Genomic DNA, 54,897 nt, shown 5'->3' on the forward strand with positions numbered 1-54,897 from the left:
TTGCTCCACCAACGAAGATATCCTTTTCGCAACGCCCGCGATCGTCATCGCATGAGCGATAAGCTGCTGACGCCGATCGAGATCGGCCTGACCGCGGCGATCGTCGCGATCGAGGGGCATGAGCCGCTGATCCTCACCGCGCGCGGCAGTGACGGGCTTGCCGGCCTGCCGTTCGGCCCGTTCGACGCGCTCGCGCACCGCACCTTCGACATCGGCCTGCGCGCCTGGGTCGAGCAACAGGCGGGCTTGCGGCTCGGCTATGTCGAGCAGCTCTACACCTTCGGCGATCGCGGCCGCCATGCCGAGGCCGGCGACACCGGCGCGCACATGGTGTCGATCGGCTATCTCGCATTGACGCGCGCGGTCGACGGCGAGCTTGCGGCCAACGCGGCGAGCTTCGCGCCGTGGTATCGCTTCTTCCCCTGGGAAGACCGGCGCGAGGAGCCGCCTGCGATCATCGCCCGCGACATCATCCCGGCGCTGACCGAATGGGCCGCCGAAGAGACGCCTGAGGCGATTCGCGCGCTGCCGCGCAAGGATCGCGTGCGGTTCTATTTCGGCCTCGACGGAGCGGCCTGGGACGAGGAGCGCGTGCTCGACCGCTACGAGCTCCTGTACGAGGCCGGGCTGGTCGAGGAAGCGCGGCGCGACGGCCGCCCTGCGGCATTAGCGCGCAAGACGCTTCCCCCGCTCGGGACCTCGATGCAGTTCGATCACCGCCGGATTCTCGCCACGGCAATCGCGCGGCTGCGGGCAAAACTGAAGTATCGTCCTGTCGTCTTTGAACTTTTGCCGCCCGAATTCACACTTACCGAACTGCAGCATACGGTCGAGGCGATCTCCGGCCGGCACCTGCACAAGCAGAATTTCCGCCGCCTGGTCGAAATGGAAGCCCTGGTCGAACCGACCGGGGTGATGTCGACACAGACGGGCGGACGGCCGGCGGCGCTCTATCGCTTCCGGCGCGATGTGCTCCAGGAGCGGCCCGCGCCGGGCTTGCGCGTGCGCTCCCGGCGCTAACCCGACATACTACGTGACCGGCCCCTGCCCGCCGGTCGCCTGGAGGCTCTATGTTCGACGGCCCGTTTGACGTCTTTGCGTGGATCATTGCGATCGCCGCCTTCCTGATCGCGATCAAGGCCTCCAGCCAGGCGGCCGAGCTGCGCCGGCGACTGAATTCGCTCGAAGCGATGTTCTACGCGCAACGGCAGGTGCAGCCGCCGCCGCTCATGCCCGCGCAGGAGCCGGCGCCCGCGCCCGCGACGACGGCCGCCGAGCCGCCGCCGCTTGCGCCTGAAGCCGAAGTGGCGCCGCCTCCACTCGTCACCGAAGAGCTTTCACCGCCGCCGCTCGAAGCGAGCCCCGCGGCTGCCGCACCACCTCCGGTGCCGGCCGCCGCGCCCGGCTTCGAGGAGCAGCTCGGCACCCGCTGGGTGGTGTGGATCGGCGGCCTTGCGCTCGCGCTCGGCGGCTTCTTCATGGTGCGCTATTCGATCGAGGCCGGTCTTCTCGGCCCCGGCGTGCGCGTGTTCCTGGGCGGCCTGTTCGCAGCTGCGCTGCTCGGGGCCGGCGAGTGGTCGCGGCGCAAGGAGAGCATTTCCAACATCCAGGCACTGCCGATCGCCAACATCCCGGCGATCCTCACCGCCGCGGGTACGGCAGTGGCGTTCGCGACCATCTATGCCGCCTACGCGCTCTACGGCTTCCTCGTGCCCGCCACCGCCTTCGTGCTGCTCGGCATCGTGGCGATGGGCACGCTCGCCGCCGCGCTGCTGCACGGACCGGCGCTCGCCGGCCTCGGCGTGGTCGGCGCCTTCGTGACGCCGCTCCTCGTCTCCAGTGGCAAGCCGGACTATTGGGCACTCTACATCTATCTTGCGGTCGTCACTGCCGCGAGCTTCGGCCTCGCGCGCATCCGGCTGTGGCGCTGGCTCGCGGTCACGACGATCGCCTTTGCCGTGCTCTGGATCTTCCCGGGTCTGGATACCGAAGAGTTGCAGGTCGCGCCGCACGCTTTCCATGCCATCGCAGGCTTCGTGCTCGCCGCGCTGCTCGTCGTCTGCGGCTTCATGTTCGGCCCCAGCATCGAGGACGGCGAGATCGAGCCGGTCTCATCGAGCTCGCTCGGCGCCTACCTGTTCGGCGCAATGCTGATCGTGCTGTCGAGCGCACATGCGGATCTGGCGCTGATCGCGTTCACGCTTCTCGTCGGCGCGACGCTTCTCGTCGCCTGGCGCGCGCCGGCGGCCACCGGCGCGCTCGGAGCGGCGGCAGCGGCCGTCTTCATCGTGTTCGCCGAATGGGCGGTGCGCGCCAATCCCGACATGCTGGTGCTGCCGGGCGGCGCAATGTCCGGTATCGGGCCGACCGCGACCGACAGCTCGGTGACGCTGCATCTGGTGATGGCCGCGATCTTCGCCATCGGCTTCGGCGTTGCCGGCTTCCTCGCGCAGGGCCGCTCGAACTCGGCCATCATTCCGGTCGTGTGGTCGGCGACGGCTGTTGCAACGCCCATCGCGATCCTCATCGCGCTCTATGCGCGCATCGCCCATCTCGACCGCTCGATCCCGTTCGCGATCCTCGCGGTGCTGCTCGCCGCCGCCTTTGGCGCCGCGACCGAAGCGCTCACGCGCCGCGAAGCCCGGCCGGGCGTCGCCGTCTCCACAGCCCTGTTCGCGACCGGCACGCTCGGCGCGCTGGCGCTGGCGCTGACCTTCGCGCTGGAGAAGGGCTGGCTGACGATCGCGCTGGCTCTGATGTCGCTCGGCACCGCCTGGATCTCGATGCAGCGGCCGATCCCGTTCCTGCGCTGGCTCGCCGCCATCTTCGCCGGCATCGTCACCGCGCGCATCGGCTATGATCCGCGTATCGTCGGCGACGCCGTCGGAACCACGCCGATCTTCAACTGGCTGCTCTGGGGCTATGGCCTGCCGGCCGCCTCGTTCTGGGCCGCGAGCGTCTTCCTGCGCCGCCGCGCCGACGATCCGCCGCTGCGCATGGTCGAGACCGCCGCGATCCTGTTCACCGCACTGCTTGCCTTCATGGAGATCCGGCACTTTGCAACCGGCGGCGACATGATCTCGCCGCCATCGCTGCTCGAATTCGCGCTGCAGGTCTGCATCACGCTGGCGATGGCGATCGGGCTGGAGCGCTTGCGGCTGCGCAGCCGCAGCATCGTGCACAATGTCGGCGCGGTCGTGCTGACGGCGATCGGCGGTCTCATCAGCGTGTTCGGCCTCCTGATCCTGGAGAACCCGCTGATCTGGCGCATCGACGTCGGCGGCGCCGTGTTCAACCTGCTGCTGCTCGGCTATGCGTTGCCGGCGGTGCTGATGCTGTTACTCTCTTATGCGGTGGTCGGCGAGCGTGGCAAGGTCTACGCCAACACCATTGCGGGCGGCGCGCTGGTGTTCGCGCTTGCCTATGTCACGCTGGAGATCCGCCGCTTCTATCACGGCCCGATCCTCTCCACCGGCGAGACGACGGGCGCCGAGCAATACACCTATTCGATCGGCTGGCTCGCCTTCGGCGTGGTGCTGCTCGGCGTCGGCATTCTCGTCAACTCGGAGCGCGCACGGCTGGCCTCGGCTGCCGTCATCGCGCTGACGATTTTGAAGGCGTTCGTCATCGACATGTCGACGCTGACAGGCGTCTACCGCGCGCTGTCGTTCATGTGCCTCGGCGTCGTGCTGGTCGCGATCGGCTGGCTGTACCAGCGCATCCTGTTCCGGCGGCAGGTCGCACCGCCGCCGGCTCCGCAGACGAGCGGCTGAATTATCTGAGCATGATCTTTTCGGAAAACCGCTTCACGCTTTTCCGGATCATGCTCCTGAAGATCAGGCCGCGCGGACCGATTCCAGGAACTGGGCGACTTCGACCTTCAGGCGGGTGCTGTCCGTTGCCAGCGATTTCGCGGCCGATAGCACCTCGACCGAGGCCTCGCCCGTCTCGATCGCACCGCGCTGCACGTCGGTGATGTTCGCCGAAACCTCCTGCGTGCCGACCGAGGCCTGCTGGACGTTGCGCGAGATCTCCTGCGTGGCTGCACCCTGCTCCTCGACGGCGGCGGCAATCGCCGCGGACACTTCGGACAACCGCTCGATGGTGCCGCCGATCTCCTGGATCGCACTCACGGATTCCTGCGTCGCGGACTGGATGCCCGACACCTGCGCACCAATCTCGCCGGTGGCCTTCGCGGTCTGCTCGGCCAGCGCCTTGACTTCGGAGGCGACGACGGCAAAGCCGCGGCCGGCTTCGCCGGCGCGCGCCGCTTCGATGGTCGCATTCAGCGCCAGGAGGTTGGTCTGGCCCGCGATGGTGTTGATGAGCTCGACGACGTCGCCGATGCGGGAGGCCGCCTGCGACAGCGCGTTGACGCGTTCGTTGGTGCGCGCCGCCTGCTCGACGGCTTCCGCCGCCATCCGCGCCGAATCCTGCACGCGACGGCTGATCTCGGTGATGGAGGACGACAGCTCTTCCGACGCGGAGGCAACCGCCTGGACGTTGGTGGAGGCCTCCTCGGAGGCCGCCGCAACCACGGTCGCGAGCTCCTTGCCGCGCTGAGCGGTGCTGGTCAGCGTCGATGCCGACGCTTCGAGCTCGGTCGAGGCCGAGGAGACGGTGCCGACCACCTCGCCGATCATGGCTTCGAACTTGCTGGTGATGGCATCGACGCGGCGGCCGCGCTCGATCTTGGCTTCGGCATCGGCCGCTGCGGCCTCGTCGGCCGCCTTCTTGGCGATCAGCGCCTCCTTGAAGATCTGGAGCGCATCCGCCATTGATCCGATCTCGGTCCGCTCGCCGCGATGCGGCACCTCGGCCGAAAGGTCGCCCTCGCCGAGCGACTGCATCGGACGGATGATCGAAGCAATGCCGCGCGACACGTCGCGCACGAGGTAATAGGCAGCGCCGATTGCGATCACGACGGCAACGACGATGATGCCGACCAGCACGCGGAAGATGGTGGCGTAGCTGTCGGCCGCCTGCCTGGTCTCCGTCTCGGCGCCTTGATTGTTGAGCTCGATACCCTTCTGGAGCAGCGGATCGGCAGCCTGGGCCATCTTGGCGACCTTGGTCTGCAGCATTTCGTTGGCATCGGCCGGGAAGCGGCCGACGCTCTTGCGCGACAGCGCCATCACCTCCTGCACGCCATTCAGGTATTCGGTCCATGCCCTGGCCCATTGCTCGTAGAGCGAGCGCTCTTCGGCGGCCGTGATCAGGGGCTCGTAGACCTTGCGCGTCTTCTCGATGCGCTCCCGCAGTGAGGCCAGGCGCTTCTCGGCCGCCTCCTTGCCCTCCGCGGTGTCCTGCATCAGGTGCAGGCGCAGCGCGACGCGCAGCTCGTTGATGTCGGCGCGCATCGAGCCGAGCGCACGCACGCTCGGCAGCCAGCTTTCCGCGATCTCGACCGTGTGAGCGTTGATGTTCTGCATGGTGCCGATCGCCGTTACGCCGACACCGGCGAGCGAGAGAACGAGAATCGACAACACGGTCAGAAGCTTGAAGACGATCGATAACTTCGACATCACGACAAATCCCGATGATACCCTGGCAGCGCGCACGTCACCCGCGCCGCAGGCGTCACGAAGGACGACCGGGCGGAGGTCAGTTCAACAATGCTGGCTGGTTCTTGTCCCGTAAGATTGCGCCTCATAATTGCAAGCAGGCGTTAACAGGAGCCTACGTAAAACTACGGGCCGGCCTCGTCGGGCGTTATTTTCTCCGCAGCCGCGCGAAAGACGACGCGTCGCCACATTCACCGGGCGGCGGCCGACTCAGGCCGCCCGCACCGACTCCAGGAAGCGCGCGACCTCGCTCTTGAGCCGGTTGCTCTCCTGCGACAGCGACTGCGCGGCCGAATGCACCTGCGCCGAGGCAGCCCCGGTCTCGCCGGAGCCGCGCTGGACGTCGGCGATGTTCGACGAGACCGCGGAAGTACCTTGCGCGGCGTGCTGGATATTGCGGGAGATCTCCTGCGTGGCGGCCCCCTGTTCCTCCACCGCAGCAGCGATGGTCGACGAGATCTCCGACATCCGCGCGATGGTGTCGCCGATCTCCTTGATCGCGCCGACGGATTCGTCTGTCGCGGACTGGATCGCGCCGATGTGCTGACCGATCTCGCCGGTGGCTTTCGCGGTCTGCTCGGCAAGCGCCTTCACTTCGGTCGCGACCACCGCAAAGCCCTTGCCGGCTTCGCCTGCCCGCGCCGCCTCGATCGTCGCGTTGAGCGCCAGGAGGTTGGTCTGCGCGGCGATGGTGTTGATCAGCTCGACGACGTCGCCGATGCGGGAAGCGGCCTTGGTCAGCTCGGCGACGCGCGCATTGGTGCGCTGGGCCTGCCCGACGGCGACGTCGGCGACACGCGCCGATTCCTGCACCTGGCGGCTGATCTCGGTGACCGATGAGGTCAATTCCTCGCTCGCTGACGACACCGACTGTACGTTCGCGGACGCCTCCTCCGAGGCCGCCGCCACGGCGGTGGCAAGCCCGTTGCCGCGCTCGGCGGCGTGGGTCAATGTGTTCGACGACGCCTCGAGCTCGGTGGCCGCCGACGACACTGTCTCGATGATCTCGCCGACCGCGCCCTCGAACGTATCGGCGAGCCGGTGCATGTCGAGCTTGCGCTGCTCGCGCCCACGCGCGTCCGCTTCGGCCTGCTCGGCGCGCAGCCGGTCGGCCTCCACCATGTTGCTCCTGAACACTTCGACCGCGCCAGCCATCTCGCCAATCTCATCGTTGCGGCCAACGCCGGGGATTGCCACGGACATGTCGCCCCTCGCCAAACCGGTCATCGCGTGAACCATGGCGATCAGCGCTGTCGAGATCGAGCGGCCGGTGAAGAAGGACACGCTCCCCACCAGCAGGATGGAGCATCCGAGCGCGACCCACATCCAGAGCTTGATCGAGGCACGCATCGACTCTTCCGCGGCCCGCGCCGCGTCGTATCGCTGACTGACGGTCTTTTCGATCTCGTCGAGGACGGGCTCGATGGTGCGGAATTCCTTGGACATTGCCGAGCCGTGCGCGGCCAGATCCTGCGCGCCGGCTGCCCACGCCACGAAGTCATCCTGGTATTTGGAGAGCTTCTTGCCGATGTCCGCCTTGACGGCCGGCGGGATCGCCGAAGCCTCGACTCGCCCGGAGAATTCCGCCGCCGTCTTCTTCAGGGCGTCGAGATATTTCGGGTCGCGGCGCAGCATGAAGTCCTTCTCGTGACGACGCATCGTCAGCATGCCGCTGGTGAGCCTGGGATCGTCGATCTCCTTGAGCTTGGTCTCGATGTCGTGCACCGCCGTGCGCAACGAGCCCGATAGTCCGAGGGTTTCGTTCAATCCAAGCTTGACCTCGGCCTGCTCGACGGCCGCAAATTCGTTCACGTATCTCTCGAACCCGGCGCGGACCAGTGACGCCTTTTCCCCGACCGCCGCGTATCCTGCCGCCCGCGTTGCGCTGCCGAGGCGGTCGAGATTGCGGGTGACGTCGGAAGCAAGTTCGGCATGGCGCTTCGCATAGGACTGATCGCGACGGAGCTGGAAATCCTTCTCGGCCCGGCGCGCTTCGAGCAATTGCTGCGAGATCCGCTGGTTCAGATCGGACAGCCTGCGCGCGTCTTCAGCAGCGTCGCGGGACGTGTCCTGAGAGAGGCTGCCAATCTGGTAGATCGTGCCGAAGGCGACGAGCCCAATGAGGCCGAACAGTCCGATCGCCATGACCTTGTGAGTGAGGCGAATGGAAATGCCACTCATGAAAGTGCTCCAACGATTGAGACGCAATACGCGAAAGGCGACTCAGCGCCCCAAATGTTGCGGGCATCATGACTGCGCCACTTTTCCGGAAGGTTAACCCTGCGCGCATCGGTCGCGGCGTCGAGATACGCGCGCGAGCAACCGCCGCGCATTCACGCGTGATGGTTGCGAGCAGTAACCGCCGAAAGACGCCACCGTCAGGCTGCGCGCACGGTGCCGAGGAATTTGCCGACCTCGATCTTGAGGCGGTTGCTGTCGCCGGACAGCGATTGCGCCGCCGCCAGCACCTGCGAGGACGCCGAGCCGGTCTCGCTCGCGCCGTGCTGCACGTCGGTGATGTTGGACGACACCTGATGAGTGCCCTCCGCCGCCTGCTGCACGTTGCGGGAAATCTCCTGCGTCGCCGCGCCTTGCTCTTCGACGGCAGCCGCGATGGTCGAGGAAATCTCCGACAGCTTCTCGATGGTGTCGCTGATATCCTTGATGGCGCCCACCGAATGCTCGGTCGCGGTCTGGATGCTGGCGATCTGCTGACCGATCTCGCCGGTCGCCTTCGCCGTCTGTTCCGCGAGCGCCTTGACCTCGGATGCGACCACGGCAAAACCGCGGCCCGCCTCGCCGGCGCGCGCGGCCTCGATGGTGGCGTTGAGCGCCAGCAGATTGGTCTGGCCGGCGATGGTGTTGATGAGCTCGACGACGTCGCCGATCCGCGCCGCCGCCTTGGACAATTCGCCGACGCGGTCGGTCGTGGTACGGGCCTGGCCGACCGCCTCGCTCGCAACGCGTGCGGACTCCTGCACCTGCCGGCTGATCTCGTTGATCGAGGACGACAACTCCTCGGTCGCCGACGCCACCGACTGCACGTTGGTGGAGGCTTCTTCGGATGCGGCCGCGACCAGCGCGGTGAGCTCCTGCGTGTGCTCGGCGGTCGAGGTCAGCGTGGTGGCGGAGGCTTCGAGCTCGGTCGAGGCCGAGGACACCGTGCCGACGATCTCGCCGACCGCGGACTCGAACGTGTCCGCGAGCTTGTGCATTTCGACCTTGCGCTGCTCGGCCGCGATCGCGTCCTGCCGCACCTTGGCTTCCGCTTCCTCGCGCGCCTTCTGCTCGGACACGACCTTGAATGTCTCCACGGCGCCTGCGACGTCACCGACTTCGTCCTTGCGGCCGAGGCCCGGGAGCACCACCGAGAAGTCGCCGCCGGCGAGCTTCTCCATCGCAGAGGTCAGCGCGCGCATGGGCCGCGCGATGCTGAAGACGGAGAAGATGCAGGTCCCGATCAGCACGAGCGCGACCAGCACGCCTGTGATCAGCGAGGTCCGGGCAACCGAGGCCGCCTCGGCTTCCGCTTCCGCACGCGCTTCGACGCTCTTCTGCTTGGCGAAATCGGTGATCTGGTTGGCGAGATCGGAAATCTCCGTGTTGATCGGCGCCAGCGTTCCCTTGCGGATGTGATCGATATCACTCGTAAGCTTGGCAAACAGCTCCGCGGTTTCCGCGTCCCGCTTTCCTTCCAGCGCGAGTTCCTGCTTGCGGATGGCCTCGATCTGCTGCTGGCCCTTGCCGAATTCGCCGATCAGCACGGCCAGGCGATCGATCCGCTTGCGGTTTTCCGGCGAGCGCGAGAGCTTCGCCATTTCGTTCGAAAACTTGGTGGCAGCGGTCTGCCGGTCGTTGAAGTAAGTGACCGCCTTCTGCATCTCGGCCGCCGAGGCGGACGTCAGGATGTCGCGAATGCCGATCTGCATGCCCCGGACCGACGCCTTCGCTTCCGCAGCGTTCTGCGCGATCGCCTGCTGACCCGACGCGGCATTGCCGAGCTTCTGGACATCGGCGTTTCCGCTCATCTGCAGATAGATCATGAGCGCGACAAGCCCGATGGTCAGCGCGGACGTGACGGCGAGCTTGGTGCCAATTCGCAGGTTCTGAATGAACGTCATCGAAGTATCCTCGCAGTTACGCATTTGCCGCGACGAACCGCGTGCACAACCCGGGAAAGCTAACCGCGAGGTGCCTCATTAACGTTAAGCCGGGGCTCGGGTGAGCTAGGTACAAATACTGAAAAGCCGCCTAACCTTCTGCATTTCCGCAGCTTTTGCGTGCAATGAACTTTAGTTCGCGAATTTGCACGCATCGGCGCTCGTTAACGCCGGTCGCACCGTGCGCGATCGTCAGAACACGCTCTCGCCGAGCAGGCTGATGCGAAAAACCGGCTTCTTGTTCTCGTCGAGCAGCTCCATGCACCACTCGGCGTTCGGCTTCAGGCTGCGTGCGATGCCGCCAAGCAAATTGGCGCAGACCTCGGTCATTTCGGTCCAGGCGGCTGCGCGATCCTCGAACTCGTACGGCTGGTCGGCGGCGCCGGAATAGCGACCGGTACTGATGCGGAAGAAGTACAGCGACATCGTTGAACCCTTTATCGGGCCGCGCCCCCCGGCCGTCCGCAAACTGGAGCGCGAACAGCTACCAACGCATGAAAGCCGCCGTCCGTATGACTACGGCGCGGCGGCTTCGTGTTCGATGGAGGTCTTCAACGTCAAAGTGCGCGGACGGTCCCGCGACCGTCTCACTGGGTCGAGCGGCGCAACTCGAGCGGGGCGTCGTTCCTGGCGGGCTCCGACTTGATCTCCGACTTCACCGGCTCGAGCCGGCTGCTCTCGACGCGCGGCGTCTCGACACGCGCGGCGACTTCGGTGTTGGCCGGGCCGACCGAACCGGTGTGCTCTGCCCTGTGCAGCGAGCGTGGCCGCGCCGCAGCGCGCGCCATCAGCATCTGATTGCCGCCCTGATGATGGAAGTCGCAATAGGCGAAGCCCATGCCGGACACCGAGCCGCGGAAGCTGCGATCGTCGGTCTTTTCCAGGTTGAAACAAGGCTCGAACGGAATGCCCTTGATCGAGGCGCAGACGTTCTGGCCACGAATCTGGAGCGTATTGCCGGGCAGACGGAGATGCTTGACCGGGCCCGCGCCGGAGAACTGCACCGCGCCGGCGGCACCGAGATCGTCCAGGATGCGGCCCGCTCCGCGGGTGCCGTCGAAACAGGTGAAGGCAAACACCTTGCCCGCCACGAAGCGACGCGCCTCGTCGGCGTTCATGCTTCCGGCAATGGCCGGCGCAAACGTTGCTGCCGCCGTGACAGCCCCCAACACAATACGCGCAAGCATGCTCAACTCCGAACCAACCCCCGCAGCGGGCGATGCCTTATCTCTTTACCCGCTGCTTACCATACCAACCATGGCGACATTGAAGCAGCTTGGTTGGTAAAGTCTGAACGCCGTTAGACAATTTTTACCACGATGCGGCCGCGGACCTGGCCGGCCAGGATTTTCGCGCCCCACTCCGGCACCTGATCGAGAGAAATTTCATGAGTGATTTCAGATAGTTTCGTCCGATCCAGATCCGACGTCAGGCGCTGCCAGGCGGCTTTCCGCGGCTCGATCGGGCACATCACGGAATCGATGCCGAGAAGGCACACCCCGCGCAAAATGAAAGGTGCGACAGACGACGGCAGGTCCAAGCCTGCGGCCAGGCCGCAGGCCGCGATTGCCCCGCCGTATTTCGTCATCGACAGCAGATTCGCCAGTGTGGTCGAGCCGACGCTATCGACGCCGCCTGCCCAGCGCTCCTTTGCAATCGGCTTGCCCGGCGCCGACAATTCGTTGCGGTCGATGATTTCGGCTGCCCCCAGCTGCTTCAGATAGTCGGCCTCCGAGGCGCGGCCGGTCGAAGCGATGACGTGGTAGCCGAGCTTGGAGAGCACGGCGATGGCGACCGAGCCGACGCCGCCGGCGGCACCCGTCACCACCACAGGGCCGCTCTTCGGCGACAGACCGTGCTTCTCCAATGCCAGCACCGAGAGCATCGCAGTGAAGCCGGCGGTACCGATCGCCATGGCATCGCGCGCCGACAGGCCTTGCGGCAGGGCCACCAGCCAGTCGCCCTTGACCCGTGCCATCTCGGCATAGGCGCCGAGATGAGTCTCGCCCAGGCCCCAGCCGGTGCAGACGACCTTGTCGCCAGCCTTCCATTGCGGATGCGAGGACGCCTCGACCGTGCCGGCGAAGTCGATGCCGGCGATCATCGGGAAGCGGCGCACCACCGGCGCCTTGCCTGTCAGCGCGAGGCCGTCCTTGTAGTTCAGCGTCGACCATTCCACGCGGACGGTGACGTCGCCCTCCATCAGCTCGGCTTCATCGAACTGCGTCAGCGCGGCGGTGGTGCCCTTGTCCGCCTTGTCGATCCGGATCGCCTTGAATGTGGCCACGACTGAACTCCCTGACTTGTTTGTCGGGAATGTTTAGCCGATCACACAGGCTGCGCAACCGCCCGAACGACAGGTTTCTCCACGATCGGAAGATTGATCAGCGCCGAGAGCACCCCGAACAGGATCGAGAGCCACCAGATCGGCGTGTAGGAACCGAAGCGCTCGAACACGATGCCCCCGAGCCACACGCCGAGGAAGCCGCCGACCTGATGGCTGACGAAGGCAAAGCCGTACAGCGTCGCAAGCCAGCGCGTGCCGAACATCAGCGCCACCAGCGCCGAGGTCGGCGGCACCGTCGACAGCCAGGTCAGGCCGGAGACCGCACCGAACGCGATCGCCGAGAACGGCGTGATCGGGAACGAGATGAAGGCGAGTGTCGCGAGCGCGCGCGTGAAGTAGATGGTCGAGAGGATGTAGCGCTTGGGCAGCGAGTTCTGGAGATAGCCGACGCTGAGCGAGCCGATGATGTTGAACAGGCCGATCGCCGCAATCACCCAGCCACCGGTTTGCGTGGAGATGCCGCGATCGACCAGGAAGGCCGGCAGATGCACGGTGATGAAGGCGAGCTGGAATCCGCAGGTGAAGAAGCCGAGCACCAGCAGCACATAGGAGCGGTGACCGAAGGCTTCGGCGAGCGCCCTGGTGAAGGTCTGCTCATCCGCCGGCGTCGCATTGGCCGTCGTTGCAGCCGGCGGCGTCGAGAGCGCCAGTGACAGCGGGATGATCAGCAACATCAGGAAGCCGAACACGGAGAGCGCCTGCTGCCAGCCGAAATTGTCGATCAACGCGACGCCGATCGGCGCGAACAGGAACTGGCCGAACGAGCCCGCCGCCGTGCCGGCGCCGAGCGCGAGGCCGCGCTTCTCGGCGGGCAGCAACTTGGTGAACGCCGACAGCACCAGGTTGAACGAGCAGCCGGCAAGACCAAAACCGACCATGACGCCCGCACCGATGTTGAGCGACAGCGGCGTCGAGGAATAGCGCATCAGCAAGAGGCCGCCGGCATAGAGCAGAGCACCGACGCACATCACCCGGAACAGCCCGAAGCGATCGGCGACCGCGCCGGCGATGGGCTGGCCCAGTCCCCACAGCAAATTCTGAAAGGCGATGGCGAGGCCGAACACGTCGCGGCCCCAGGAGAATTCGTGGCTCATCGGCTGCACGAAGAAACCGAGCGCCGAGCGCGGACCGAAGCCGAGCATGCCGATCGCACAGCCGCAGAGAATGATGACGGCGGGGGTACGCCAGCTGGAGGAACGTGAGGCCGGAGCGAGTTCGCCCGCTGATGTCGACATGTGTTCCTCGTCTGTCATTGGCGGATTCGCAAAGAAGCTGCCGCGAACGGGTCATTTAATGCATCTGCATGAAAACCCCAAATCAAAAACGATTGCATTCCACGGGGAGCTGCCGCGGGAGCATTGCGTTTCAATGTGGCCTCGCCTGACGCGTCATCCCGGGGCTTTGACGGAAATGTGTGCAGCAGGATCTGGCGATCCCCGGCCGAGCATGTTATCTTTGATTTGCTCAATATGAGTATATTAGGATCTCGATGAAGTCCGCGCTGGCCTCTCGGCCGGATTATTTGGGCCTCTAATATACTCAGATTGAGTATAATTGACATGCAAGGGAGGCTTCGATGCCGATCACCGGAATTTACGGCCCCGACGACTTCGCCAACCGGCCGCAGGGCCAAATCACCGGCCAAGTCACCGGCCACGTCACCGCCTCCCCCCGCGCGGCACCCGCGCGAACGGGCCCGCCCCTGCCCGCGCCTGCCTTGGAATGGACGCCGGAGGTCGAGCGTGCGACCGCGCCGCTCTATGAGCGGGTGAAGCATGTGATCCCGCCGATCGAGTGGCCGCTGATGGCGCCGACGATCCAGGCGATCAACGAGCTGAAGCGCGCGCGGGGCGCGGTGATCCTCGCGCACAACTACCAGGCCCCGGAAATTTTCCACTGCGTTGCCGACATCGGCGGCGACTCGCTCCAGCTCGCGGTCGAAGCCACCAAGGTGAAGGCCGGCATCATCGTCCAGTGTGGCGTGCACTTCATGGCGGAGACCTCGAAACTGCTCAACCCGGACAAGACGGTGCTGATCCCGGACTCGCGCGCCGGCTGCTCGCTGGCCGCCAGCATCACCGGCGCCGACGTTCGCCTGCTCCGTGAAAAATTTCCGGGCGTGCCTGTCGTCGCCTACGTCAACACCTCGGCGGAGGTGAAGGCCGAGGTCGACATCTGCTGCACCTCGTCGAACGCGGTGCAGGTGGTCGAGAGCCTGAATGCGCCAAGCGTGATCTTCCTGCCCGATCGCTATCTCGCGACTTACGTGGCCTCGAAGACCGACGTGAAGATCATCGCCTGGAAAGGCGCCTGCGAGGTGCACGAGCGTTTCAAGGGCGAAGAGCTGCGCGCCTTTCGCGAGGCCGATCCGTCCGTCCAGATCATCGCACATCCCGAATGTCCGCCGGACGTGCTGGCGGAGGCCGACTTCACCGGCTCGACCGCGCACATGATCAATTGGGTGCGCGAAAAGCGGCCGCGACGGCTGGTGATGATCACGGAATGCTCGATGGCCGACAATGTGCGGGCCGAGCTGCCTGACGTGGAGATGCTGCGCCCCTGCAATCTCTGCCCGCACATGAAGCGCATCACGCTCGCGAACATTTTGCAGAGCCTGCTGACGCTTGGCGAGGAAGTCACCATCGATCCCGCGCTTGCGGAACGAGCAAGGCGATCGGTCGAGCGGATGATCAATCTGAAGAATTGAGGGCAGCACACACCGCGTCACACACGACTGTCGTCCCGGACAAGCGCAGCGGAGCGGAGCGCAGATCCGGGACCCATAACCACAGGGAGATGTGGTTGCAAAGAAAGGCAACGCGCAGCTTCGCGTAACAACATCCGCCGCGGCGTATGGGTCCCTGCTTTCGCAGGGACTACAGCGGAGTGAATGGAGAGAACAATGACTAACATCCACAATCTCACCCGCACCGACGACATCGTCATCGTCGGCGGCGGCCTTGCCGGACTGTTTTGCGCCCTGAAGCTCGCGCCGCGGCCGGTGACCTTGATCTCGGCCGCGCCGCTCGGACAGGGCGCATCCTCCGCATGGGCGCAAGGCGGCATCGCCGCGGCGGTGGCCGAGGGCGACACGCCGGAGGCGCATGCTGCTGACACGATCGCGGTCGGCGGCGGCCTCGTCGACGAGGCGGTCGCACTTGGGATCGCGCGCGAGGCCGCGCCGCGCATTCACGATCTCCTGAGCTATGGCGTCCCGTTCGATCGCGATCTCGAAGGCAGGCTCGCCGTGGGACGCGAAGCGGCACATTCGGCGCGGCGCATCGTGCATGTGCGAGGCGACGGGGCGGGTGCCGCGATCATTGCGGCCTTGAGCGAAGCGGTGCGCCGCACGCCGTCGATCCGCCTCATCGAAGGGCTCGTCGCCGAAGCGCTTCTGACCGAGCACGGTGCCGTCGCCGGTCTTCAATTGCGCGAGGCCGGCAACTCCCAGGCAAAGCCGTTCCTGCTCGCTGCGCGCGCCGTGGTGCTTGCCACCGGCGGCATCGGTCATCTCTATGCCGTCACCACCAATCCGCTCGAGGCCAGTGGCTCCGGCCTCGCCATCGCCGCGCGTGCCGGTGCCGTGATCGCCGATCCGGAATTCGTGCAGTTCCACCCGACCGCCATCATGGTCGGCCGCGATCCGGCACCGCTCGCGACCGAAGCCTTGCGCGGCGAAGGCGCGATACTGATCAACGGCAACGGCGAGCGCTTCATGATCGCGCGCCACCCGCTCGCCGAGCTCGCGCCTCGCGACATCGTGGCCCGCGGCGTATTCGCCGAGATCGCGGCCGGGCGCGGTGCCTTCCTCGACGCGCGGCAGGCGCTGGGCGCGCGCTTCGCCGACAGATTTCCGACCGTGCATGCGAGCTGTATCGCCGCCGGCATCGATCCGGCCACGCAGATCATCCCGATTGCGCCCGCCGCGCATTACCACATGGGCGGTATCGCCGTGGACGGACGCGGCCGCAGCTCGATCGACGGGCTCTGGGCCGGTGGCGAAGTGTCGTCCACCGGCGCGCACGGCGCCAACCGGCTCGCCTCGAATTCGCTGCTGGAGGCGGTGGTCTACGCGGCGCGCATCGCCGATGACATCGCCGGCTACTCGATCCCCGCGCCTGCCCGCCTCCCCGACGCACCGGTCGCGTCGCGCGGCGGCACGCCGGATGCTGCGGCCGTGAAGCGGCTGCGCGCAATGATGAGCGCACATGTCGGCGTGGTCCGGAAGGGCGACGGCCTCACCGATGCCGTGCATCATTTCGCTGCGCTCGAACGCGAGGCGACGAGCATCGCGCTGCGCAACATGGCGATCTCGGCCCTGCTCGCTGCAGCCTCTGCGTGGAGCCGGCGCGAGAGCCGCGGCGCGCATTTCCGCTCCGACCACCCGGCTGAAATCCCTGCGCTGGCGCAGCGAACGATGACGACGCTCACGGCGGCGCGCGAGGTCGCGGAAAGCCTGAGCTCCCTGCCGCGCGTTGCGCAACCCATGATCGCCTGATGGAGTCCCCATGATCGCCCCGACCTCACTGCTCAACCCCGACGCCTTTCTCTCACCGCTTGCGATCGACGAAGCGGTGCAACGCGCGCTCGACGAGGACCTCGGCCGCGCTGGCGACATCACCTCGCTGGCGACGATCCCGGAGGCGACCAGGGCGCAAGCCATTCTGGTCGCGCGCCAGTCCGGCGTGATCGCCGGCTTGCCGCTGGCGCTCTCGACGTTGCAGAAGCTTTCGTCCGACATCGACGTGCGCGCGCATGTCCGCGACGCCTCGCGCGTTGCCCGTGGACAGCAGGTGCTGACGATCTCGGGCCCCGCGCGCGCCATTCTCACGGCGGAGCGGACCGCACTGAATTTCGTCGGCCGCCTGTCGGGCGTCGCGACGCTCACGGCCGACTATGTCGCCCGCACCGAAGGCACCAACATGCGGATTTGTTGCACGCGAAAAACTACGCCGGGGCTGCGCGCGCTGGAGAAATACGCGGTGCGCTGCGGCGGCGGCTTCAACCACCGCTTCGGGCTCGACGACGCGATCCTGATCAAGGACAACCACATCGCGGTCGCCGGCGGCATCGGTGCCGTGCTGGAGCGCGCCCGCAGCCACGCCGGCCACCTCGTCAAGATCGAGATCGAGGTCGATACGCTGGCGCAACTGCGCGAGGTGCTCGATACCGGACTTGCCGACGCCGTGCTGCTCGACAACATGGACCTTGCCACGCTGCGCGAGGCCGTCAGGATCAACGAGGGTCGCCTCAAGCTGGAGGCATCCGGCGGGGTCACGCTGGAGTCAATCGCGGCCATCGCGGCGACCGGCGTCGACTACGCCTCCTCAGGCACGCTGACGCATTCGGCCCCGAATTTTGACTGTGCGCTGGATATCGAGGCGTGAGAAAACGGCCTTAACCCCGGGCAGGCTGCACCTCTCCCGCTTGCGGGGGAGGTCGGCGCGAAGCGCCGGGTGGGGGCTTTCTCCACACGGGGGTTCTCGCCTGCGGAGACACCCCCTCCCCAACCCTCCCCCGCAAGCGGGAGAGGGAGCGCACTTTCATTGCGGCTGCAATCGGATGTCTTTACCGCCGCTCGCTCACGCCCATCTCCGCAGAGCTCTTGGCTTCCTGCGCGAGCTCGGCCGACAGCGCAGCGGTCTGGGCTGGCGTGCCCCAACTCGGCTCCTCGCTGCCGTCGCCCCAGGCGCGTGGCCGATAGAAGGTGTGCACGCCGGTCTTGTACATCTTCTTCATCTCGGCGACCCAGGACGGACGCACCCAATAGGCGTGATAGTGCGTGGACTTGCCGACCTCGGGCAGCCAGATCTGGCCGTCGAGCATGGCCTTCGCGATCTTCTTGGCGCGCTCCCACATCTCGGGCTCGCGGATCACGTCGGCATTGTTGTCGCAGGCGAAGGTGAACTGGCAGGCGAGATGGCGGTGCTTGTTCTGATAGACCGCTCCACACACGGTATCCGGATATTTGCCGGAGAACACGCGGTTCATCACCACTTGCGCCACCGCCATCTGCCCGCGCACGGCCTCGCCGCGCGACTCGAAATAGACGGCTTCCGCAAGGCACTTCTCGGACTTCGCGCGCGACTTGTCGTCGAGCGCGAGCCGCTCCGCCGGCGATCTCGTACGCTGGTTGTCGGCGTTGACCTCGCCCTTCGGCGCAACGCTCTCGCCGCTCTCGATATCCCTGGCGATCTCCGCCGTCGGCGGCGACAGCGAGGCCGTCACCTTCATGTCGGGATCGGGCATCACGATCAGCGGCTCGGCGCCGGGTTGCCAGCTCTCGATGCTCTCCAGATTGCCGCCGAGCGAGGAACTGCCGAAGAACAGGTTGGAGGTCTTGACGCTGAAGGGATCGCGCGAGGGCGCGGCTGCGGCCGGGGCCCGCTTGAACGCCTCGAGCGGCGCGGTCGCGAGCGCGCGCGCAGCGTCGCTAGCCCGCGGTGGATTGGAATATTGCGGCAGCGGCGGCGCGCGGAGCGCTTCCTGAAGCTCGGGATCGAGCGCGGCCGCGGATTCCGGCGACATCGCCTGCGGCAGCGCGGCGGTCTTGGCGCCGAACACCGAGCTGTTCGACGTCGCGGGATCTTGCTGCGCCGGTGCCGCAGCCGGCGCGGCCGTCTCGGGAGTCTCGGTCGGTGCAATTGTTGCGAGGCGATCACCCTTCATGGAGCGATCGACCTTGGGAAAGTCGGAAGCCTGGTAGCGCGGCGCGGCCTGCAGCGCCGGATTGCGGCTGATCGCGCCGGTGACGTCGCGGCCATCGAGGCTTGCCAGGCGCACCATCGCGCTCTGCGGAACCGAGGTGCCGATGGGGCGGGAAAAACTGTAAGTGGCGAGCTGGATCGAGGACGCCGCGGAGAACACCTGCTTCTGCCAACGCTCGGCGACGCCGGGTTGGCGCGCCAGCAGAGAGGCAATATCCTGATAGCCGGTCTCTCTCGGCATCAATGCGAAGATGCAGAGACCGATGCCGAAGGACGCGAACCGCGCGCCCTTCGGATGGTTACGCAACACAGACATCGATACGCTCACGCTACGCTTACGCCAGAAAAATCGAAACGCAGTACATCCGTGCAATTCGATCTTTATCGTAAGTATCCAATTTAGGTTGCCGGGGCGTTAATCGGCGTTGCGCGTGCAGCACACTCAAGCGATTGCAGGTGTTTTCACGGGGCGATCGCGCACGGTGGTAAATGCGTCGTCACGTGAAGCGGTAAACAACCGGTCAACGCGAATGGTGAAGGAACTCTTGCGCACGTATCAATACGGGACGCGCGATGAGTTCCCGATGTTGCGCGAAGTACCTGCGCATCATCGGTGTCATGCTGCGCGAAAGCGGGGCATCCAGTACGCCGCGGCTTCGCGATTCAATCAGTGCCGAGAACCACAAGCACATCGTTTCACCGGCACCCCGAGGTGGCCGCTTCTTCAGCGGCCCTCGAAGGGCGACGGCCCGGCTGCATCTTGGCCGTACATCCTTCGAGGCTCCCTGCGCGGCGCGCCGCTCGCACCTCAGGATGACGGGACTAACAGAGGATGACGGGACTTACAGCTTCGCGAACCCGATAGGCGAGCGTGTCACCTCAAACGAAAAGAGGCGGAGCTTTGCCCCGCCTCTTTCGTTCCAGCATTTTAGTTCTGCTTACGCCTGTCAGCTTGACTTACGCCTGGCTGGCGATCGCCTTGCCGAGTGCGGCTTGCGCCGCCGCGAGACGGGCGATCGGCACGCGGTAGGGCGAGCAGGAGACGTAGTCGAGGCCGATGTTGTGGCAGAAGGCGACGGAAGCGGGATCGCCGCCATGCTCGCCGCAGATGCCGACCTTGAGCTTCGGGCGCGTCTTGCGGCCGCGCGCGACGCCGATCTTGACGAGCTCGCCGACGCCTTCCTGGTCGAGCGCGACGAAGGGGTCGATCGGGAGGATGCCCTTGGACACGTAGGTGCCAAGGAAGCTCGCGGCATCGTCGCGGCTGATGCCGTAGGTGGTCTGCGTCAGATCGTTGGTGCCGAACGAGAAGAACTCGGCGCTCTCCGCGATCTCGGCCGCGAGCAGACAGGCGCGCGGCAGCTCGATCATGGTGCCGACCTGATAGGCGAGCTTGGTGTTGGTGTCGCGCATCACCGCCTGTGCGGTGGCGTCGATCCGCGCCTTGACGAGATCGAGCTCCATCTTGGTCGCGATCAGCGGCACCATCACCTCGAGGCCGACGGCCTTGCCGGTGCGCTTCTCGGCTTCGACCGCCGCTTCGAAGATCGCACGGGCCTGCATCTCAGCAATCTCCGGATAGGCGATCGCGATACGGCAGCCGCGGAATCCGAGCATCGGATTGAACTCCGAGAGCTCGCGTGCGCGGTCGGCGAGGCGCCGCGGGTCGGTGTTCATGGCGCGTGCCACTTCCTCGACTTCGGCGTGGGTGTGCGGCAGGAACTCGTGCAGCGGCGGGTCGAGCAGACGGATCGTGACGGGCAGGCCCTTCATGATCTCGAACAGCTCGACGAAGTCGGCGCGCTGCATCGGCAGCAGTTTTGCCAGCGCCGCGCGGCGGGACTGCTCGTCCTCGGAGAGGATCATCTCGCGCACCGTGCGGATGCGCGTCTCCTCGAAGAACATGTGCTCGGTGCGGCAGAGGCCGATGCCTTCCGCGCCGAACTTGATCGCGGTCCGCGCGTCGTCGGGCGTGTCGCCGTTGACGCGGACGCCGATCTTGCGAACCTGGTCGGCCCAGGCCATCAGCGTGCCGAACTCGCCGGACAGCTCCGGCTCGATCATCGGCATGCGGCCGGCGAGCACCTGGCCGAGCGAGCCGTCGATGGTGATGACGTCGCCGGTCTTGAAGGTGCGCGAGCCGATGCTCATGGTGCCGCGGCCGTAATCGACTCGGATGGTGCCGCAGCCGGAGACGCAGGGCTTGCCCATGCCGCGGGCGACGACCGCCGCGTGCGAGGTCATGCCACCGCGCGTAGTCAGGATGCCTTCGGCAGCGTGCATGCCGTGGATGTCTTCCGGGCTGGTCTCGATGCGGACCAGAATCACCTTGCGCCCGTCGGCCTGAAGCTTGGCGGCTTCGTCGGAGGAGAACACGATCTCGCCGGAGGCCGCACCCGGGGACGCCGGCAGGCCGGTCGCGATCACGTCGCGCTTGGCGTTGGGATCGATGGTCGGATGCAGCAGCTGATCGAGCGAAGCCGGATCGATGCGGGTGACCGCTTCCTTCTTCGAGATCAGGCCTTCATTGGCGAGCTCGACCGCGATGCGCAGTGCCGCTTTCGCGGTACGCTTGCCGCCGCGGGTCTGGAGCATCCACAGCTTGCCCTGCTCGACCGTGAACTCCATGTCCTGCATGTCGCGGTAGTGCTTCTCGAGCTGCGTGTAGATCCGCGTCAGCTCCTTGAAGGCCTCCGGCATCGCCGCTTCCATCGACGCCTTGTCGGAGCCCGATTCCTGGCGCGCCTCCTCGGTGATGTCCTGCGGCGTGCGGATGCCCGCCACCACGTCCTCACCTTGCGCGTTGATCAGGAACTCGCCGTAGAGCTTGCTCTCGCCGGTCGAGGGATTGCGGGTGAAGGCAACGCCGGTCGCCGAGGTCTCGCCCATGTTGCCGAACACCATGGCCTGCACGTTGACCGCGGTGCCCCAGGATTCCGGAATGTCGTGCAGCTTGCGGTAGGTCACCGCGCGCGCGTTCATCCAGGATGAAAACACCGCACCGATGGCGCCCCAGAGCTGATCGTGCGGGTCCTGCGGGAAGTCCTTGCCGGTCTCGCACGCGACGGCGTCCTTGTACTTGCCGACCAGCTCGACCCAGTCGTCGGCGGTGAGGTCGGTGTCGAGCGTGTAGCCCTGGCCGTCCTTGAAGGTATCGAGGATTTCCTCGAAGTGATGATGCTCGAAGCCGAGCACCACGTCCGAATACATGGTGATGAAGCGGCGATAGCTGTCATAGGCGAAGCGGCGATCGCCCGACAATTCCGACAGCGCTTCCACGGTCTGGTCGTTGAGGCCGAGATTGAGCACGGTATCCATCATGCCCGGCATCGAGGCGCGCGCGCCGGAGCGCACGGAGACGAGCAACGGGTTCCTGGCATCACCGAAGGTCTTGCCGGTCAGCTTGCCGACATAGTCGAGCGCCTTCTCAACCTGCGACTGCAATTCCTTCGGGTAGGATTTGTCGTGGGCGTAGAAGTAGGTGCAGACCGAGGTCGGCAGGGTGAAGCCCGGAGGCACCGGCAGGCCGAGATTGGCCATCTCGGCAAGGTTCGCGCCCTTGCCGCCGAGCAGGTCGCGCATCTCCGTCCGGCCCTCGGCCTTGCCGTCACCGAATGTGTACACCCATTTGCCGGCCTTGCCCGCGGCTGGCGTGGCCTTGGCAGGAGCAACCTTCTTCGGTGCAGGCTTCGCAGCGACCTTCGGCAGAGCCGCCTTGGTCACCGCCTTCGCAGCCGGCTTGGCAGCAGCCTTTGCGGCCGGCTTTGCAGCGGCTTTGGCGACCGGCTTGGGCGCGCTCTTGGCAAGCGCCTTGCGGGCTGCCGGTGCGGCTTTCGCCTTAGCGGAAGACTTTGATTTCGCTGGAGTTTTATTGGGCTTCGAGGCGGCTTTGGCCATAGCTTGCACACAACCTGCGAGAGGAATGGGATTTCGCGGGCCTTACACCATTTTGAACGGGCCCGCGCAAGTCAGACAGTTCCGGAAAATGAACACCCCTAGAGGTGAAGCCATTTCAGGAGCCCGAGCCCGATCGCACCGTTCACAATAAGGAAGATCGCGACGATCAGGTTGAGGAGTCGCGGCATGATCAGGATGAGCACGCCCGCAATCAACGACAGGATCGGCGAAATGTGGGCGACGGTGATGTGCATGAACTATCTTTCTGTGGAGGTGAGGCGAATCGCGGGCGGATCATAGCCCTCCCGGTTCCGCGAGTAGAGACGCGCAAGGCGCGATGCGAGTTCCGGCACCCACGAAAACTGCCTGAAATTGCCTCTGATGCGGCGGCCCTTTTCCGGAACATTGCCAAGGGGGCATGCATTGGCCAACCGGTTGCGCCATTGGCGCGTCCGAAAATAAAATCACGTCGAAGGAGTTGTCCATGCGGAACAGGATTCTCGCTCTTGTAGCGCTCGCGGCCGCGATCGGCTCGCCCCTTACGGCGCAGGCGCAAAGCGGTGTCACCGTCGGACGCGCGCCCGCCGTGATCGACAGCGGCCCAACCATCGCAGTCGAACAGCGGCCGGCCTTCCGCGAGTACGTCGTCGAGCAGCGTGTGCCCGCCTTCAGCATTCCCGATCGCATCATCGTCGGCACGACATTACCCGAGGCAGGCGTCACCTATTATGACGTGCCGCAACGCTTCGGCGCCACCACCTACCGCTACACCGTCGTGAACGGCGAAACCGTGCTGGTCGAGCCGCGCTCGCGCCGCATTGTCGAGGTGCTGGACTAGCACTGATCGGCTGTTGGCACTGATCGACTAGATGTCCGGCGCGTCACTTCAATCAGGTTGGCGCGAGCAGTGTAAATCGGACATCCGGCCCCGCCCGGTCTTCCCCCCGCCGGGCGGGGCTTTTTGCGGGCGCTGGCGTGTCCCGGCCAAGGCGCAGCGCGCAAGCGTTGCGACGCAGAGCCGGGACCCAGAAGCTGCGAGCCACGCGGCCGGCATGGGCCCCGGCTTAGCTGCGCATCACGCCGCGAAGGGCGGCGCGCTGCGCAACGTCCGGGGCACGAGAGCCGCAATAGCCGCGACCTCAATCCTGGATCTTCGAGAAATCCGCCACCGCGCGCGTGGCGCTGCGGATCTCGTTCAGCAGCTTCAGACGATTCTCGCGCACCTTCGCATCGTCGTCGTTGACGCGGACCTTCTCGAAGAACGCATCGACCGGCGGACGCAGTTTTGCCATGGCGCTCATCGCGGCGGCAAAGTCTTCCTTGGCGACCGCAGCGCTTGCTTCCGCCTGCACCTCGCCGATCGCCTTGGCCAGCGCCTTTTCCTCATCGAGGCCATAAAGCGCGGCATCGGGCGCACCATCAAACGTTCGCTTGTCCTTTTTCTCCTCGATCGAGAGGATGTTGCTGGCGCGCTTGGTGCCGGCGAGCAGGTTCTTGCCGTCGTCGGTGTCGAGGAACTTTCCGAGCGCCTCGACGCGGCGGACGATCATGAGAAGATCGTCCTGGCCGCCGAGCGCGAACACGGCGTCGACGAGATCGTGACGCGCGCCCTGTTCGCGGAGCTGGACCTTGAGGCGGTCGGCGAAGAAAGCGAGCAGATCCTTGGGTACCTGCGCAACGTCAACAGTGATCGTCTTGCTGGGAAACCCCGACAATGCGGTCCACGCTGTCCCCGAAATCGGCAACCGCAGTGAGTTCTCAACGATTAGGCGAATCACGCCCAATGCCGCGCGGCGAAGGGCATATGGATCCTTCGATCCCGTCGGCTTTTCATCGATACCCCAGAAGCCAACAAGCGTATCGATCTTGTCCGCCAAGGCCACCGCAACGCTGACTGGATCGGTCGGCACGCGATCGGCGGGACCTTGCGGCTTGTAGTGCTCCTCGCAGGCCGCAGCGACGGACGCATCCTCACCCTGCGCCAGCGCGTAGTACTTGCCCATCAGGCCCTGGACTTCAGGGAATTCGCCGACGACTTCGGTCAGCAAGTCGGCCTTGGCAAGATGCGCGGCGCGCGTCGCCTTGGCGACGTCGGCGCCGACCAGCGGCGCGATCTTGGCGACAAGTCGCTCGATGCGCTTGATGCGTTCGGCCTGGGTACCGAGCTTTTCGTGGAACACGATCTGCTCGAACTTCGGCAGACGCTCCTCAAGTTTCGTCTTCAGATCGGTCTCGTAGAAAAACTTCGCATCCGACAGGCGCGGACGGATCACGCGTTCGTTGCCTGATACGATGACCTTGCCGCCGTCGGTCGCCTCGATGTTTGCGGTGAGGACGAACTTGTTCGTCAGCTTCCCGGTCTTGGGATCCTTGACGACGAAGCACTTCTGGTTGTTGCGGATGGTGGCGCGGATCACCTCGTCTGGGATCGCGAGATATTCCGCTTCGAACGAGCCCATCATGACGACGGGCCATTCGACGAGGCCCGAGACCTCGTCGAGCAGCACCTGATCCTCGACCAGCTCGAAGCCCTGCGCGAAGGTCAGCTCCTTGGCGTCGGCGAAGATGATGTCCTTGCGCGCCTGCGGATCGAGGATGACTTTTGCAGCTTTCAGCTTCGCTTCATAGTCCTCAAAACGACGCACGGAAATCGCGTCCGGCGCCATGAAGCGGTGGCCGTAGGTGGTCTGGCCGGTCGCGATGCCGTCGACCTCGAACTTCACGACGTCAGGCTCTTCGGTCTCGAGCCCAAACGTCGCGGTGATCGCGTGCAGCGGGCGCACCCAGCTCAGCGAGCCCGGCTTGCCGGAGCGTGCGCCCCAGCGCATCGATTTCGGCCAGGGGAAGGTGCGGATGATGACGGGCAGGATTTCCGCGAGCACGTCGATCGCATCGCGGCCGGGCTTTTCGATCAGCGCGATGTAGAAATCGCCCTTGGGGTCGCGCTGGATCTTGGCCTCATCGAGCGACTTCAGACCCGTCGCCCGCAGAAAGCCCTGCACGGCCGCATCCGGGCCGCCGATTTTCGGACCGCGACGTTCGGTCTTGAGGTCAGGCTGGCGCGCCGGGATGCCGTGCACGGTGAGCGCGAGGCGGCGCGGCGTCGCGAACGCCTTGGCGCCCTCGTAAACCAGGCCTTCGGCGACGAGCTTGTCGGTAACCATGCGGCGCAGATCGTCGGCCGCCTTGGCCTGCATGCGCGCGGGGATTTCTTCGGAGAACAGTTCAAGCAAAAGATCGGGCATCAGGCCGCTCCGCCCGCTTCAGTATGGATCCAGGCTTCGCCACAGGCCTTTGCCAGCTCGCGCACGCGAAGAATGTAGCTCTGCCGCTCCGTCACCGAGATCACGCCGCGCGCGTCCAGGAGATTGAAGACGTGACTGGCCTTGATGCACTGGTCGTAGGCGGGCAGCGCCATCAGATGCGCCTCGCGCTTATCGTCCTTCCAGCCGGCCTCCAGGTACTTTCTGCACGCGCCTTCCGCCATCTTGAACTGCTCGAACAGCATCGCGGTGTCGGCGACTTCAAAATTGTGCTTCGAATATTCCCGCTCGGCCTGCAGGAACACGTCGCCATAGGTGACCTTGGCATCGCCGTCGCGGCCGTTGAAGTTGAGGTCGTAGACGCGGTCGACGCCTTGCACATACATCGCGAGACGCTCGAGCCCGTAGGTGAGCTCGCCCGCAACCGGCGCGCATTCGAAGCCGGCGACCTGCTGGAAATAAGTGAACTGGCTGACTTCCATGCCGTCGCACCAGCACTCCCAGCCGAGGCCCCAGGCGCCCAGCGTCGGGCTCTCCCAATCGTCCTCGACGAAGCGGATGTCGTGCACGGCGGAATCGATGCCGATCGCGGCGAGCGACTTCAGGTACAGCTCCTGAAGGTTCGGCGGAGACGGCTTCATGATCACCTGGAACTGGTAGTAGTGCTGCATCCGGTTCGGATTCTCGCCGTAGCGGCCGTCCTTGGGCCGGCGCGAGGGCTGCACATAGGCGGCGTTCCAGGGCTTTGGCCCGAGCGCGCGCAACGTGGTCGCCGGATGGAAGGTGCCCGCACCCATCTCCATGTCGTAGGGCTGCAGGATCACGCAGCCCTGCTCGGCCCAGAACCGCTGGAGCGCGAGGATAAAACCCTGGAACGAGCGTTCCGGGCGCATATGGGCGGGCAATGAGGCGTCCATCGTCAGATCAGGCTCTCGCGGGGGGGTTTGAATCGCGCGGGACCGTATCGACGGCGGGGGTGGGAATCAAGGCAAAGGGGGGTGGATTCGGGCGTCATTCCGGGGCGCCCGCAGGGCGAGCCCGGAATCCATTGCGCCGCCGGCTCTGTGGTTCGATGGATTCCGGGTTCTCGCTTCGCGAGCCCCGGAATGACGATTGAGCGGAAGGGCCCCCTAACCCGGTCGGTAAGCCCCGGTCACGGGGTCACGCTTCAACGTCTGGATATCCCCGGCATGAGCGGCTTCAGCGACGCGCGAGAGGCGCATCTCCTCCAGCTCCTGGTTGATCCGGACGGCGGTCTTGTAGGCCCAGCGGACCACGGCAAGCCCACCCAGCACGCCCGCGAAAGCGACGAACGGCGGCATCGGTCGATCCTCGTTGAGTGTTCAACCCCCACGCACATTCTTGCGCAGACCGGCCCGCGCCGCAATTGGCTCGGGCCGGACCAAATGGCGCGGGAGGGTGTTGCCTAGAACCCGAATTTTGCCCAAATCGCGCGGGTTTCCACCGCCGAGATCAGCTCGTCCGGCAGGCCGGCCACTGATTCCAGGGCCGAAAGCTGCCCTGCGCCGGGGGATTTCCGCCCCAAAAGGCCGGAGAGCAGCCCGGTCGGCTGGGCGATCACGGGGGTGAGAACCTTCTCGCCATAACGGGCACGAAGAGTTGAGCGGAGATCGCCGATGCAGTCGGCAAGCCCGAGCGCGACCGAGCTCTCGCCGGCCCAGTATTCGCCCGTGAACAGGGTGTCGTCGTCGCCCTTCAGCCGCGCGCCCCGGCTCTCCTTCACCAGCGCAATGAAGATCTGGTGGATCTCGCGCTGGAGCGCCTTCAGCTTGGCGACGTCATCCGGATTCTCGGGCAGGAACGGATCGAGCATCGCCTTGTGCGCGCCGGCGGTGTAGAGGCGCCGCTCGATGCCGAGCCGCTTGATCGCCTCCTGGAAACCGAAGCTGCCGCCGACCACGCCGATCGAACCGAGGATCGAAGAGGGATCGCAGATGATCTCGTCGCCGGCGCAGGCGATCATGTAGCCGCCGGACGCCGCAACGTCCTCGACGAACACCAGCACCGGCAGCTTCTTCTCCGCCGCGAGCTGCTTGATGCGCAGATAGATCTGGCGCGACTGCACCGGCGAGCCGCCGGGCGAGTTGATCACCAGCGCCACCGCCTTGGCGTGCCGATACGAGAACGCGCGCTCCAGCACCCGCGCAACGCCCGCCAGCGTCATGCCCGGGCGCAGCGGCGTCACCGCACCGATCACACCCGACAGCCGCACCACCGGCACGACGGCCGTGCCGGGGCGGAAGCGCGCCGGCAGATATTGCATGAGCTTGTCGGCCAGGCCGGAACTCTCACGATCGTTCAATTGTTCGGCCATGCCGTTACCTCTGATTAACCAATTCTTATCACGCGACTGTCATTGGAAGTGCCTGGAACGTGTTTTGCAGATTTCCCGTTGGGAGGCTGCAATGAGGCAGCGGAGAACACCATGAAAATCTATCTGCTGATGCTGCTGATCGGTGCGCTGTTCATGGCGATCCGCTTGACGTCCCCGCAAGAGCAGCAGTCGGAATCGCTTCCGCAGTAAGCCATCACGGTTCCACCAGCGGCAAGGCCGCTCTCCCCTCCAGAATCTCCGTCACCTCTTTTTTAGACACGCCTGACGCGTCGTTGAGCATCAGCCCCGGCAGCAGCCGCGTCGGAGCCCGGCCGCCCTTGACCGCACGTACCAGCACGCGGATCGCGGGCCGCCCCGACTCACCGTGAACCGGCAGGATCGAAAGGCTGCCGAAGCCACGTGACAGCGCCGCCAGAACATCGGCGATTCCATCTGCGCGCCAGATCAATGTCAGCACACCATTCGATCGGAGGATGCGCCGAGCTGCATGCACCCAGGCATGCAGGGTCTCCTCCGTCGCCACATGCGCGGTGTGACGCGCCTGATCCGGCGAGCCGCGATGCCGAGCCGGATCGTTGAAGGGCGGATTCATCAGCACCACGTCGACGCTGTCGGGCGACAGCCCGTAGGCCGCAAAGGCCGTGGCATCGGCCGTGACGTCGAGCATGATGGTCTCGGCGGCCAGCGCATTCGCGGCCGCATTGGCGCGCGCGAGCTCGGCCAGCTCCGGATCGATCTCGACCAGGCTCAGCCCGATACCAGCGACGCGCCGGGCCAGCGCCAGCCCGGCCGTGCCGATTCCGGCGCCGAAATCGACCACGCGGTCCCCGGGGCGGGCCTCGGTCGCCGCCGCAAGCAGAATGGCGTCGTGCCCGGCTCTGTGGCCAGTCCGTTTCTGCCTCAGGCGCAATTGCCCGCCGAGAAAGGCGTCCTCGGTAATATCGGCGGCCTCACTCATCGCCGCGCAGTTCGTGGCTGAGTCCGGCTTCGGTGAGGAGCTCCCGAGCCTCCTGGGCGTCGTCCTCATGGACCAGGATCCGCCGCGGCAAAATGCCGAGCGAGCCCTCGATGATGCTCATGTTCTGGTCCAGCACCAGATGATGGATGTTGGCGCCGTCCAGCAGCGCGCCGATCGCCGACACCAGCACCATATCGTTGGTTCGAACCAGTTCTCGCAAAACGCAGGTTTCCTTGCCTGAAAGGGGGCTAAAGCGGCAAATGTCAATGGTTCCGCGGGCCTTGCCGCATCCGCCGCCAGTTTCTATTGTCTTTCCGTCAGAATAGCCCCTCCGGGGCAAATATTGGAGACCGGCGTGGCCGTCATCGTACCTTTCGAAACTCCCGGCGCGTCGATCGAAGAGCTGGTTGCCCTTGTCGCCCCTGATATGGAGCGCGTCAACGCCACGATCCTGTCGCGGACCGGTTCGGACGTGACCATGATCCCGGAGGTCGCCAACCATCTGATCTCCTCCGGCGGCAAGCGGCTGCGGCCGATGCTGACGCTCGCCATGGCCAACCTCGCCGGCTACACCGGCGACGGCCATATCAAGCTCGCCGCCTCCGTCGAGTTCATGCATACCGCCACGCTCCTGCACGACGACGTCGTCGACGAGAGCGAGATGCGCCGCGGCAAGCTGTCGGCGCGCATGCTCTGGGGCAACGAGGCGAGCGTGCTGGTCGGCGACTTCCTGCTCGGCCAGGCCTTCCGCATGATGGTCGAGGTCGGCTCGCTCCGCGCGCTCGACATCCTCTCTGCCGCCGCCGCGACCATCGCCGAGGGCGAGGTGATGCAGCTGGCCGCGGCCAAGAACACCGCGACCACCGAGGACGAATATCTCGCTGTGATCCGCGGCAAGACCGCCGAACTGTTCGCCGCCGCCTGCGAGGTCGGCCCCGTCATCGCCAACCGCCCCAAGGCGGAGCAGACCGCCTGCCGCTCGGTTGGCATGAACCTCGGCATCGCCTTCCAGCTCGTCGACGACGTGCTCGACTATGGCGGCAAGAGCGCAAAGCTCGGCAAGAACACCGGCGACGATTTCCGCGAAGGCAAGATCACTCTGCCCGTCGTGCTCGCCTTCCGCCGCGGCAACGACACCGAGCGCGCGTTCTGGATCCGGGCGCTGGAGCGCGGCGAGATCGGCGATAGCGACCTCGATCACGCCATCGGGCTCATGAACAAGCACCGCGCGCTCGAGGACACGCTCAGCCGCGCCCAGCACTACGGCGCCATGGCGGTGGACGCACTGGCGCTGTTCCCCTCCTCGCCGATGAAGAGCGCGCTGGAGCAGGTGGTGGCGTTCTGTCTGGCAAGGTCGCATTAGGCTTTTGCGTTTCGGCGCACCGCCAGCGAAACACTCGGTGTCGTCCCGGCGAACGCCGGGACCCATACCGCGTGATCTATCGATACAGCTATGGTGCAAGTACCGATAACATCCGATCTTCGCCAAACCACTCCCTGTGGTTATGGGTCCCGGCGTTCGCCGGGACGACACCGGTGAGATAGGTCCGGACTATCTCCACATCGTCATTGCGAGCGCAGCGACTTGTCCGCCGAAGCCTTGGCGAAGGCGGAGCAATCCGGAGTCGCGCCGTGGAGACAGTCTGGATTGCTTGACTGCGCTCGCAACGACGGAGTGTGACGTAGGACCACCGTTCGCCAACTCGCTTTTCGGAACACAGCTAGACTCCGCGATCGCACCATTCCCTCACCGACACCCGACCAACCAGTTACTTGCATTTTGAAAGTCACTCACCTACCTTCCCGCCATGCAACCCAAATCCCCCTCGATCCTGGAATGCCCGGTCGGTCGCGCCGTGGAGACGGTCGGCGAATGGTGGAGCATCCTGATCCTGCGGGATGCGTTTCAGGGGGCGACGAGATTTGACGAATTTTCGCAAAGCCTCGGGATCGCGCCGAACATCCTGTCGCGGCGCCTCGCTCATCTCACCGAGAGCGGCATGTTCGTGCGGCGCCGTTATCATGAGCGGCCGCCGCGTTACGAATACGTTCTGACCGACAAGGCGCGGGATTTCTTCCCGGTGATCGCTACGCTGCTCGCCTTCGGCAACAAGCATCTCGCGCCCAAGGGCGAATCCATTCTGCTGGCGAACCGGAGCGATGCGCGGCCGTTCGACCCGGTCGTGGTCGATGCCGTCGACATGCAGCCGATCACGCTCGCCAATACTGTCGTCGTCGCCGGTCCCCGCGCCAGCCGCGGCATGCGCAAGCGGCTCGCTTCACTCAAGGCCATGAACCCGGCCGTCGCGCCGGCTGGAGAGTAATATGCGTCGTATCGTCGTGACGGGAATGGGCGCGGTGTCGCCGCTCGGCTGCGGTGTCGAAACCTCCTGGCGCCGGCTGCTCGCCGGCCACAGCGGACTGCGCCCTCTGCCCGAATGGGCGCAGGCACTGCCGGCGCGCATTGCCGGACTCGTGCCCGACAAGGCCGACGATGCCGATGGCGGCTTCGATCCCGCGCAGGCCGCCGCGCCAAAAGACCAGCGCAAGATGGACCGCTTCATCCTGTTCGCGCTGCTCGCCACCGCGGAAGCGGTGGCGCAGGCGAAATGGACGCCGCAGGATGCAGCCGCGCTGGAACGCACCGCGACGATCATCGCCTCCGGCGTCGGCGGTTTCCCGGCCATGGCGGAGGCGGTGCGTATCACCGCGCAGCGCGGCGTGCGCCGGCTGTCGCCGTTCACGATCCCTTCGTTTCTGGCCAACCTCGCCGCCGGCCACGTCTCGATCAAATACGGCTACAAGGGCGCGCTGGGCACACCCGTCACTGCGTGCGCCGCCGGCGTGCAGGCGATCGGCGATGCCGCGCGCATGATCCGTGCGGGCGAAGCCGACATCGCGATCTGCGGCGGCGCGGAGGCCTGCATCGACATCGTTAGCCTCGGCGGCTTTGCCGCGGCCCGTGCGCTGTCGAGCTCCTTCAACGCGGAGCCCACGCGGGCCTCGCGCCCGTTCGATCGCGACCGCGACGGCTTTGTCATGGGCGAAGGCGCCGGCATTCTTGTCATCGAGGAGCTCGAACATGCGCTCGCGCGCGGCGCCACGCCGATCGCAGAAGTGATCGGATACGGCACGACGGCGGACGCCTATCACATGACGTCCGGTCCGCCCGACGGCGACGGCGCCCGCCGCGCCATGGAGATCGCGCTTCGGCAGGCGAGCCTTGCACCGGCAGATCTGCAGCACCTGAACGCTCATGCGACCTCGACGCCAGCCGGCGACGAGAGCGAGCTTGGCGCCATCGCCGCGCTGTTCGGCCGTAACCGCGGCATCGCCGTCAGCGCGACCAAATCGGCCACCGGCCATCTGCTCGGCGCCGCCGGCGGCCTCGAGGCGATCTTCACCGTGCTCGCTTTGCGCGACCAGATCGCGCCGCCGACGCTCAATCTCGAAAACCCCGATGCGGGCGCTGAAGGCATCGACATCGTCTCAGGCAGCGCGCGGCCGATGCCGATGCAACACGCAATCTCCAACGGCTTTGGCTTCGGCGGGGTCAATGCCAGCGTGATCTTCCGCCGCGCGGGCTAAACGAGAGCCTTGCAATCGCGGCCCGCTCCGTTACCAAAACAGGATGATCGAAACGAATTTCTGGCTGTTCCTGGCCGCAGCCTGTCTCATTGCCGCCGTTCCCGGCCCCGGCATCTTCTACGTCGCGGCACGGACCCTGTCGGAGGGACGCGCCAGCGGCTTCGCATCGACCGCAGGCACGGCGCTGGGCGGACTGGTTCATGTCGTCGCGGGCAGCCTCGGCATCTCCGCCATCATCCTCGCCAGCGCCGAATTGTTCGCCGCGGTCAAACTCGTCGGCGCGCTCTATCTGGTCTGGCTCGGCATCAAGACTTTTCGGAGCGCCGGCCGCGCCCTGTCGCTCGAGAGCGATCCGGCCGGTGACAAGCGCGCGTTCCGCGACGGCGTGCTGGTCGAGGCGCTGAACCCGAAGACCGCGGCGTTCTTCCTCGCCTTCATTCCGCAATTCCTCGATCCCGCGGGATCGAGCCCCACGCTCCAATTCATCACGCTCGGCGCGATCTCGGTGGCTTTGAACACGCTTGCCGACGTCGTCGTGGTGCTGATGGCCTCCGCAACACGCACGCAGCTGATCGGACGGCCGCACCTGATGCGGCGTCTCACCCAGGGCTCCGGCGTCTTCATTGCAGGCCTCGGCCTGTCGCTAGCACTGGTGCGGCGGCCGGCGAATGGATAGCGCCCCGATGCTCGTCCCGCAAAGCCGCTTCTACGAATCTCACGGTCTGCGGCTGCATTACGCCGATTGGGGACATGAGAGCGCGCCGCCTCTCATCCTGGTCCATGGCGGCCGCGACCACTGCCGGAGCTGGGACGTCATCGCCCGGTCGCTGCAGCCGCATTTTCATGTGGTCGCACCCGACTTGCGAGGCCACGGCGATTCCGACTGGACCCGCGGCGGCAGCTACGCCCTGACTGAATATGTCTACGATCTCGCCCAGCTCGTCCGCACCATCGCAGCGCCTCAGGTGACCCTGATCGGCCATTCGATGGGCGGCATGGTGAGCCTGATCTTCTCAGGGTCATTTCCCGAGCAGGTCACAAAGCTGGTCGTGCTCGACGGCGTGACCATGTTGCCGGACACGCCGAAGCCGCCGGCACATGAGCGCATCGGCAAATGGGTCGGCCAGCTCGACAGGCTGCACGACCGCACGCCGCGCCGCTATGCGACCCTGGCGGACGCAGCGGCGCAGATGATGCTTCACAACAAGCGCCTGTCCCGTGATCTCGCGCTGCATCTCGCCACGCACGGCGCACGGCAGAACGAGGACGGCACCTATAGCTGGAAGTTCGATCCCTATCAGCGCGCCTCCGCGCCGCACCGCCTCTGGCCGGACGATCACATCGCGCTGTGGGCCCGCATCACCTGCCCGACCTTGCTGCTCAATGCCGGCGAGAGTTTTTTGACCGGCGCCCGGGCGGCGGGCCTGGAGCGGTATTTCCAGAACGCGCGCATAGAGACCATCGCCGGGGCTGGACACTGGTTGCAGCACGACAAGCCGCGAGAGGTGCTGGGCGAGATCAGGCGGTTCCTGGGATTGGCCGAGGACGAAGGCTAGCTCAACTTCCGCAGGTGGGCAAAGGCGCTTCAGCGCCGCGCCCACGTCTTGGAAGTGGTGGGCACGCTTGCGCCTTCGCTCTTCGAGCTACGGCGGACAAGTCGCTTTGCCACCCTACGGCAGCGTCTTTGGAGAAGCAGCTAACTCAACGTCCCCGCATGCACCCACCAGCCGGGGTGGTCGCGCCGGATCTTTTCAGCGCCAGCATGCGCATCTGCGGGCGAGCCATAGATCGCAAAGCACGTTGCGCCCGAGCCGGACATGCGGGCCAGCTTGACGCCGGCGGAGTCGCGCAGCGCTTCGAGCACCTCGCCGATCACGGGTTCGATACGCAGCGCAGGCGCTTCGAGATCGTTGGGAACGCTTTCGAGAACGTCGACCCAATCGGCGATCGACCCGCCCTCCTCCGGCCAGGCCGGAGCTCGGAAGACCGAGGTGGCGCCGACCAGGAGCTCGCCGTTGCGCAGGCCCAGCTCCTGGAAAACATCCTTGGTGGCCACAGGCACGCGCGGATTGACCATCACGCAAGGCATGCTCGGCAGTGCGAGCGGCAGCAGCTGCTCGCCGACGCCGGTCATGTCGCAGGCGCGCGAGAACAGGCACACCGGCACGTCCGCGCCGGTCGCGAGCGCGACCTTCTGCAGGCGCGGATCGTCGAGCGACAGATTGTTGAGACGCGCCAGGAGCCGCAGCGCCGCTGCCGCATCGGCCGAGCCTCCACCGATGCCGGCGGCAACCGGCAGCACCTTGTCGAGCGCGAAGGCGCCGAGCTTCAGGTTCGGCACGGCCTCGGCCAGAAGCTTGGCCGCCTTGAAGACGAGATTGTCCGCGGTATCGCCGCAGGCCGCGGCCAGCGGTCCGGTGGTTGCGAGCTTCAGCTCGCCGCCCGGCTCCAATGTGAGCCGATCGGCGCAGTCGGCAAACGCGACCACGCTTTCGAGATCGTGATAACCGTCGGCGCGACGGCCGACGACGCGAAGGCTCAAATTGACCTTCGCGCGCCCTTCTTCAATCAACGCCGACATTGGCGATCAGCCCCCAACGAAAAACTCAACCGCCCTTGCCGTCGTCCTTCTTCTTTTCCGCCTGCGCGGCTGAAGAGTTCGAATTGTCCTCGGTCATGCCGTTAGCGATCTTGGCCTCGATCTTCGGAAGCTCTTCCGGCTCGGGCTTGAGGTCACGCGCATGCGCCCACTGGAACTTAGCTTCCAGCGTGCGGCCGACCCGCCAATAGGCATCGCCAAGGTGATCGTTGATGGTGGGATCCTCGGGCTTGAGGTCGATCGCGCGCTCGAGATTCTTCACCGCTTCTTCGTAGTTGCCGATCCGGTAATAGGCCCAGCCCAGGGAGTCGACGATGTAGCCGTCGTCGGGACGCTGCTCGACGGCGCGCTTGATCATCTTCATGCCTTCGTCGAGGTTCACGCCCTGGTCGATCCAGGAATAGCCGAGATAGTTGAGGACGTGCGGCTGGTCGGGCTGGAGCTCGAGCGCCTTCTTCATGTCGGCCTCGGCCTTGGCCCACTGCTTGGAGCGCTCCTCGCAGATACCACGATAATAATACCAGACGCTGTTGGCCTTGTCGTTGCCGGGCGGCAGCACGTCGACGCCTTGCGAATAGGTCGCGCCGCAGTCGCCGAACCTCTTGCGGCCGCGCTCGATGTTGCCGAGCGCCATGATCGCTTCGAGGTCCTTGGCATCCTCCGATGTAACGCCCTTGAGGATCTTGATCGCCTCGTCGGTGCGGTCGGCGGAATCCAGATCGATGGCAAGCTGGATCTGCGCGTTACGCTTGAGCGGCGAGGTCGACGGCACGCGCTCATAGACCTTGATCGCCATCTGCGGCCGCTTCACGGACTCGTAGAGATCGGCGAGCGAGAGTAGCGCCAGCGGATGGGTCGGCTGGAGGTAGAGCGAGAGCTGGAGGTAGACCAGCGCTAGATCCTCGCCGCCGCGGCGGGTCAGCGTGGCACCGATGCCGTAGAGCGCCTCGGCGGCGCCAGCCTGGGCGGAATCGACCAGCGGCGGCATCTTCTTGCCGGCCTTGGTGTCGCGCAGGCCTTCCTGGATCAGCGGATGGCGCGCGAGTTTCTTGTCGAAGGCCTGATAGACGGTGGTCGCGGCGGCGGAATCCTTGTTGCGCGACAGCCAACGCGCATAGGCCTCGGTCACGCGCAGCATGGAATCGTCGAGCTTGTAGGCGCGCTCGAAGCGGGTGCCGGCGTCCTTCTCCTTGCCGGAGAGCTCGAGGATCATGCCGGCGTGAAGGTCCTTAAACAGCGGGTACCATTCGGGACCTGCCAGCTTGTCGATGGTGGCGACACCGCCCTTGGCGTCCCCGGCACCGTAGGCGGCCCAACCCGACAGCAGCGTGGCGACGAGATCGGTGATCGGGCCGCGGATCGACTGGTTGATGTTGGTCTGCGCGGCCGCGTACTTCTTCACCTTGAGATCATGCACGCCGACGACGAGACGCGCGACGCGGTTGGTCTTGTCGATGATGAGGATGCGCTCGGCGAGCTTGACGGCTTCGTCGATGTCGCCGTCGGCGACCGACGAGATGAAGGCGCGGTCGAGCAGCTCGTTGTTCTTGGGATCGGTGCGCAGTGCCGAGCGGTAGAAGGCGGCGGCGGAGGCCGCGTCGCGCTCGACGCTGGCGTGGCGGGCGGCGAGGTAGCTGCCGGCGGTGGTGAGCGACTTCAGATCGTTTCGGGTCGGAAACTGCGCCGCCGTATCGGACGGATGATCCGGCGTCTGCGCCAGGACCCTGCCGGGGACCGTCGCGATCGCTGAGCCCATGAGGGCGATGGCGGCAACAGTCCAGCGGTTGAAACGATTTGAAAACATCAGGGCTCGCCTTGAGTTGGTAGTGCCTGGGTCTGCAGCAGAGGGCCGTATCGCATGCGAACGCGGCCGGTGGCATCGGGACCCGGAACCGTCGGGCCGACAATGCCGCTTTTGGCGCTTCGCCGCAAGGATTCGGGCCGGGCGATCCCCTCCGCACGCCTTAAATCGGCCAAGTGACCGGCCAAGAGCGGTCCCAAGACGCTGCCAGTATGGCCTTATCGTGGCCGCGACCGGTGGCCGCAGCCGTGTCCTCACGCGAACGTGCACCGGATCACCCTCGTGATCAGGTCCTCTTGCTCGGCCGGCTCTTACATCGCCTCATAGTTCGGACCGCCGCCGCCCTCGGGAGGAACCCAGGTGATGTTACCGTTAGGATCCTTCACGTCGCAGGTTTTGCAGTGGACGCAGTTCTGGGCGTTGATCTGGAAGCGTGGGCTCGTGCCCTCCTCGACCCATTCATAGACGCCGGCCGGGCAATAGCGATTCGAGGGTCCCGCGAACACGTCATGCTCGGAGGTCTTTTGCAGGTTCATGTCGGTGACCTTGAGATGGACCGGCTGGTCCTCCTCGTGGTTTGTGTTCGACAGGAACACCGAGGACAGCTTGTCGAACGAGATCTTGCCGTCCGGCTTCGGGTAGTTCTTCGGCGTGTGCTGCTTGGCCGGATCGAGCGTGGCGCGATCGGGCTTGGCGTGCGCCTGGGTGCCGAACAGCGAAGCGCCGAACAGCGTGTTGCACCACATGTCGATGCCGCCGAGCGCGACGCCCAGCACGGTGCCGAACTTCGACCACAGCGGCTTGACGTTGCGGACCAGGAACAGATCCTTGCCGACCGACGACGAACGCCACGCATTTTCGTATTCGACGAGTTCGTCGTTGGCGCGATCGGCAGCCAGCGCCGCCGCGGCATGTTCAGCCGCGAGCATGCCGGTGCCCATTGCATTGTGCACGCCCTTGATGCGCGGCACGTTGACGAAGCCGGCCGCGCAGCCGATCAGCGCGCCGCCGGGGAAGCTCAGCCTCGGCACCGACTGGTAGCCGCCCTCGGTAATGGCGCGCGCGCCATAGGCGAGACGCTTGGCGCCTTCAAAGGTGCCGCGGATCGAAGGATGGGTCTTGAAGCGCTGGAATTCGTCGAACGGCGACAGATACGGATCGTCGTAGTTCAGATGCACGACGAAGCCGACGGCAACGAGATTGTCGTCATAGTGATAAAGGAACGAACCGCCTCCGGTCTTCAGATCGAGCGGCCAGCCGAAGGAATGCTGGATCATGCCCTTCTGGTGCTTGGCGGGATCGATCTGCCAGACTTCCTTGAGGCCGATGCCGAACTTCGTCGGCTCGCTCTTGGAGTCGAGCGCGAACTTGGCGATGAGCTGCTTGGTCAGGCTGCCGCGGGCGCCTTCGGCGAACAGCGTGTACTTGCCGAGCAACTCCATGCCACGGGTGAAGGAGTCCTTTGGCTTGCCGTCCCGGCCGATGCCCATGTCGCCGGTGGCAATGCCCTTGACGTTGCCAGCGTCGTCATAGAGCACCTCGGCCGCAGCAAAGCCCGGATAGATCTCGACGCCGAGTGCTTCGGCCTTGCGCGCCAGCCAGCGGCAGACATTGCCGAGCGAGCCGATGTAGCAGTGATGATTGTCCATCAGCGGCGGCATCAAGAAGTTCGGCAGCTTGATAGCGCCGCCGCCCGTCATCCAGTAGAAGCGGTCGTCCTTCACCTGCGTCTTGAGCGGGCAGTCGGAATCCTCGCGCCAGTCCGGAACGAGCTTGTCGAGCCCGGCCGGGTCGATCACGGCGCCGGAAAGAATGTGCGCACCGACCTCCGAGCCCTTCTCGACCACGACGACGTTGAGATCGGCGTTGAGCTGCTTCAGCCGGATCGCAGCCGACAGGCCCGAGGGGCCGGCGCCGACGATGACGACGTCGAATTCCATGGATTCGCGCGGGGGAAGTTCTTCGGTGCTCATCTGATCTCAGCCCTTGAGACGGTCCTTGGTCATTTGCGCCCTCTTGTTTCCGATTTTTCCGGGTAGGACAACCTCGGAAATGCGTTTCGCCGGGGTGCAAGGGGGTGCAAGGCGCCCTAAACTGAACTAATAGTCAGACTTTCCGATGATACCCGAACCCGCACCCACCGTCCGCGAGCTTCTCGCCTTCTATCTGGAGGCCGGGGTCGACTGCGCGCTCGCGGAGGAACCGATCGACCGCCTGGCGGAATTGGATGCTCCGCCGCCGGCCCCGCGCGCGGCACTTTCGGTCGAGGCACCGCGGCCGGTCGCCGCGCCGGCGGTGATGCGCGGCGAGGCCGCACCCGCGCCCGACATCGCGATCGCCTCGGCGCGCGAGGCTGCACGCACGGCGCCGACGCTCGAAGCGCTGCGCGAGCTGATGCAAAGCTTCGAAGGTTGCGCGCTGAAGCACACCGCGACACGATTGGTATTTGCCGACGGCAATCCGCAGGCGCGCATCATGTTCGTCGGTGAGGCGCCGGGCCGCGACGAGGACATCGAGGGCCTGCCCTTCGTCGGGCGCAGCGGCAAGCTGCTCGACCTGATGATAGGAGCCATCGGCCTCAACCGCAGCACGGCCTACATCGCCAACGTGATTCCGTGGCGGCCGCCCGGCAATCGCACGCCGACGCCGCAGGAAACGCAAATCTGCCTGCCCTTCATCCAGCGCCAGATCGAGCTGGTGAATCCCGACGTGCTGGTGACGCTCGGCAATCCTTCGACGCAGACGCTGCTGGGAACGCGCGAGGGCATCATGCGCACCCGCGGGCGCTGGTTCGACTACGAGACGGGGGCGCGCACCATCCGCGCGCTGCCGACGTTCCATCCGGCCTATCTGTTGCGCTCGCCGTCCTACAAGCGGCTGGCCTGGCAGGATCTGCGGGCGATCGCCAAGGTGCTGGCGAGGTAGCGAGCTCTCGTGTCCCGGACGCGGTGCGGCACGCAGTGACGCTCCGCAGAGCCGGGACCCAGAAAGCAACACAGTACGATGCGGCGAGATGGGCCCCGGCTCTGCAGCGCACCGCCGAAGAGCGCTGCGCAGCGTCCGGGGCACGAGACCTACGTCCTCACGTCCCCTTCGGCCGCACGATGGCCCAGCCGATGCGCAGGAGCTGCTGGCGACCGGTCACCAGCCATTCGAAGGCGCGCGGCACCTCCGGCACGATGCCCGGAAAGCGTTTGAGGATGTCCGGCGGCGGCGTGCCGGCGGTATCGGAGGCGCGCCAGACCACGACGCCGCCGGTCTCGCTGAACTTGGCCTGATTGATCCACGGCGTGCGCGCAGGGTCGGCGTCGATGAAGAGATGCGGCCGGCCGGAATGCAGCGCGATCAGGCTCGCAAGCTGCGTCTCGCCGGCCACCGCGCGCAGGCGATGGTTGGTGCGGCGGGCAAAGCTCTCGTCGAAGAAGTCCGAGATCGCACGCGCCGGCATCGAGGTCGCGATCTCATTGGCGCCGGTCCAGGGCAGCAGCAGGACGGCGAGCACGACGCCGACGGCCGGCGCCACGACGGCCGCGGCCCACACCATGCGCAGCATCCGCGCGCGGCGCATCGCAATGAGATCTCCGGCCGCGACCACCACGGCAAGCCCGGACATGACCAGCACGACGCCGGCGCCGCCGACGACGGATTCGAGCCCGAGCAGGCCGGAGATCAGCACCGCGCCCAACGCGGGCGCCAGCGCGAAGAAATAGACGAAGTTGCGCGCGAGCGGCTCGACCGGCGGTCGATAGATGATCGGCGGCTCCTCGCTCTTGCCGGCGAACAGGCCGGTGTTGAGGAAGGTCAGCGCCGGGATCGCGGCCGCCCCAAGCACGAGGCCGCCGAGCAGCCAGGCCGCATGCAGGGCGCGGGCATTCAGCTCCGCAACTTGCGGCAAGGCCGGCATCACGAGCGTCTCGGCGCGCATCAGCCAGACCGCATAGGGCAGCGCCAGCACCGCGACGACGATCAGCGCGAACAACGGATCGAGCGCGTGCAGCGTGCGGCGGCCGCCGGCGGTCGCGACCGCGAAGACGACGAGCAGCAGCAGGAGGAAGATCGCCGCGGGCGTCGTCAGCAGCAAGAGGCCGGCCTCGATCGACCAGGCGAACCAGGCATTGCCGCGGCGCTGGCCGATGATCTGCCAGGAGTGCAGCAGCAGCAGCGCCCAGAGCGGCCGGGCCAGCACGAGCGGGCCGAAATCGAGCGCCGACGAGGAGAAGGCGAGCACCGTCATGGTCAAGAGCACCGCGAGCACCGCCTGCTGCGAGCCGACCACGGCGCGGGAGAGATGATAGAGCGCAATGAAAGTCGCGATCTCGCAGAGCTCGGCCAGCACATAGACGCCGAACATGTGGCCGCCGGCGGCGCGATAGGCGATGTCGGCGAGCCAGACCGGCAAGGGCGGACCGAGATCGGTGCCGACCTGGTATTCGCGTCCGAAGGCCAGGAGGGTCGCGAGGCTGCCGGGCGGGCTGCGGTAGAACACCAGCGCCACGAACAGCCACATCGCCGCCTGCAGCAGCACGGCGATCCACACGATCAGCCGCGGCCGGGCGCGAATGAGCTCGATGACCAGGGAGGTAAACCGCATGCAACGTCCGAAAGATGCAGCCAACCCGTCCAGCCGGCCCTATTCGCTTACAAACACTTTGATAGGGGGCGCTGCGCGTTGTGGCAACGACGGTTTCCTCGTCATGCCCGGCTTGTCCCGCCTGGCTAACTCTAGAGATTCGCCGACGCGTCGATCTCGACGCTGGCTTCCACCGGCACCTCGACCTCGGTGACCGTAAACAGATCCTGCACCGGCTCGACGGTCCACGGCATGTGCTTGGCACGCGCCGCCGCGACCGGGGCGAAGAAGCTGCGGTGGTGGACGGTGGGACCGAGGCGGTCGAGTGCGTCGAGGTGCTCGGGGACAGCGTAGCCCTTGTGCTGCTCAAAGCCGTAACCGGGGCAGTCCTGCGCCAGCGCGCACATCAGGCGGTCGCGCGTCACCTTGGCGATGATGGAGGCCGCGGCGATCGACAACACAATGCCGTCGCCGCCGATCACCGCCTCACAGTCGCATTCCGTGTCGAGCCGGTCGCGACCGTCGACGAAGACATGCCTGGGCGCCTCCGGCAGCGCCACCACGGCGCGCTTCAGCGCCCACAGCGAGGCGCGCAATATGTTGTCGCGATCGATTCGCGACGGCGAAGCCACGGCGACGGAGACCTGGGCGGTGGCGCAGATCTTGTCGAACAGTCTTTCGCGCTCCTCCGCCGTCAGACGCTTGGAATCGTCGATGCCGCGCGGAATCCGGTCGGGGTCGAGAATCACCGCGGCCGCCACCACAGGACCTGCCAGCGGCCCGCGGCCGGCCTCGTCGCAGCCGGCGACGGGCCAGACGCCACGCTTGATCAGCGCGCGCTCGCGCCGGAAGCTCGGCGGTGCGACCGCGATGATGCCTTTCCTGGCAGCGCCCTTGCCCGGCGAAGCCTTGGTCGCAGGCGCCTTGCTGGCCTTGGCGGGCGCAGCCTTCTTCGCAGCGTCCTTCTTTGGCGCGTCTTTGGCCGGTGTCTTGGCGGACTTGTCCCGAATCATGGCCGGGATCGTGCGCAAGCGGCCCGGCCGGCGCAACCGGGAACCCCTCGCAATTCCCGCTATTCAGGCCGGCCTACTCCGCCAGATGCACGCGCCGGTCCTCGCCGACCGCGATGCCGGGTGCGACCACGACCTCCCAGGGATGGCCGTCGGGATCGGCGAAATAACCGGAATAACCGCCGTAATCGGTCTCGTGCGCGGCCTTCAGCAGCTTTGCCCCTTTGCCGAGGGCGAAGGCCATCACCGTATCGACCTCCTCGCGTGTCCGGCAGTTCCAGGCGAGCGTGATGCCGCGGAAGGTCGACGGCCTCGGCTGGTCCGGCAACGCCGCGTCGGCCGCAAGCTGATCCCAAGGATACAGCGCGAGCACCGGACCGCCGGTATCGTAGAACGCCACCGCCTCGCCGGTCGCCTGCAGCCGGCGCGAGAACCCGAGCGCGTCGTAAAAGGCGATGCTGGCGCGGATATCGCTGACACCGAGCGTGATGACGGTGAGCCGCGGCACCGGAGCCGAAACTTGCTTACTCATGCGACGCCTCTTCCACTTCCCGATCAGAACAGGCTGAGCTGATCGCCGTTCCGCTTCGGCCGGGAAAAGTGATCCGTCGTCAGCTTGGAGCGCCGCTTGTTCAGCCCGAGCCTGTCGCAGGCGATCTCGAAGCGGCGGCCGATGGTCCAGGCCATCGGTCCAGTGCCCTTCATCCGCTCGCCCCATTTCGCGTCGTAGTCGCGGCCGCCGCGCATGTCGCGGATCAGCGTGAAGACGTGGCGATAGCGGTCCGGATAATTCGCCATCAGCCATTCGCGGAAGAGATCCCGCACCTCCAGCGGCAGCCGCAGCAGCACGTAGGAGGCTTCCTTGACGCCGGCATGGGCGGCGGCATCGAGGATGCGCTCGATCTCGGAATCGTTCAGCGCGGGGATTACGGGCGCGACCATCACGGTGGTGGGAATGCCGGCGTCCGAGAGCTGCTTCAGCGCCTCCAGCCGCTTCGGCGGCGTCGAGGCGCGCGGCTCCATGCTGCGCGCCAGCTTCGGATCGAGCGAGGTGACCGAGATCGCGACCTTGGCGAGGTTGCGCTTGGCCATCCGCGCGAGAATGTCGATGTCGCGCACCACCAGCGCCGATTTGGTGACGATGCCGACGGGATGGCCGGCACGCTCGAGAACCTCGAGGATGCCGCGCATGATTTTGCGCTCGCGCTCGATCGGCTGATAGGGGTCGGTGTTGGTGCCGATCGCGATCATCCGCGGCTCATAGCCGGTCGCGGCGAGCTCTTTCTCCAGCAGCGCCGGCGCCTCGGGCTTCACGAACAGTTTTGCCTCGAAGTCGAGCCCCGGCGACAGGCCGAGATAGGCATGGGTCGGCCGTGCGAAGCAGTAGACGCAGCCATGCTCGCAGCCGCGATAGGGATTGATCGAGCGGTCGAAGCCGATATCGGGGGAATCGTTGCGGGTGATCACCTTGCGTGAGGTGTCGACCCCGACACTGGTCGTGAACGGCGGCAGCTCTTCCAGGCTCTGCCAGCCGTCGTCGAAGGCGACGCGCGCCTCGGCCTCATAGCGGCCGCTGGCATTCGACTGTGCGCCCCGCCCTCGCCTGCGCGCGCGGTCGATGGCGACGCCCAGCTCGGGAAAGTCAGAGTCCACACCCGCCGGCTCGGAGGGCGCCTTGACCGGCGGGTGTTTGAGAGCATGAGAGGATGCTGCTGGACTCATGAAGCCAAGATAGCACGCAAAAGGAACAAATCAAGAACGTAAACAAAAAATGGGAAAACAACCCCATGCAAAGTAGCCGCCCAAATTTCGGGCGCGGTCTTTTGACCTCACGCAACATGCCCGTCGCAATGATTTCGTTTGATGCCGGCCAGGGATCGATCGTCGCGGAACAATGTTGGTGACGATCGCCGGGTGAAGGTCAGCAGGAACATGACAAATCAACAACAATCGGCCGCGGCAAGCAGCAACCTCGACCTCCTCGACCGCTACTGGCGCGCCGCGAACTACCTCTCCGTCGGGCAAATCTACCTGCTCGACAATCCGCTGCTGCGCGAGCCCTTGCGGGCCGAGCACATCAAGCCGCGTTTGCTCGGCCATTGGGGCACGACGCCGGGCCTGAACTTCATCTACGCCCATCTCAACCGCGTCATCCGCGCGCTCGATATCAGCGTGCTCTATGTCTGCGGCCCCGGCCATGGCGGGCCGGGCATGGTCGCCAATACCTATCTGGAAGGCAGCTACAGCGAGATCTATCCCGACATCGCGCGCGATGCGGACGGCATGCGCAAGCTGTTCAGGCAGTTCTCGTTTCCCGGCGGCATTCCGAGCCACGCGGCGCCGGAAACGCCGGGCTCGATCCACGAGGGCGGCGAACTCGGCTACGCGCTGGTGCACGCCTATGGCGCGGCGCTGGACAACCCCGATCTGATCGTCGCCTGCGTCGTCGGCGACGGCGAGGCCGAGACCGGCCCGTTAGCTGCGTCCTGGCACTCCAACAAGTTCGTGAACCCCACCCATGACGGCGCGGTGCTGCCGATCCTGCATCTGAATGGCTACAAGATCGCCAACCCGACCGTGCTCGGGCGGATGCCCGACAGCGAGATCCGCGATCTCTTCCGCGGGTTCGGCCACGAGCCGCTGTTCGTCGAGGGCGACGATCCCAAATTGATGCACCAGGCCATGGCGGATGCGCTCGACGTCGCGCTCGCCAGCATCCGCTCGATCCAGCAGCACGCCCGCGACGGACGCAAGGCAGTCGAGCGGCCGCGTTGGCCGATGATCGTGCTGCGCAGCCCGAAGGGCTGGACCGGCCCGAAGGAGGTCGATGGCAAGAAGGTCGAGGGTTTTTGGCGCGCGCATCAGGTCCCGGTGGCGGGCTGTCGCGAGAACCCGGCGCACCTCAAAGTGCTCGAAGACTGGATGCGCAGCTACGAGCCCGAAAAGCTGTTCGACGCGAGCGGCGCGCTCATTCCGGAGCTTCAGGCGCTCGCGCCCGAAGGCATTCGCCGCATGGGCGCCAATCCGCATGCCAATGGCGGCCTGCTGAAGAAGGAGCTGAAGCTGCCGGACTTCCGCAGCTTCGCCATCGAGGTGCCGCGACCCGGCGGCGTCATAGCCGAAGCGACGCGCGAGCTCGGCAAATTCCTGCGCGATGTCATCCGCCTCAACGCGCAGGAACGCAATTTCCGCATCATGGGTCCGGACGAAACTGCATCAAACCGGCTGGATGCGGTGTTCGAGGAGACCGAACGGGTCTGGATGGAGCCGATCGAGCCTTACGACGTGCATCTGGCGCAGGACGGCCGCGTCATGGAGGTGCTGAGTGAGCATCTCTGCCAGGGCTGGCTCGAGGGCTATCTGCTCACCGGGCGCCACGGCTTCTTCTCCTGCTACGAGGCCTTCATCCACATCGTGGATTCCATGTTCAACCAGCACGCCAAATGGCTGAAGGTGACGCGGCACCTGCCATGGCGGCGCCCGATCGCCTCGCTCAACTATCTCCTGACCTCGCATGTCTGGCGTCAGGACCATAATGGCTTCAGCCATCAGGATCCCGGCTTCGTCGATCTCGTCGCCAACAAGAAGGCCGACATCGTCCGGATCTACTTCCCGCCCGATGCCAACACGCTCTTGTGGATCGCCGACCACTGCCTGCGCACCTACAACCGCATCAACGTCATCGTCGCCGGCAAGCAGCCGGCGCCGCAATGGCTGTCAATGCAGGACGCTGCGACGCATTGCGATGCCGGCATCGGCATCTGGACCTGGGCCGGCAACGAGGACGCAAGCGGCGAGCCCGACGTGGTGATGGCCTGCGCCGGCGACGTCCCGACGCTGGAGACGCTCGCCGCCGTCGACCTGTTGCGCAAGGCGCTGCCCGACTTGAAGATCCGCGTCGTCAACGTCGTGGATCTCATGACGCTGCAACCGAAGGACCAGCATCCGCATGGCCTGTCCGACCGCGATTTCGACAGCCTGTTCACCACGGACAAGCCCGTCATCTTCGCCTATCACGGCTATCCCTATCTGATCCACCGCCTGACCTATAACCGGACCAACCACGCCGGAATGCATGTGCGCGGCTTTGCCGAGGAAGGCACCACGACGACTCCGTTCGACATGGTCGTGCTCAACGAGCTCGACCGCTACCACCTCGCGATCGAGGCGATCGAACGCGTGCCCGGGCTCGCCGCCAAGGCCGCGCAGGCGAAGCAGCAATTCCGCGACAAGCTGATCGAGCATTCGCGCTACGTGCGCGAATACGGCGAGGACATGCCTGAGGTCCAGGGCTGGGTCTGGCCCAACAGTTCCGGCGGCAATACCCCGGCCGAAGCCGGCGACTAGCCATGTCGGACACGGTCCTCGTCCTCAACTCGGGATCGTCGAGCATCAAATTCGGCCTGTTCGAGATCTCGGCTGTTGAACCCAGCCTGCTCTGCAAGGGGCTGCTCGACGAGCACGAGGCAAAACCCCGGCTCGTGGTGAAGAGCCCCGCGGGCGAAGATCTGTTCGAGACACGGAATGAGACGCCGGACGCCGATGGCGGCCATCTGTTCGCCGATGTGCTCGCCTTCATCGAGGACCGTTTCGGCGAACACCATCTGCGTGCCGTCGGACATCGCATCGTTCATGGCGGGCCGGACTATTCAGGGCCGATCGCGCTGACCGACGACGTCACCGCGAAGCTGGAGGCATTGACGCCGCTGGCGCCGCTGCACCAGCCGCGGTGCCTCGCGCCAATTCGTGCGCTCGCGGCGATCCGGCCAGCGCTGACGCAGATCGCCTGCTTCGATACGGCGTTCCACCACGGCCTGACGCCCCCCGCGAGCCGCTTCGCGATTCCGAGGCGCTACGAGGAACATGGCGTCCGACGCTACGGATTTCACGGCCTCTCCTTCGAATATGTCGCGGGACGCCTTGCCGAGATTGCGCCGGAGCTCGTCGCCAAGCGCGTCGTCATCGCGCATCTCGGCAACGGCGCCAGCCTGTGCGCGTTGCGCAACGGCCGCAGCGTGGACACCACCATGGGACTGACGCCGCTCGACGGTCTCGTGATGGGCACACGCTGCGGCACGATCGATCCCGGCGTGCTGCTCTATCTGCAACAGCACAAGAAGATGTCGATCGAGGCTGTCCAGCACCTGCTCTATCACGAGTCCGGCCTCATCGGTGTCTCCGGCATCTCCGCGGACATGCGCACGCTGCTTGCGAGCGGCGAGATTGCCGCACGGGAGGCGATCGATCTCTTCACCTTCCGTACAGCGCAGCAGGTCGCGATGATGGCGACCACGCTTGGCGGCCTCGACTGTCTGGTCTTCACCGGCGGCATCGGCGAGCACGCCAAGGAGATCCGCAGCGCGATCGGCGAACGTCTCGCATGGATGGGCGTGCGCATCGATGCCGTAGCGAACGATGAGACGCGCGAGCGCGTCGACAGCGGCGACAGCGCCGTCGAGATCTTCGTCATTGCAACCGATGAAGAGATGACGATCGCGCGCCATTGCGCTGCTCTGATCCGCGAACACCACGTCACGTGACGTTTTTATGAATGATCTGCCGCAACGATGCCGCCAAGGACTCGTGGCATGGAGACCGCATCACTCATCGGGCGGACAGATCATGAAGACCCACATCATCGAAGAGCTCGGACAAGGCGACATCCTGTTGCCCGCGCTGGTGGCGGAAGGGCTCGCTGCCAACGACCGCATCAAGGTGCGGATGAGCGCATTGCAGGCGGCGGCCCAGCATGCGCAGCAGCCGGGCCGGCCCGCGAGCGACCTTGACGTCGAAAGTCAGACTGCAGGCATAGCCCCTGCCGGGATCGCGACGCTGATCGGCGGCGCCCATCTGATCGGACAAGGCCGGCTCGCGGCGCCCGACCTTGCGAAGCTGATGCAGGAGATTGCGGACGACGCAGCGACCATGATCCGCGCCGTCGGCGCGGGCGCAGCGAGCGATGGCGAGAGGGCGCAGGCGCGGCTCGACACGATCCGCGCAGCAGGCCTGCTCGAGGCCGCCGGCGAGATCGAGATGTCCCATGTCGCGCGTCTGACCGGCGTGGCCGACAGCGGCGGCGACAGCCTGCATCGCCTCGTCATGGATCTGCACAAGCAACTCAACAGGCTTGCGGCGAGCTGCTCGGAAGAAGCGCTCGACGGCGCCCATGTCTTTGGCCTGCACAGCGAGGACCGGACGGCCGTCGCCGCCTTCATGAAGGGGCTGAATGCGACGCGCGGTCTCAAGTTCAATCATCCAGGCCTCGACACCATGGCCACCCGCGTCGCCGGCCGCCTGCTGATCCAGAACGACATCGGCACCACGGACGCCCACGTCGTGGTGATCGCGGTGAAGAAGAACGCGGTCACCGTCACCTACACCGACGTGCATCTGGCCCGCGCGAAATTCTTCATTTCACTGTTCGACGATTTCGAGGCGACGTGGAGCGGGCTCGATCGTCACACCGCCGCAGGCCTCGGCGAGGACAATTCGTTCTATCTCGTCACCGGCCAGTATGAGACCGGACACGCCGCCGATCGCAACGAATTCCTCGCGGCGGTCGGTGCCGCACTGGTCTTTCTGATCGACTGGAACAAGGCGCGCAAGCTGCTGAGGACCTGGGTCGCCAAGGAGGACGCGGCACGCATCCTGGAATGGGCTGCGGGTCAACGGATCGGCCATCGCGGCTTTCTCGAGCTCGGTGGTAACGATCTGCTCAGCTCCGCGGTCCGCAACGCCGCCCCCGCGCGGATCGGCTTCGGCGAGCGGCTCGACCAGGCGCTCGGCCGCACCGCCGCAATCGATTTCCTCAAGGCGTCGCTGCGCGCCTCCACCGAGGCACTGCTTGCGGGCCGATCGGTCAGGACGGTGCGCGACCAGATCGAGGCCGATCTGATGCGGCACCTGGATCGCGTCGACGGGGCTCTGCTGGCAGCCGTGCTGCGTCAGATCGGCCTCGCCCACGATCTCGTCGCCGCGATCTCGCGCCATATCGCCGCGTTGCGGACCGGTCAGCCTGCCGACGGCAAACTGCTGACGCAGCGCTGCGGCGCGATCGAGCAGAAGGCCGACAGGATCGCGCTCGAGAGCCGCAACGAGGTCGATCGCCTCAATGCGCGCCCGCTGATCGGGCAACTGATCGATCGCGCTGAGGAAGCCGTCGACGAACTTGAGCAGGCCGCATTCATCGCCTCGCTGATGCCGGAAAGGACCGATCCATCCCTGCTGGCATCGCTGGCCGAGCTTTGCGCGGTGGCACAGACCGCGACCGAAGCGGCCGCGAGCGGCGTCGCCGCAGCCATCGACGTGCCGGAGGGACGGCGCGCCGATTCCGAGGACGCGCTCTCCGCCGTGACCCGCCTGATCGATGCCGAACACGCTGCCGACAGCCGCGAACGGGCGACGACTGCACTGGTGTTCGGCGGCGGCTTCGACGTCGCGACCTCGCTGTCCGTGATCGAGCTCGCCCGCGCCGTCGAGCGCGCCACCGACCGCTTCGCCTCGTTCGGGCATCTGCTCCGCCGTCACATCATGATCGATCTCGCAGCTTGAGGAAGCCACCATGCATATCGCGCGTATCGGCGCTGAAGCCGCCGAATTGCCGCCCGCCGAAGAAATCGGCGCCAAGGCCGCCAACCTCGCCCGCATGGCGGCGCTGGGCCTGCCGGTGCCGCCCGCCTTCGTGCTCCCGGTCAAGCTCTGCGCCGACATCATTGCAGGGCATGCGCACGCCGCACGACACCTGCGCGACGGCTTGAAGGAGGGCATCTCGTTCCTGGAGAGCGCCACGGGAAAGCGCTTCGGCGACCGCAGGCAACCGCTGCTGGTGTCGGTGCGTTCGGGCGCGGCGCGATCGATGCCGGGCATGCTCGACACCGTTCTCAATGTCGGCTGCACATCCGATGCCGTGCACGGCCTGATCCGCGCGACCGGCCGTCCCCGGCTCGGATGGGATTGCCGGCGCCGTTTCCTGGAGAGCTTTGGCGAGACCGTGCTCGAGCTCGACCAGGCCGCTTTTGCCGCGCGCATCTCGGAGCTGGTCGCAGCCGAATACGCCGGCAGCGACCGTGAGCTCGACAGCGAAGCGCTGGAGCGGCTCGCCAGCCGCGAGCAGGCTCTGATCGAGGATCGCGCCGACGGCTCGCTGGAGGACGCCTTCGCGCAGCTGGAGGCGGCAGCCCAGGCGGTCTATCGCTCCTGGACGAGCGAGCGTGCGCAGACCTATCGAAGCCTCCAGCACCTCGAAGCGCTCGAGGGCACTGCCGTGACCGTGCAGGCAATGGTCTTCGGCAACAGCGGTCTCGCCTCCGGGGCGGGCGTGGCATTCTCGCGCGATCCGTCGACGGGCGCGCGGCGCCCCATGATCGACCTCGTGCTCGATGCGCAGGGGGAAGACGTCGTTTCCGGAAGACGCGCACCTGATACGGCCGAGGCGATCGCCCGCGAGCTGCCGAAACTCGAATCGGAGCTTGGCGATGTGCTGAAGCGACTCGAGCACGCGTTCGCGGATGTGCAGGATGTCGAGTTCACGGTCGAGAACGGCAAGCTCTGGATCCTCCAGACCCGGGCGGCCAAGCGCACGCCACGGGCCGCCGCCAGGATCGCGATCGACCTCGTGCATGAATGCCTGATCTCGAAGGACGAGGCATTGGGGCGCATCGCGGAGATCGACCTCGCCTCGCTCAACGAAACCAGATTGGTGTCCGCCGGCAAGCCCGCAACGACCGGCATCGGTGCCTCCGGCGGTATCGGTATCGGACGGGCGGCGTTCTCGTCCGAAAGCGCTCAGCGCCTGTCGGCCGCCGGCGAGCCGGCCATCCTGCTGCGTCCCGACACCAGCACCGCCGACGTCGCAGGCTTCGCCCTGGCCGCCGGCATCGTCACCTCGGTCGGTGCGCGCACCTCGCACGCGGCCCTGGTGGCGCGACAAATGGGCAAGCCCTGCGTGGTCGGCTGCCGTGAGCTGAAGATCGACCCTGTCGCCGGACGGGCCGAGCTCGGCGACGTCGCATTTGCCGAAGGCGATTGGATTACGATCGAAGGCGATGCCGGAGAGCTCTATCTCGGACGCTGCGAGACGATCCGGACACGGCCCGAAGCCGAGCTTGCCGAGATCGCCGCGTGGCAGGCGCAATCCGGTCGACAGGACAGACGCGCCGACGCGCCTCAATGAGTGCCGGTCAGGTTCTGAAAGCACCCGATCGCGACCTCGATCACGATCAGCACCACGACCGCGATCTCCAGGCGGAGTGAGCGCTGGGTGTCGATGATGTCGGCCAGCGCGTTGGCGGTCTCCGACACCGCGGTGAGCTTGCGCTCGAGCGTGTCGAGACGTTCTTTCAGCTCGTACTCGTCCTCGAGGCGGGAATAGAGCCGGTCGAGCTCGGGCTTCTCCCAGAGCACGTCGGGCTTCTCGGCGATCGCGACGCGGCCGGCGACGCGCTGCTGCACCAGCAGTGCATTGCCGATCAGTTGCAGGATGCCCTTGCGACGGCGCGGCGTGCGGCCGTGCTCGGCGAGCTCCCGCGCAAACGGCTCGATCACATCGAAGACCGCGGCGACGCGGCGCTCGTCGCGCGCCAGCGACGTGCTTTTGGCGAGCGCGTCCGCAATCAGCAGCAGCCGGTCGTCGGAGAACTTTGCGAGGCAGATCGGCCCGCCCGGCTGGATCGCCTCGGCGCTTTCATCCTTGCAGAGCTGCGCCTGCGCGATCTCTTCCTCATACGGGCTGAGCTCGCCGATCACGCGTGACTTGAGATTGTCGATGAGGACCTTCTCCTCCGACGGAAGCAGCCCGATCAGCACCACGACGCCGTAGCGGAAGATCACGGCAAGGCCGGCATGGACCCGGAAGGCGGCGGGCATCGACGAGACCAGCGCGCCGATCTCGAGACCGGAGGCGTTGATGCGGTCGCCCAGCATCAGCGCGCGGATCCGCAAGGTCGGCGCAGCCTCCGGCTTCGGCGACGTCGACGCCGTGCCAACAGCGAGTTGATCGGCGTTCACAGGAAGCCTCCGCCGGCACCAAAATCACACATTTGCCGTTCGAACCTTTCTTGCAGGGCGCCCCCTGCCTGCAGGAGCCAGCTACCCGCGCGCCACGCAATGTTGCCGCGAAACTCCGGGTTAATACCCTCGGGACGAGCTTGTACCGAAACAATTGGCAACATTGCCAACCCGCGCGTGACACATTTGGCTGCGATCACTGGCTGCAGTTTACCATCGCACGCCGAAGCGCCGCCGGAAAGTTGCACTCGGCAACGCCACGTGTTTATGACAACATCATAACAAGCTACGCTTCTCCCGAAGTGCAGACATTGAAGCCTCAATCATGCTGAGCGTCATCATTCCGACTGAAGGCGTCGAGCAGACCGCGGTGGCGACTCTGGCCGCGCTGGTCCCCGGGGCCGCCGCCGGAATCATCCGGGAGGTGCTTCTGGTCGACGGCACCCGCAACGGCGTCATCGAGCGGGTTGCCGACGTCGCAGGCTGCCGTTTCGTCGGCTTCGAGGGTTCTTCGCAAGGCGCCGCGCTCGCGGCCGGCGCGCTCCAGGCCCGCTCGCCGTGGCTGATGTTCCTGCCCGCAGGCGCCGTGCTCGAAACCGGCTGGATCGAGGAAACCACCCAGTTCATCCAGGCTGTCGCGACCAGCGGTCGGGACCGTGCTGCCGTGTTCCGCTATGCGCGCTCGCCTTACGCCGATACTGGATTGCGCGACATCCTCCGGGCCGTGATGCGCAGGCTGATCGGCCCGCTCGGCGATCAGGGCCTTTTGATCGCGCGTGATCATTACGACCGGATCGGCGGCTACCCGCCGCAGGCCCGCCATTCCGAGGCGCGGCTGCTCCGGCGGCTCGGCCGCTCGTCCCGGACCATGCTGCGCAGCCGGATCGTCATGGTCGGCTGAAGCCACCTCATACTTGCCAAAGTCAAATAATTAGTTGACAATGGCAAATATCGAGGTGCCGTCATGCCATCAAGCCCTTCCTCATCAGCCCTCGCGATCGAACAGGTCACTGACGATCGCATCGCAGCGGTCCGCGCCTTCAACCGCTTCTACACCCGCAAGCTCGGTGTGCTCGACCAGCATCTTGGAAAGAGCCCGTTTTCGCTCAGCGAGGCCCGCGTGCTCTACGAACTCGCGCATCGCGACGAGCTGGCGGCAAAGGAGATCGGAATCGAGCTTGGCCTCGATCCCGGCTATCTCAGCCGCATCGTGCAGAGCTTCGACGAAAAGGGGCTGATCACGCGCAGGCCCCTGCCCGCAGATCGCCGGCAATACCAGCTCAGCCTCACCGCCAAGGGCCGCCAGACCTACGCCAAGCTGAACCTGAGCTCGCAAAACGAGGTCGCCGCAATGCTGGCTCAGCTTTCGGCCAGCGATGCAACACGGCTCACGCAGGCCATGGCGACCATCGAGGCCGTGCTGGAGCAACGTCGAACCCAGCCCGCGGCGTTCATGCTGCGCAGCCATCGCGTCGGCGACATGGGCTGGGTCATCTCCCGACAGGCCGCCGCCTATGCCGCGGACTACAACTGGGACATCAGCTACGAGGCGCTGGTCGCCGAGATCTGCGCACAGTTCATCAAGAACTACGATGCCGCGCGCGAGCACTGCTGGATCGCGGAAGTGGGCGGCGAGCCGGTTGGCTCGATCTTTCTGGTGAAGGCCACCAACGAGACCGCCAAGCTGCGCCTGTTGCAGGTGGAGAAGAAAGCGCGCGGGCTCGGTGTCGGCCGCGCGCTGGTCGAGCAATGCCTCCAGGGCGCTCGCGAGCGGGGCTACGGCAGGATGACGCTGTGGACGCAAAGCATCCTGGTTGCCGCACGCGGCATCTATCAAAGCGCAGGCTTCAAGCTCGTGAAGGAAGAGAAGCACCACAGCTTCGGTGCCGATCTGGTCGGCGAGACCTGGGAGCGGGATCTATAACCGAGCGAGGCGCAGACACAGCATCGTTTGGGCGGGGGCCTCTCTCCACGAATCCGAAAATCGTGGGGTGGGCAAAGGCGCATTAGCGCCGTGCCCACGGACCTTGCGTTGCGGACAGAGATCGTGGACACGCTTCCGCCTTCGCTCT

42 protein-coding genes are annotated in these 54,897 nt (G+C 65.9%); 18 read left to right on the forward strand and 24 right to left on the reverse strand.

The window, feature by feature from the left end:
- Positions 1-51: 51 nt before the first annotated feature.
- Positions 52-1,020, forward strand: a complete 969-nt coding sequence (locus tag AABA84_RS24325; RefSeq protein WP_212249346.1) for an NUDIX hydrolase — start codon at positions 52-54, stop codon at positions 1,018-1,020.
- Between the two features lie 50 nt (positions 1,021-1,070).
- Complete coding sequence (locus AABA84_RS24330; protein ID WP_338313469.1) at positions 1,071-3,773, forward strand: DUF2339 domain-containing protein; 2,703 nt, start codon at positions 1,071-1,073, stop codon at positions 3,771-3,773.
- Positions 3,774-3,836: 63 nt separating this feature from the next.
- On the opposite strand, the gene AABA84_RS24335 is transcribed toward AABA84_RS24330, so the two are convergent.
- The 7 genes from AABA84_RS24335 to AABA84_RS24365 all read right to left on the reverse strand — a co-directional run bounded on the left by AABA84_RS24335 (position 3,837) and on the right by AABA84_RS24365 (position 13,306).
- Positions 3,837-5,525 carry a methyl-accepting chemotaxis protein gene (locus tag AABA84_RS24335; protein ID WP_338313470.1) on the reverse strand — a complete coding sequence of 563 codons (1,689 nt, stop codon included), beginning with the start codon at positions 5,523-5,525 and terminating at the stop codon, positions 3,837-3,839.
- 249 nt (positions 5,526-5,774) lie between these two features.
- The gene (locus AABA84_RS24340; RefSeq protein ID WP_338313471.1) at positions 5,775-7,745 is read right to left on the reverse strand and encodes a methyl-accepting chemotaxis protein; all 1,971 of its coding nucleotides are present in this window, start codon (positions 7,743-7,745) and stop codon (positions 5,775-5,777) included.
- A gap of 197 nt (positions 7,746-7,942) precedes the next feature.
- Positions 7,943-9,685, reverse strand: coding sequence for a methyl-accepting chemotaxis protein (locus tag AABA84_RS24345; RefSeq protein ID WP_338313472.1), 1,743 nt, complete (start codon positions 9,683-9,685; stop codon positions 7,943-7,945).
- Positions 9,686-9,916: 231 nt separating this feature from the next.
- Positions 9,917-10,150 (reverse strand): DUF6894 family protein, encoded by a 234-nt coding sequence (locus AABA84_RS24350; RefSeq protein ID WP_212249341.1) that lies wholly within the window; start codon positions 10,148-10,150, stop codon positions 9,917-9,919.
- A gap of 161 nt (positions 10,151-10,311) precedes the next feature.
- Positions 10,312-10,911 carry a hypothetical protein gene (locus AABA84_RS24355; RefSeq protein ID WP_338313473.1) on the reverse strand — a complete coding sequence of 200 codons (600 nt, stop codon included), beginning with the start codon at positions 10,909-10,911 and terminating at the stop codon, positions 10,312-10,314.
- A 113-nt stretch (positions 10,912-11,024) separates the two neighbouring features.
- Positions 11,025-12,011 carry an acrylyl-CoA reductase (NADPH) gene (gene acuI / locus AABA84_RS24360; protein WP_338313474.1) on the reverse strand — a complete coding sequence of 329 codons (987 nt, stop codon included), beginning with the start codon at positions 12,009-12,011 and terminating at the stop codon, positions 11,025-11,027.
- Positions 12,012-12,052: 41 nt separating this feature from the next.
- Positions 12,053-13,306: an MFS transporter gene (locus AABA84_RS24365; protein ID WP_212249338.1), complete on the reverse strand. Its 1,254-nt coding sequence runs from the start codon at positions 13,304-13,306 to the stop codon at positions 12,053-12,055.
- Positions 13,307-13,647: 341 nt separating this feature from the next.
- Here AABA84_RS24365 and nadA point away from each other — a divergent pair, with 341 nt between their 5' ends.
- From nadA to nadC, 3 genes are all read left to right on the forward strand, one after another.
- Positions 13,648-14,778, forward strand: coding sequence for a quinolinate synthase NadA (gene nadA / locus AABA84_RS24370; protein WP_338308503.1), 1,131 nt, complete (start codon positions 13,648-13,650; stop codon positions 14,776-14,778).
- Positions 14,779-14,973: 195 nt separating this feature from the next.
- Positions 14,974-16,569, forward strand: a complete 1,596-nt coding sequence (locus AABA84_RS24375) for an L-aspartate oxidase (RefSeq protein WP_338313476.1) — start codon at positions 14,974-14,976, stop codon at positions 16,567-16,569.
- Positions 16,570-16,579: 10 nt separating this feature from the next.
- Positions 16,580-17,458: a carboxylating nicotinate-nucleotide diphosphorylase gene (nadC, locus tag AABA84_RS24380; RefSeq protein WP_338313477.1), complete on the forward strand. Its 879-nt coding sequence runs from the start codon at positions 16,580-16,582 to the stop codon at positions 17,456-17,458.
- A gap of 181 nt (positions 17,459-17,639) precedes the next feature.
- On the opposite strand, the gene AABA84_RS24385 is transcribed toward nadC, so the two are convergent.
- The 3 genes from AABA84_RS24385 to AABA84_RS24395 all read right to left on the reverse strand — a co-directional run bounded on the left by AABA84_RS24385 (position 17,640) and on the right by AABA84_RS24395 (position 22,929).
- Positions 17,640-19,094 carry a cell wall hydrolase gene (locus tag AABA84_RS24385; protein WP_212249334.1) on the reverse strand — a complete coding sequence of 485 codons (1,455 nt, stop codon included), beginning with the start codon at positions 19,092-19,094 and terminating at the stop codon, positions 17,640-17,642.
- A 641-nt stretch (positions 19,095-19,735) separates the two neighbouring features.
- Complete coding sequence (gene ppdK / locus AABA84_RS24390) at positions 19,736-22,675, reverse strand: pyruvate, phosphate dikinase (protein ID WP_338313478.1); 2,940 nt, start codon at positions 22,673-22,675, stop codon at positions 19,736-19,738.
- Positions 22,676-22,773: 98 nt separating this feature from the next.
- A complete protein-coding gene (locus tag AABA84_RS24395; RefSeq protein WP_018648785.1) occupies positions 22,774-22,929 on the reverse strand; it encodes a DUF3096 domain-containing protein in 156 nt (51 codons plus the stop codon).
- A 230-nt stretch (positions 22,930-23,159) separates the two neighbouring features.
- Between AABA84_RS24395 and AABA84_RS24400 the strand changes: the two genes are divergently transcribed.
- Entirely contained in the window at positions 23,160-23,513 is a 354-nt protein-coding gene (locus tag AABA84_RS24400) for a DUF1236 domain-containing protein (RefSeq protein WP_212249332.1), read from the forward strand.
- Between the two features lie 301 nt (positions 23,514-23,814).
- Here the strand turns inward: AABA84_RS24400 and glyS are convergent, their stop codons facing one another.
- The 6 genes from glyS to AABA84_RS24430 form a co-directional block, all read right to left on the reverse strand.
- Entirely contained in the window at positions 23,815-25,920 is a 2,106-nt protein-coding gene (gene glyS, locus AABA84_RS24405) for a glycine--tRNA ligase subunit beta (RefSeq protein ID WP_212249331.1), read from the reverse strand.
- A complete protein-coding gene (locus AABA84_RS24410; RefSeq protein WP_212249330.1) occupies positions 25,920-26,855 on the reverse strand; it encodes a glycine--tRNA ligase subunit alpha in 936 nt (311 codons plus the stop codon). Before AABA84_RS24410 ends, glyS begins: the two co-directional genes overlap by 1 nt.
- A 213-nt stretch (positions 26,856-27,068) precedes the next feature.
- Entirely contained in the window at positions 27,069-27,260 is a 192-nt protein-coding gene (locus AABA84_RS24415) for a hypothetical protein (protein ID WP_212249329.1), read from the reverse strand.
- Between the two features lie 104 nt (positions 27,261-27,364).
- The gene (locus AABA84_RS24420) at positions 27,365-28,273 is read right to left on the reverse strand and encodes a S49 family peptidase (protein ID WP_212249328.1); all 909 of its coding nucleotides are present in this window, start codon (positions 28,271-28,273) and stop codon (positions 27,365-27,367) included.
- A gap of 214 nt (positions 28,274-28,487) precedes the next feature.
- Entirely contained in the window at positions 28,488-29,252 is a 765-nt protein-coding gene (locus AABA84_RS24425) for a tRNA1(Val) (adenine(37)-N6)-methyltransferase (RefSeq protein ID WP_212249327.1), read from the reverse strand.
- Positions 29,245-29,472, reverse strand: a complete 228-nt coding sequence (locus AABA84_RS24430; protein ID WP_018323354.1) for a putative signal transducing protein — start codon at positions 29,470-29,472, stop codon at positions 29,245-29,247. The genes AABA84_RS24425 and AABA84_RS24430 overlap by 8 nt, the downstream gene beginning before the upstream one ends.
- A 135-nt stretch (positions 29,473-29,607) precedes the next feature.
- On the opposite strand from AABA84_RS24430, the gene AABA84_RS24435 reads away from it, so the two are divergent.
- The 5 genes from AABA84_RS24435 (at position 29,608) to AABA84_RS24455 (ending at position 34,396) form a co-directional block, all read left to right on the forward strand.
- Entirely contained in the window at positions 29,608-30,615 is a 1,008-nt protein-coding gene (locus AABA84_RS24435) for a polyprenyl synthetase family protein (RefSeq protein ID WP_026202916.1), read from the forward strand.
- A gap of 445 nt (positions 30,616-31,060) precedes the next feature.
- Positions 31,061-31,576 carry a winged helix-turn-helix transcriptional regulator gene (locus tag AABA84_RS24440; protein WP_338313479.1) on the forward strand — a complete coding sequence of 172 codons (516 nt, stop codon included), beginning with the start codon at positions 31,061-31,063 and terminating at the stop codon, positions 31,574-31,576.
- Between the two features lies 1 nt (position 31,577).
- Positions 31,578-32,840, forward strand: coding sequence for a beta-ketoacyl-ACP synthase II (fabF, locus tag AABA84_RS24445; RefSeq protein WP_338313480.1), 1,263 nt, complete (start codon positions 31,578-31,580; stop codon positions 32,838-32,840).
- Between the two features lie 43 nt (positions 32,841-32,883).
- On the forward strand, positions 32,884-33,516 hold the full coding sequence (locus AABA84_RS24450; protein WP_338313481.1) for a LysE family translocator: 633 nt from the start codon (positions 32,884-32,886) through the stop codon (positions 33,514-33,516).
- A 7-nt stretch (positions 33,517-33,523) separates the two neighbouring features.
- The gene (locus tag AABA84_RS24455) at positions 33,524-34,396 is read left to right on the forward strand and encodes an alpha/beta fold hydrolase (protein ID WP_338313482.1); all 873 of its coding nucleotides are present in this window, start codon (positions 33,524-33,526) and stop codon (positions 34,394-34,396) included.
- A 140-nt stretch (positions 34,397-34,536) separates the two neighbouring features.
- Here the strand turns inward: AABA84_RS24455 and AABA84_RS24460 are convergent, their stop codons facing one another.
- The 3 genes from AABA84_RS24460 to AABA84_RS24470 form a co-directional block, all read right to left on the reverse strand.
- Positions 34,537-35,421, reverse strand: coding sequence for a 4-(cytidine 5'-diphospho)-2-C-methyl-D-erythritol kinase (locus AABA84_RS24460; RefSeq protein ID WP_338313483.1), 885 nt, complete (start codon positions 35,419-35,421; stop codon positions 34,537-34,539).
- A 25-nt stretch (positions 35,422-35,446) separates the two neighbouring features.
- Positions 35,447-37,243: a tetratricopeptide repeat protein gene (locus AABA84_RS24465; protein WP_212249321.1), complete on the reverse strand. Its 1,797-nt coding sequence runs from the start codon at positions 37,241-37,243 to the stop codon at positions 35,447-35,449.
- Between the two features lie 308 nt (positions 37,244-37,551).
- Positions 37,552-39,213 carry an electron transfer flavoprotein-ubiquinone oxidoreductase gene (locus AABA84_RS24470; protein ID WP_212249320.1) on the reverse strand — a complete coding sequence of 554 codons (1,662 nt, stop codon included), beginning with the start codon at positions 39,211-39,213 and terminating at the stop codon, positions 37,552-37,554.
- 145 nt (positions 39,214-39,358) lie between these two features.
- Between AABA84_RS24470 and AABA84_RS24475 the strand changes: the two genes are divergently transcribed.
- Positions 39,359-40,165, forward strand: coding sequence for a uracil-DNA glycosylase (locus AABA84_RS24475; RefSeq protein ID WP_338313484.1), 807 nt, complete (start codon positions 39,359-39,361; stop codon positions 40,163-40,165).
- Positions 40,166-40,322: 157 nt separating this feature from the next.
- On the opposite strand, the gene AABA84_RS24480 is transcribed toward AABA84_RS24475, so the two are convergent.
- The 4 genes from AABA84_RS24480 to AABA84_RS24495 form a co-directional block, all read right to left on the reverse strand.
- Positions 40,323-41,831, reverse strand: a complete 1,509-nt coding sequence (locus AABA84_RS24480) for a glycosyltransferase family 39 protein (protein ID WP_338313485.1) — start codon at positions 41,829-41,831, stop codon at positions 40,323-40,325.
- 131 nt (positions 41,832-41,962) lie between these two features.
- Positions 41,963-42,823 carry a ribonuclease HII gene (locus AABA84_RS24485; protein ID WP_338313486.1) on the reverse strand — a complete coding sequence of 287 codons (861 nt, stop codon included), beginning with the start codon at positions 42,821-42,823 and terminating at the stop codon, positions 41,963-41,965.
- A 73-nt stretch (positions 42,824-42,896) separates the two neighbouring features.
- Positions 42,897-43,352: a VOC family protein gene (locus tag AABA84_RS24490; RefSeq protein ID WP_338313487.1), complete on the reverse strand. Its 456-nt coding sequence runs from the start codon at positions 43,350-43,352 to the stop codon at positions 42,897-42,899.
- Between the two features lie 23 nt (positions 43,353-43,375).
- Positions 43,376-44,542: a PA0069 family radical SAM protein gene (locus AABA84_RS24495; RefSeq protein WP_338313488.1), complete on the reverse strand. Its 1,167-nt coding sequence runs from the start codon at positions 44,540-44,542 to the stop codon at positions 43,376-43,378.
- 210 nt (positions 44,543-44,752) lie between these two features.
- Here AABA84_RS24495 and AABA84_RS24500 point away from each other — a divergent pair, with 210 nt between their 5' ends.
- The 4 genes from AABA84_RS24500 (at position 44,753) to AABA84_RS24515 (ending at position 51,992) form a co-directional block, all read left to right on the forward strand.
- A complete protein-coding gene (locus AABA84_RS24500) occupies positions 44,753-47,167 on the forward strand; it encodes a phosphoketolase family protein (RefSeq protein WP_212249314.1) in 2,415 nt (804 codons plus the stop codon).
- Between the two features lie 2 nt (positions 47,168-47,169).
- Positions 47,170-48,360 (forward strand): acetate/propionate family kinase, encoded by a 1,191-nt coding sequence (locus AABA84_RS24505; protein WP_212249313.1) that lies wholly within the window; start codon positions 47,170-47,172, stop codon positions 48,358-48,360.
- Between the two features lie 82 nt (positions 48,361-48,442).
- On the forward strand, positions 48,443-50,371 hold the full coding sequence (locus tag AABA84_RS24510; RefSeq protein WP_212249312.1) for a hypothetical protein: 1,929 nt from the start codon (positions 48,443-48,445) through the stop codon (positions 50,369-50,371).
- Between the two features lie 10 nt (positions 50,372-50,381).
- Positions 50,382-51,992, forward strand: a complete 1,611-nt coding sequence (locus tag AABA84_RS24515) for a PEP/pyruvate-binding domain-containing protein (RefSeq protein WP_338313489.1) — start codon at positions 50,382-50,384, stop codon at positions 51,990-51,992.
- On the opposite strand, the gene AABA84_RS24520 is transcribed toward AABA84_RS24515, so the two are convergent.
- On the reverse strand, positions 51,986-52,825 hold the full coding sequence (locus AABA84_RS24520; protein ID WP_338313490.1) for an RMD1 family protein: 840 nt from the start codon (positions 52,823-52,825) through the stop codon (positions 51,986-51,988). The two genes, AABA84_RS24515 and AABA84_RS24520, sit on opposite strands and share 7 nt — an antisense overlap.
- Positions 52,826-53,150: 325 nt before the next feature.
- Here AABA84_RS24520 and AABA84_RS24525 point away from each other — a divergent pair, with 325 nt between their 5' ends.
- Positions 53,151-53,726, forward strand: a complete 576-nt coding sequence (locus AABA84_RS24525; RefSeq protein WP_338308524.1) for a glycosyl transferase — start codon at positions 53,151-53,153, stop codon at positions 53,724-53,726.
- A 63-nt stretch (positions 53,727-53,789) separates the two neighbouring features.
- Entirely contained in the window at positions 53,790-54,749 is a 960-nt protein-coding gene (locus AABA84_RS24530) for a bifunctional helix-turn-helix transcriptional regulator/GNAT family N-acetyltransferase (protein ID WP_338308525.1), read from the forward strand.
- The last annotated feature ends 148 nt before the right edge of the window (positions 54,750-54,897 follow it).

The organism is Bradyrhizobium sp. TM239 (genome assembly GCF_036247985.1).
Lineage (GTDB): Bacteria > Pseudomonadota > Alphaproteobacteria > Rhizobiales > Xanthobacteraceae > Bradyrhizobium > Bradyrhizobium ottawaense.

Excerpts from the sequence above, each read along its gene's own strand:
- AABA84_RS24325 (WP_212249346.1), top strand. The coding sequence starts at position 52 with ATGAGCGATAAGCTGCTGACGCCGATCGAGATCGGCCTGACCGCGGCG.
- AABA84_RS24330 (WP_338313469.1), top strand. The coding sequence starts at position 1,071 with ATGTTCGACGGCCCGTTTGACGTCTTTGCGTGGATCATTGCGATCGCC.
- AABA84_RS24335 (WP_338313470.1), bottom strand. The coding sequence starts at position 5,525 with ATGTCGAAGTTATCGATCGTCTTCAAGCTTCTGACCGTGTTGTCGATT.
- AABA84_RS24340 (WP_338313471.1), bottom strand. The coding sequence starts at position 7,745 with ATGAGTGGCATTTCCATTCGCCTCACTCACAAGGTCATGGCGATCGGA.
- AABA84_RS24345 (WP_338313472.1), bottom strand. The coding sequence starts at position 9,685 with ATGACGTTCATTCAGAACCTGCGAATTGGCACCAAGCTCGCCGTCACG.
- AABA84_RS24350 (WP_212249341.1), bottom strand. The coding sequence starts at position 10,150 with ATGTCGCTGTACTTCTTCCGCATCAGTACCGGTCGCTATTCCGGCGCC.
- AABA84_RS24355 (WP_338313473.1), bottom strand. The coding sequence starts at position 10,911 with ATGCTTGCGCGTATTGTGTTGGGGGCTGTCACGGCGGCAGCAACGTTT.
- AABA84_RS24365 (WP_212249338.1), bottom strand. The coding sequence starts at position 13,306 with ATGTCGACATCAGCGGGCGAACTCGCTCCGGCCTCACGTTCCTCCAGC.
- nadA (WP_338308503.1), top strand. The coding sequence starts at position 13,648 with ATGCCGATCACCGGAATTTACGGCCCCGACGACTTCGCCAACCGGCCG.
- AABA84_RS24375 (WP_338313476.1), top strand. The coding sequence starts at position 14,974 with ATGACTAACATCCACAATCTCACCCGCACCGACGACATCGTCATCGTC.
- nadC (WP_338313477.1), top strand. The coding sequence starts at position 16,580 with ATGATCGCCCCGACCTCACTGCTCAACCCCGACGCCTTTCTCTCACCG.
- AABA84_RS24385 (WP_212249334.1), bottom strand. The coding sequence starts at position 19,094 with ATGTCTGTGTTGCGTAACCATCCGAAGGGCGCGCGGTTCGCGTCCTTC.
- ppdK (WP_338313478.1), bottom strand. The coding sequence starts at position 22,675 with ATGGCCAAAGCCGCCTCGAAGCCCAATAAAACTCCAGCGAAATCAAAG.
- AABA84_RS24395 (WP_018648785.1), bottom strand. The coding sequence starts at position 22,929 with ATGCACATCACCGTCGCCCACATTTCGCCGATCCTGTCGTTGATTGCG.
- AABA84_RS24400 (WP_212249332.1), top strand. The coding sequence starts at position 23,160 with ATGCGGAACAGGATTCTCGCTCTTGTAGCGCTCGCGGCCGCGATCGGC.
- glyS (WP_212249331.1), bottom strand. The coding sequence starts at position 25,920 with ATGCCCGATCTTTTGCTTGAACTGTTCTCCGAAGAAATCCCCGCGCGC.
- AABA84_RS24410 (WP_212249330.1), bottom strand. The coding sequence starts at position 26,855 with ATGGACGCCTCATTGCCCGCCCATATGCGCCCGGAACGCTCGTTCCAG.
- AABA84_RS24415 (WP_212249329.1), bottom strand. The coding sequence starts at position 27,260 with ATGCCGCCGTTCGTCGCTTTCGCGGGCGTGCTGGGTGGGCTTGCCGTG.
- AABA84_RS24420 (WP_212249328.1), bottom strand. The coding sequence starts at position 28,273 with ATGGCCGAACAATTGAACGATCGTGAGAGTTCCGGCCTGGCCGACAAG.
- AABA84_RS24425 (WP_212249327.1), bottom strand. The coding sequence starts at position 29,252 with ATGAGTGAGGCCGCCGATATTACCGAGGACGCCTTTCTCGGCGGGCAA.
- AABA84_RS24440 (WP_338313479.1), top strand. The coding sequence starts at position 31,061 with ATGCAACCCAAATCCCCCTCGATCCTGGAATGCCCGGTCGGTCGCGCC.
- fabF (WP_338313480.1), top strand. The coding sequence starts at position 31,578 with ATGCGTCGTATCGTCGTGACGGGAATGGGCGCGGTGTCGCCGCTCGGC.
- AABA84_RS24450 (WP_338313481.1), top strand. The coding sequence starts at position 32,884 with ATGATCGAAACGAATTTCTGGCTGTTCCTGGCCGCAGCCTGTCTCATT.
- AABA84_RS24455 (WP_338313482.1), top strand. The coding sequence starts at position 33,524 with ATGCTCGTCCCGCAAAGCCGCTTCTACGAATCTCACGGTCTGCGGCTG.
- AABA84_RS24460 (WP_338313483.1), bottom strand. The coding sequence starts at position 35,421 with ATGTCGGCGTTGATTGAAGAAGGGCGCGCGAAGGTCAATTTGAGCCTT.
- AABA84_RS24465 (WP_212249321.1), bottom strand. The coding sequence starts at position 37,243 with ATGTTTTCAAATCGTTTCAACCGCTGGACTGTTGCCGCCATCGCCCTC.
- AABA84_RS24470 (WP_212249320.1), bottom strand. The coding sequence starts at position 39,213 with ATGAGCACCGAAGAACTTCCCCCGCGCGAATCCATGGAATTCGACGTC.
- AABA84_RS24475 (WP_338313484.1), top strand. The coding sequence starts at position 39,359 with ATGATACCCGAACCCGCACCCACCGTCCGCGAGCTTCTCGCCTTCTAT.
- AABA84_RS24480 (WP_338313485.1), bottom strand. The coding sequence starts at position 41,831 with ATGCGGTTTACCTCCCTGGTCATCGAGCTCATTCGCGCCCGGCCGCGG.
- AABA84_RS24485 (WP_338313486.1), bottom strand. The coding sequence starts at position 42,823 with ATGATTCGGGACAAGTCCGCCAAGACACCGGCCAAAGACGCGCCAAAG.
- AABA84_RS24490 (WP_338313487.1), bottom strand. The coding sequence starts at position 43,352 with ATGAGTAAGCAAGTTTCGGCTCCGGTGCCGCGGCTCACCGTCATCACG.
- AABA84_RS24495 (WP_338313488.1), bottom strand. The coding sequence starts at position 44,542 with ATGAGTCCAGCAGCATCCTCTCATGCTCTCAAACACCCGCCGGTCAAG.
- AABA84_RS24500 (WP_212249314.1), top strand. The coding sequence starts at position 44,753 with ATGACAAATCAACAACAATCGGCCGCGGCAAGCAGCAACCTCGACCTC.
- AABA84_RS24505 (WP_212249313.1), top strand. The coding sequence starts at position 47,170 with ATGTCGGACACGGTCCTCGTCCTCAACTCGGGATCGTCGAGCATCAAA.
- AABA84_RS24510 (WP_212249312.1), top strand. The coding sequence starts at position 48,443 with ATGAAGACCCACATCATCGAAGAGCTCGGACAAGGCGACATCCTGTTG.
- AABA84_RS24515 (WP_338313489.1), top strand. The coding sequence starts at position 50,382 with ATGCATATCGCGCGTATCGGCGCTGAAGCCGCCGAATTGCCGCCCGCC.
- AABA84_RS24525 (WP_338308524.1), top strand. The coding sequence starts at position 53,151 with ATGCTGAGCGTCATCATTCCGACTGAAGGCGTCGAGCAGACCGCGGTG.
- AABA84_RS24530 (WP_338308525.1), top strand. The coding sequence starts at position 53,790 with ATGCCATCAAGCCCTTCCTCATCAGCCCTCGCGATCGAACAGGTCACT.